This window comes from Nocardia sp. NPDC059240 (assembly GCF_042753865.1).
Classification (GTDB): Bacteria; Actinomycetota; Actinomycetes; order Mycobacteriales; family Mycobacteriaceae; genus Nocardia.
In genome coordinates, this window is sequence record NZ_JBHZAC010000015.1 from 171,997 (window position 1) to 217,457 (window position 45,461).

32 protein-coding genes (1 of these 32 running past the window's edge) are annotated in these 45,461 nt (G+C 68.5%); 8 read left to right on the top strand and 24 right to left on the bottom strand.

Annotated features, from left to right (window positions below; all coding sequences use genetic code 11):
- The 4 genes from ACFXHA_RS39720 to dnaG form a co-directional block, all read right to left on the bottom strand.
- Positions 1 to 944, bottom strand: partial view of an FAD-binding oxidoreductase gene (locus ACFXHA_RS39720; RefSeq protein ID WP_379365593.1) — the 5' portion only. It extends 430 nt beyond the left edge of the window; only the first 944 of its 1,374 coding nucleotides appear in the window; it begins with the start codon at positions 942 to 944; its stop codon lies off the left edge, out of view.
- Positions 945 to 1,267: 323 nt separating this feature from the next.
- Entirely contained in the window at positions 1,268 to 1,735 is a 468-nt protein-coding gene (locus tag ACFXHA_RS39725) for a DUF4352 domain-containing protein (RefSeq protein ID WP_379365595.1), read from the bottom strand.
- Between the two features lie 309 nt (positions 1,736 to 2,044).
- Positions 2,045 to 3,151, bottom strand: a complete 1,107-nt coding sequence (locus ACFXHA_RS39730; protein WP_379365596.1) for a hypothetical protein — start codon at positions 3,149 to 3,151, stop codon at positions 2,045 to 2,047.
- Positions 3,152 to 3,325: 174 nt separating this feature from the next.
- Positions 3,326 to 5,236, bottom strand: a complete 1,911-nt coding sequence (gene dnaG, locus ACFXHA_RS39735) for a DNA primase (RefSeq protein ID WP_379365598.1) — start codon at positions 5,234 to 5,236, stop codon at positions 3,326 to 3,328.
- A 97-nt stretch (positions 5,237 to 5,333) separates the two neighbouring features.
- Here dnaG and ACFXHA_RS39740 point away from each other — a divergent pair, with 97 nt between their 5' ends.
- From ACFXHA_RS39740 to ACFXHA_RS39750, 3 genes are read left to right on the top strand one after another with little or no spacing between them, the layout of a single operon-like run.
- Positions 5,334 to 5,924 (top strand): energy-coupling factor transporter transmembrane component T family protein, encoded by a 591-nt coding sequence (locus ACFXHA_RS39740; protein ID WP_379365600.1) that lies wholly within the window; start codon positions 5,334 to 5,336, stop codon positions 5,922 to 5,924.
- A gap of 32 nt (positions 5,925 to 5,956) precedes the next feature.
- Complete coding sequence (locus ACFXHA_RS39745) at positions 5,957 to 6,505, top strand: biotin transporter BioY (RefSeq protein WP_379365602.1); 549 nt, start codon at positions 5,957 to 5,959, stop codon at positions 6,503 to 6,505.
- The gene (locus ACFXHA_RS39750) at positions 6,502 to 7,179 is read left to right on the top strand and encodes an energy-coupling factor ABC transporter ATP-binding protein (RefSeq protein WP_379365604.1); all 678 of its coding nucleotides are present in this window, start codon (positions 6,502 to 6,504) and stop codon (positions 7,177 to 7,179) included. The genes ACFXHA_RS39745 and ACFXHA_RS39750 overlap by 4 nt, the downstream gene beginning before the upstream one ends.
- 16 nt (positions 7,180 to 7,195) lie before the next feature.
- Here ACFXHA_RS39750 and ACFXHA_RS39755 read toward each other — a convergent pair whose 3' ends face one another.
- Genes ACFXHA_RS39755 through ACFXHA_RS39770 form a run of 4 tightly spaced genes read right to left on the bottom strand, consistent with a single transcriptional unit; the run spans position 7,196 to position 10,595 of the window.
- Positions 7,196 to 7,897, bottom strand: coding sequence for a hypothetical protein (locus tag ACFXHA_RS39755; protein ID WP_379365606.1), 702 nt, complete (start codon positions 7,895 to 7,897; stop codon positions 7,196 to 7,198).
- Positions 7,898 to 7,926: 29 nt separating this feature from the next.
- The gene (locus tag ACFXHA_RS39760; RefSeq protein WP_379365608.1) at positions 7,927 to 9,195 is read right to left on the bottom strand and encodes a deoxyguanosinetriphosphate triphosphohydrolase; all 1,269 of its coding nucleotides are present in this window, start codon (positions 9,193 to 9,195) and stop codon (positions 7,927 to 7,929) included.
- Between the two features lie 3 nt (positions 9,196 to 9,198).
- A complete protein-coding gene (locus tag ACFXHA_RS39765; protein WP_379365610.1) occupies positions 9,199 to 9,858 on the bottom strand; it encodes a YdcF family protein in 660 nt (219 codons plus the stop codon).
- 44 nt (positions 9,859 to 9,902) lie between these two features.
- Positions 9,903 to 10,595, bottom strand: a complete 693-nt coding sequence (locus ACFXHA_RS39770; protein WP_379365612.1) for an MBL fold metallo-hydrolase — start codon at positions 10,593 to 10,595, stop codon at positions 9,903 to 9,905.
- 61 nt (positions 10,596 to 10,656) lie between these two features.
- Between ACFXHA_RS39770 and ACFXHA_RS39775 the strand changes: the two genes are divergently transcribed.
- Together ACFXHA_RS39775 and ACFXHA_RS39780 are read left to right on the top strand one after the other, a co-directional pair.
- Positions 10,657 to 12,651, top strand: coding sequence for a TPM domain-containing protein (locus ACFXHA_RS39775; protein WP_379365614.1), 1,995 nt, complete (start codon positions 10,657 to 10,659; stop codon positions 12,649 to 12,651).
- 99 nt (positions 12,652 to 12,750) lie between these two features.
- Positions 12,751 to 13,479, top strand: a complete 729-nt coding sequence (locus ACFXHA_RS39780; RefSeq protein ID WP_379365616.1) for a DUF899 domain-containing protein — start codon at positions 12,751 to 12,753, stop codon at positions 13,477 to 13,479.
- Here the strand turns inward: ACFXHA_RS39780 and ACFXHA_RS39785 are convergent.
- From ACFXHA_RS39785 to ACFXHA_RS39860, 16 genes are all read right to left on the bottom strand, one after another.
- Positions 13,394 to 14,854 (bottom strand): MFS transporter, encoded by a 1,461-nt coding sequence (locus tag ACFXHA_RS39785; protein ID WP_379365618.1) that lies wholly within the window; start codon positions 14,852 to 14,854, stop codon positions 13,394 to 13,396. The genes ACFXHA_RS39780 and ACFXHA_RS39785 overlap by 86 nt on opposite strands.
- Positions 14,855 to 14,905: 51 nt before the next feature.
- The gene (locus tag ACFXHA_RS39790) at positions 14,906 to 16,198 is read right to left on the bottom strand and encodes a 2-isopropylmalate synthase (protein WP_379365619.1); all 1,293 of its coding nucleotides are present in this window, start codon (positions 16,196 to 16,198) and stop codon (positions 14,906 to 14,908) included.
- Between the two features lie 28 nt (positions 16,199 to 16,226).
- Positions 16,227 to 17,843, bottom strand: a complete 1,617-nt coding sequence (locus tag ACFXHA_RS39795) for a cation acetate symporter (protein WP_379365621.1) — start codon at positions 17,841 to 17,843, stop codon at positions 16,227 to 16,229.
- On the bottom strand, positions 17,840 to 18,178 hold the full coding sequence (locus ACFXHA_RS39800; protein WP_379365622.1) for a DUF485 domain-containing protein: 339 nt from the start codon (positions 18,176 to 18,178) through the stop codon (positions 17,840 to 17,842). The genes ACFXHA_RS39795 and ACFXHA_RS39800 overlap by 4 nt, the downstream gene beginning before the upstream one ends.
- Before the next feature lie 124 nt (positions 18,179 to 18,302).
- Complete coding sequence (locus ACFXHA_RS39805; protein WP_379365624.1) at positions 18,303 to 19,958, bottom strand: cation acetate symporter; 1,656 nt, start codon at positions 19,956 to 19,958, stop codon at positions 18,303 to 18,305.
- The gene (locus ACFXHA_RS39810) at positions 19,955 to 20,317 is read right to left on the bottom strand and encodes a hypothetical protein (RefSeq protein ID WP_379365626.1); all 363 of its coding nucleotides are present in this window, start codon (positions 20,315 to 20,317) and stop codon (positions 19,955 to 19,957) included. Before ACFXHA_RS39810 ends, ACFXHA_RS39805 begins: the two co-directional genes overlap by 4 nt.
- Positions 20,314 to 21,087, bottom strand: coding sequence for a LytR/AlgR family response regulator transcription factor (locus ACFXHA_RS39815; protein ID WP_379365628.1), 774 nt, complete (start codon positions 21,085 to 21,087; stop codon positions 20,314 to 20,316). The genes ACFXHA_RS39810 and ACFXHA_RS39815 overlap by 4 nt, the downstream gene beginning before the upstream one ends.
- Positions 21,084 to 22,127, bottom strand: a complete 1,044-nt coding sequence (locus ACFXHA_RS39820) for a sensor histidine kinase (protein WP_379365630.1) — start codon at positions 22,125 to 22,127, stop codon at positions 21,084 to 21,086. Before ACFXHA_RS39820 ends, ACFXHA_RS39815 begins: the two co-directional genes overlap by 4 nt.
- 200 nt (positions 22,128 to 22,327) lie before the next feature.
- Complete coding sequence (locus tag ACFXHA_RS39825; protein WP_379365632.1) at positions 22,328 to 22,933, bottom strand: response regulator; 606 nt, start codon at positions 22,931 to 22,933, stop codon at positions 22,328 to 22,330.
- Positions 22,930 to 24,183, bottom strand: a complete 1,254-nt coding sequence (locus tag ACFXHA_RS39830; RefSeq protein ID WP_379365634.1) for a sensor histidine kinase — start codon at positions 24,181 to 24,183, stop codon at positions 22,930 to 22,932. Before ACFXHA_RS39830 ends, ACFXHA_RS39825 begins: the two co-directional genes overlap by 4 nt.
- Positions 24,167 to 24,934 carry an ABC transporter permease gene (locus tag ACFXHA_RS39835; RefSeq protein ID WP_379365636.1) on the bottom strand — a complete coding sequence of 256 codons (768 nt, stop codon included), beginning with the start codon at positions 24,932 to 24,934 and terminating at the stop codon, positions 24,167 to 24,169. Before ACFXHA_RS39835 ends, ACFXHA_RS39830 begins: the two co-directional genes overlap by 17 nt.
- Entirely contained in the window at positions 24,931 to 25,881 is a 951-nt protein-coding gene (locus ACFXHA_RS39840; protein ID WP_379365638.1) for an ABC transporter ATP-binding protein, read from the bottom strand. The genes ACFXHA_RS39835 and ACFXHA_RS39840 overlap by 4 nt, the downstream gene beginning before the upstream one ends.
- Positions 25,882 to 25,964: 83 nt before the next feature.
- A complete protein-coding gene (locus ACFXHA_RS39845) occupies positions 25,965 to 27,467 on the bottom strand; it encodes a molybdopterin-dependent oxidoreductase (protein ID WP_379365640.1) in 1,503 nt (500 codons plus the stop codon).
- A gap of 48 nt (positions 27,468 to 27,515) precedes the next feature.
- The gene (locus tag ACFXHA_RS39850; protein WP_379365642.1) at positions 27,516 to 40,967 is read right to left on the bottom strand and encodes an amino acid adenylation domain-containing protein; all 13,452 of its coding nucleotides are present in this window, start codon (positions 40,965 to 40,967) and stop codon (positions 27,516 to 27,518) included.
- 10 nt (positions 40,968 to 40,977) lie between these two features.
- Entirely contained in the window at positions 40,978 to 41,688 is a 711-nt protein-coding gene (locus ACFXHA_RS39855) for a DUF6875 domain-containing protein (protein ID WP_379365644.1), read from the bottom strand.
- Between the two features lie 192 nt (positions 41,689 to 41,880).
- Positions 41,881 to 43,272 (bottom strand): glycine--tRNA ligase, encoded by a 1,392-nt coding sequence (locus tag ACFXHA_RS39860; protein ID WP_379365646.1) that lies wholly within the window; start codon positions 43,270 to 43,272, stop codon positions 41,881 to 41,883.
- A gap of 207 nt (positions 43,273 to 43,479) precedes the next feature.
- On the opposite strand from ACFXHA_RS39860, the gene ACFXHA_RS39865 reads away from it, so the two are divergent.
- The 3 genes from ACFXHA_RS39865 (at position 43,480) to ACFXHA_RS39875 (ending at position 45,308) form a co-directional block, all read left to right on the top strand.
- Complete coding sequence (locus ACFXHA_RS39865) at positions 43,480 to 44,400, top strand: hypothetical protein (RefSeq protein ID WP_379365648.1); 921 nt, start codon at positions 43,480 to 43,482, stop codon at positions 44,398 to 44,400.
- A 98-nt stretch (positions 44,401 to 44,498) separates the two neighbouring features.
- Positions 44,499 to 44,894: an ArsR/SmtB family transcription factor gene (locus tag ACFXHA_RS39870; protein WP_379365650.1), complete on the top strand. Its 396-nt coding sequence runs from the start codon at positions 44,499 to 44,501 to the stop codon at positions 44,892 to 44,894.
- 3 nt (positions 44,895 to 44,897) lie between these two features.
- Positions 44,898 to 45,308: a Fur family transcriptional regulator gene (locus ACFXHA_RS39875; protein ID WP_379365652.1), complete on the top strand. Its 411-nt coding sequence runs from the start codon at positions 44,898 to 44,900 to the stop codon at positions 45,306 to 45,308.
- The last annotated feature ends 153 nt before the right edge of the window (positions 45,309 to 45,461 follow it).

A 45,461-nucleotide genomic window follows, 5' to 3' on the forward strand; every position in this document is an offset into this window, starting at 1 on the left:
CGGGCTCCGTCGGGGAACGCGCCGTCGAACTCGCGCAGTTTCGCCAGCGGCGATTTCGCAGTGACCGCAGCGGTCAGCGGCGAGCCGAGTGCGGCGAATCCGCTGAGCGCTGCCGCTCCATCGGCGGGGATTCCCGACCAGGTCGGGGCGATCGTGATCATCGGGTTGCCGTCGGGGTCGGCGACGAAGGCGATGACGGAAGTGAGTGCGTCGGAGGCCTTTTCGAGGAGCTCGCCGTAACCGCGCAGCACCTGTTCGGCCTGTTCCCACGGGAACGCGAACGACCCGGCCAGCACCTCGGTCAGCGGATGAAGGGCCACGTCGGCGGAGGTGACCACGCCGAAGTTGCCGCCCCCGCCGCGCAGCGCCCACAACAATTCGGGATCCGCACCGTCGTCATGGCCCGCGCGGACCACGCGTCCGTCGGCGAGCACGACTTCGGCGGCCAGCAAGTTGTCGGCGGCGAGACCGAAGCGTCCGCTGAGCGGACCGTAGCCGCCACCGAGCGACAGCCCGAGCATGCCCACGGTGCCGACCGTTCCGGTCGCCACGGCGAGTCCGTGGCGGTCCGCTGCCTCGGCGACATCGGCGGAGGTGGCGCCCCCGGCCACGGTGGCGACATGGTCGCGTACCGAGACCTGCCGCATCCGAGTGAGATCGATGACCAGGCCGCCGGCCCGGATCGCGCGCCCCGCCCAATCGTGGCCGCCGCCGCGGACCGACAGCCCCAGCCCGCTCTCGTGTGCCGCGCGGACCGCATGCTGCACGTCCGAGGTGGTCTCGCAACGCACAATCAGCGCAGGACGATTGGTCACCGCGCCGTTCCACACGCTGGCCGCGGCGTCCAATTCAGGTCCTGCGGTGATCACGCGCTGCGGGTCGACCGCTGGGGCGGATGTCTCGAGCGCAGCGATCGCGCGGTCGAAGCCGATGGGTGTGGCCATGATGATCCTTTCGGCACCACGAGCGGCGCTCAGAAGAACTGGACGAGAACACACTTGGGCGGGCTCGCAATCGAAGAAGCTCGAAAACCCCTGTTGTCAGCGGGATCGGCTAGGAAGTCGCACACGCTCGGGATCGATCCGCGCAGCCTCACATGACTACGGTAGATCGAGAACCCGCCGTCAGCCTGGGCGAAATATGCCCAGGCTGACAGTTATCAAGCGACGCTTGACGTGTCGGCCTGATCGATGGCGTTCAGTCCTCGGATCGGGAGGGCGGCCGGTACCGAAAGTGTTGGGCGTGGACGATCGATCGCGCTTTGAATTCAGACGGGTACTTTTACTTCGGTCGGGGACAACAGGTCCTGTAGGTTCCGTATCGCGAGGTAGGCCGGTTCGGCGTCGGTGGGGATGTCGAATGCGATCTGGTGCGTGACGGACTCGCCAGGGTTCAGGCTGCGCCAATCGTCAGGTGCCGTGGCCGGACGCAGGCGATAGGTAGCCTTCGAATCCTCCTCGTAGGCGCGTCCTTGGGTGTCCAACAATCGTGTCGAGCCGAAGAAACTTTGCCGGTCGCCGCCGATGTTGGTGATCGTCACGGTCACCACCTCGAAGGTTCCGTCGGCTCTGCGCCATCCGGTGTCGGTGACGATGCGCGAGCCGATGCTCTTCGCCTCGGTGATCGTGTATTCGAATGTGGTGTCGCGCACCGGTGTTCCCGCCGTTGCGGTAGCGGGGTAGACGGCGGCGGCGATTGCCGCGACCACTGCGAATCTCGAGGCGAACGGGTTCATCGTTGGAGTGTCCCCGCTGCGCGAGGGACGGGTATCGGATAGAGGTCATCAGATACGTCCGGTTGATATCCCGATGATCGGATAATGATGTTCGATGGCGGGAGCGAACACCAGCGCGTCCATCCCGCCGACCACCAACTCGCTGCCTGGTCAACCGTCACTGCAGCTGAGCTACACCCAGCTGCGTTGTGCAACAAACGGTTTCCGCGGCCGTCGTCAACGACGAGACCGCGGTTGTCCCGATGAGCAGCCAGCCAGGAGACCAAGTCCCCTAAACCCTCCACCAGGGCACGGCCTAGTGGCCGACGGTCAGCACCAGACCTGCCACCAGGGGCACTTGCTCGGCGGGGTGGTCGGGGGTGCGGTGGTTGTGGTGGGCGGGGCCGATGTTGTCGTCGGGTCGACCGTGGTGGTGGCCGGGGCACAGTTCAACTGCTGCCATGGCTCGCACGTCGTGGTGGTCGGCGGGGGTGTTGTCGTGACCGGGGCACAGTTCAACTGCTGCCATGGCACGCACGTCGTGGTGGTCGGAGGCGCGGTTGTGGTCGGAGGCGCGGTAGTAGTCGGAGGCGCGGTGGTGGTTGTCGGCACGACGGTGGTTGTCGGCACGACGGTCGTAGTGGTTGGCGGGACGGTGGTGGTCGGCGGCGTCGGGTCGGATTCGATGACGACTTGCAGCGGGCCGACGGCTCGCGCGTCTTGTCCCGGGCACTGGACCGATCCGGGACTGATGGAGCATTCCTGGGCCCCGATGGAGTAGGTACCGGGCTTGCTCGGAGTCCACGTCATGGTCGCGACCGCGTTCGGCGCGGCACCGACTCCTGCCGGGCAGCCAAGGTAGTCGGTTTGGTTGGGCATCGTGTCATCCGGCACGTGGAAGCACATTTTCGTCCCGGGATTGACCGCATTCGCGGTGAGCGTCATCGTGCGGCCCGCGTACAAACCGTTGGCATCACTCGAGATGCCGAAGCCGTTGTTGGAGGACTGCGTGACGACAGCCTGCGCGACGATCGTCTTGGTGATCGGGCCGAGATGGCTGATCGGAGTGGTGTCGGTATTCGACTTGTACACATCCGCCGTCACTGTGTAGGTACCCGGCAGCTGCGGGATCCACTGTCCGTACGCATGGAAAACCGGCCCATCACCACTCCCGGACTGGCAGCCGAGATCCGTCGATTCGGTCGCCGGTGCGCCCGAACGCTGTGCGCTGAAACAGGTTTTGGGACTGTAGGCCCCCGTGGTGGCGTCGATGCTGATCTGGTCGCCGACGTAATTCGTCGGATGGTCACCGTAGTGCCAGGTCAATCCGTTACCGGTATCGGACGACGCCGGTGATGCGCCGACGATCATCGCGGCGACCAGCGCCATCGCCCCACCGAAACCGGCACCCGCCCAACGGACACGTGTGCTGAACAATTCGTACTCCCCAACGTTTCACTTTTGCCGCAAGAAGCGGCATTGGGGCACAGTACACGTGGCGCCGCCCCGGCATCACGGATCCGCTACAAGATCACGTTCTCCTCGATCGTCGTTGCAGCGGAACGCCTTCCGTAGATCTCAGGAGGGACGCGCCGGTTGGCGGTTGGTTGGTTAGGCGAAGTCGGCTGAGTTGCCCATGGCTTGGGTCAGGAGGCTTTTGCGGTATTGCTCCAGGGCTACCAGGTCGCCGAACAAGGCCATGTAGGCGTCGGGTTGTTCGGTGGAGGAGATCCGTTGGAGCTTGGATTTGAGTTCGGCTACCTGGCGGCCAACCCAGGATTCTTGGGTGCGGGCCAGGACGCCGGTGACGAAGCGGGGGATGTCGTCGGCGGATTTGACCGGTAGGGGTTCGGCGGAGAGTTCCGAGACGAGGGCTCGAAGGGTGAGGTCGTCGGTGTTGTCGGCTACTCCGGCTACCCATTCGGCGCCGGTGAGGCCGCTGGCGGTGCCGCCGGCCTCGGCCATGGCGGCGCGGACGGCGACGTAGGCGGGGTGGGTGAAGGTTTCGGGCTCCAGGGAGTCGAAGACGGGGCCCGCGAAGGCTGGGTATTGCAGTGCGGCGGCCAGGGTTTGGCGCTGCGAGAGCAGGGCGGGGTCGCTCGGGTTGGGGCGGGCGGCGGGGCTGGGGGCGATCTCCTGGCGCGGTTGGCGTTCGGGGATACCGGGTTTGGTGGTGCCGCCGCGTGCGCCCTTGCGGGCCTCGTCGCCGACGCGGCGGACGACCTGCTGGATGTCGTCCCAGCCGACCCAGCCGGCCAGTTTGGTGGCGTAGGCCTTGCGGAGGGCGAAGTCCTTGATCTGCGCCACTACGGGGACGCCGCGGCGCAGGGCTTCGACCTGGCCTTCGGGGGTGTCGAGGTTGTGTTCGGCGAGCAGGCCGCGGATGACGAACTCGTACAACGGGACTCGGCGGGCGACCAGGTCGCGGACCGAGCCGTCGCCGCTGCGCTGGCGCAGTTCGCACGGGTCGAGGCCGTCGGGGGCGACGGCGATATAGGTTTGCCCGGCCAGTTTCTGGTCGCCGGAGAAGGCTTTCAGGGCGGCGGCCTGGCCGGCGGCGTCGCCGTCGAAGGTGTAGATGATCTCGCCGCGCCAGAAGTTGTCGTCCATGAGCAGGCGGCGCAGGATCGCCATGTGTTCGTCGCCGAACGCGGTGCCGCAGGAGGCGACCGCGGTCTTCACGCCGGACAGGTGCATGGCCATGACGTCGGTGTAGCCCTCGACGACGACCGCCTGATGCCCCTTGGCGATCTCACGCTTGGCCAGGTCGAGGCCGAAGAGCACCTGAGACTTCTTGTACAGCAACGTTTCCGAGGTGTTGATGTATTTGGCGGTCATGGTGTCGTCGTCGTACAAGCGGCGCGCGCCGAAACCGATGACCTCGCTGCCGAGATTGCGGATGGGCCACAGCAGGCGGCGGTGGAAACGGTCCATGGGGCCGCGCTGGCCCTGCTTGGACAGGCCCGCAGCCTCCAGCTCCTTGAACTCGAATCCCTTGCGCAGCAGGTGCTTTGTGAGGGTGTCCCAACCGCTGGGGGCGTAGCCGCAGCCGAACTGACGCGCGGCATTGTGGTCGAAGTTGCGGTCCGTGAGGTACTTGCGGGCCGCTTCGGCGGCGGGATCGCCGAGCTGGGACATGTAGAACTCGTGTGCCGCCGCATTGGCGGCGACCAGGCGGGCGCGGGTGCCGCGGTCGCGCTGGACCGAGGTGCCGCCACCCTCATAGTTGATCTTGTGGCCGATGCTGTCGGCCAACTGCTCGACGGCCTCGACGAAACTGATGTGCTCGAGCTTCTGCAGGAACGCGAAGGCGTCGCCGCCCTCACCGCAGCCGAAGCAGTGGAACACACCGTGATTCGGGCGCACATGGAAGGACGGGGACTTCTCGTCGTGGAAGGGACACAGGCCCTTCATCGAGTCCGCACCGGCACGTTTGAGGGTCACATACTCACCCACGACATCCTCGATCCGGACACGGTCACGAATCGCCGCGATATCGCGGTCCGGAATACGGCCTGCCACGGCACCACTCTATCCCCGCCGGACCGACACTCTGGACCGGGACGCACGCCTGGACGCCGGACCGAATGGCCTTTCCACCGCATGCCAGGATCTACGAGTGCTCAGCCTGTACCACGACGCCCGGACGCCGGTGCATACCGTGCCCGCCGGGGCGAAGCTGCTGGTGCTGGCGGTCGCCGGGACCACGCTGTTCTTCGTGCCGTCGATCTTGTGGCTGGCCGTGGCGTTCGTGGTCGTGGTGGGTTTGTCTGCGCTGGCCCGGATTCCGTGGCGCACAACCGGGCGGCAGCTGCTCGGGCTCGCGCCGTTCCTGGTGCTGATCGTCCTCGCGCAGGTGATCTTCACCGGCTGGCAGAGCGCGGTTCTGGTCGGGGAACGGCTGATCACCTTGGTACTGCTGGCCAATCTGGTGACGCTCACCACACGCACCTCGGCCATGATCGACACCATCGAACGCGCCCTGCGACCGCTCACCCCGCTCGGCGTGCGGCCGGAGCGGGTCGGCCTGCTGGTCGCCATGACCATCCGGTTCGTCCCGGTCATCCGTGAGCAGGCCGAACTCGTGCGGGCGGCCCAGAAGGCCCGCGGCATCGAACGCAGCACGGTCTTCCTGGTCCCGCTACTGATCCGCACACTCCGCATGGCCGATGGGGTCGGCGAGGCATTGGATGCCCGCGGGCTGGACTGAGTCACTGAACACCAGCCATTTAGGATCGCTCGGTGCGTAGTAGGGATTTGGCGCAGATCGCGCTGTTCGCGGCAATCATGGTGGTTCTCGGATTTTTCCCGTTGATCCAATTGCCCGGGGCCTTCGCGCCGTTCACTTCGCAAACTCTGGGCGTCATCCTCGCCGGGTCGATTCTGGGCGCGAAGCGCGGTGCGCTGGCGATCCTGCTGTTCGATGTGCTGGTGTTCGCCGGCCTACCGGTGCTGCCGGGCGGGCGCGGCGGACTCTCGGTGATCATGGGTCCGACGGGTGGCTTCGTGATCGCCTATCCGATCGGCGCGCTGGTGATCGGATTGCTCACCGAACGCGCGTGGCGGCACTACAACCTGCCCATCGCACTGGCGATCAACTTCCTGGGCGGCGCGATCGTGCTGTACGCCATCGGGATTCCGTGGATGGCCGCGGCCGCGCACATCTCCCTCGCGAAGGCGTTCACCACGTCGGTGGCGTTCATTCCGGGTGACATCGTCAAGACGATCATCGGATCGATGGCCGCGGTCGCGGTCCGCCGGGCGTATCCGATGATCCGGGTCGACGCGTGATCGAACTCGAGGGCGTCGCCCACCGCTTCGGCGACCGCGAGGTGCTGCGCGATCTCGACCTCACCCTGAGCGAGCGCCGGATCGCGGTCATCGGCGCGAACGGCTCGGGCAAGTCCACTTTCGCGCGAATGCTCAACGGCCTGCAGATCCCGACGGCGGGCACCGTGACCGTCGACGGCCTCGACACCCGCAAACAGGGCCGCGCCGTACGCAAACTGGTCGGCTTCGTCTTCCAGGACCCGGATGTCCAGATCGTCATGCCGACGGTCGCGGAGGATCTGGCCTTCGGGCTCAAGCATCACGGTGTCACGAAATCCGAGATCCCCGACCGAGTCACGCAGACCCTCACCGAATACGGCCTGGCCGAATTCCGCGACCACCCCGCGCATCTGCTCAGCGGCGGGCAGAAGCAGCTGCTGGCGATCGCGGCGGTGCTGTCGGTGCGGCCGCAGTACGTGGTCTTCGACGAGCCGACCACGCTGCTGGATCTGCGCAACAAGCGCCGCATTTCCCGTCTGCTGCAGGAACTTCCGCAGCAGCTGATCGTGATCTCACACGATCTGGACCTGCTCGCCGACTTCGATCGGGTGCTGGTCTTCGACGAGGGCCGGCTGATCGCGGACGGCGCACCGGCGGAGTGCATCGCCCGCTACGTGGCCCTGCACCAGAACTGAATTCACGCCCCCGGAATCACTCCTCGCGCCCGAACAGGTGCCGCCGCACGTGCGCGTTCAGCCGCTGCTCCGGCTGCGAATTGAACGCCATGTGCACGCTCACTCGCGGAATCTCGCCCTGCACCGGCGTCACCCGATGCCGGGAACGCCGCCCGGCATGCAGCACCAGCGTCCCGGGCACGGTCGGCAGCATCTTCACCATGTGCCGGTGCCGCATCGGCAGCCCGCCCCCGCGCTCGATGAAAGCCCCTGGCAGCGGGATGTATTCGAGCGCGCCGCCGCGTTCGGGCGCGACGATGTGCAACATCACCGTGTAGTCGGACATGTCGTAGTGCCAGTCCTGTACGTCCCCGGTCTCGTGGATCTGCACCGTCATCGCCCCCAGCTCGTCGGCCGAGCGGTGCGCCTGCTCCCCCACCAGCTGAGAGACGAACTCCCGCAATGGTTCCCAGCGATAGAGCGCCTTGAGCGGCGAAGAATCCGGAATCCGGTCGCACGCCACGGTGTATTCGAACCGCATGGCGTCGCCGAGACCGTCGGAGAGCACATCCGCGGCCATCTCGGTGACGACGGCGGGCCGCAGGAATTCGGGCAGCACCGTGACACCGCTGACCAGGAAGTCCGCCTGGGCCCGTTCGATCACCTCGCGCAGGCCCGCGACCGAACGCCGGTCGAGCGGATATCTGTCCAGGTCGACAATGCCGTCCACGCCTGTCATCGCGCCCCCTGCCGCAGAATTCGCCGGAATCAGGGTATCGCGGCGGCGATGCGTTCCAGGCGGCTCTCGGTGTAGGAGGCGATCTGGTCGACGATCACCCGCACCCGCGCGGAGTCGTCGGCGGCCTCGTCCCACCACGGCAGCAGCAGCCGGTCCAGACCGCGCGGAGCCGCCTCCAGCAACCGATTGGCGACCAGCAGAATGCGTTCCCGCTGCCCGGCCTGGCGCACCTGGTGGATGGGATCGGACAGCACGTAGCGCAGCGCCATGGTCTTGAGCACCGCCACCTCGGCGGCCACGATCCGCGGCACCTCCAGATCGGCGGCGTAGCGGGACAATTGGCGACCGCCCCAGGCCGCGCGGGTGGCCTCCACGGCGGCGGTGGCGAAGCGGCCCACCAGGTCACTGGTCAGCCGTTTCAGGGCGACCGACGCGCGCAGGGAGCCGTCGAATTCGGTCGCCGCGGTGACCACGGGCATCTCCGAGAGCCGCTGCGCGGCGGCCACCAGTTCGTCGACGGTCAGCGAAGGATGTTGGCGCGCACCGAGTTCCGCCAGCGCCCGCTGCTCCACCGGGTCGGCCAGTGCCCGCAGGTCGATGCGGCCCGCGATCACCCCGTCCTCGACATCGTGCACCGAGTACGCGACATCGTCGGACCAGTCCATGATCTGCGATTCCAGACACTGCCGACGGTCCGGCGCACCCTTGCGCACCCAGTCCAGCCGATCCAGGTCCACGTCGTACGCGCCGAACTTCGAGCCGGGACCCGTTCTGCCCCAGGGATATTTGATGACGGCGTCGAGCGCGGCCCGGGTCGGGTTGAGCCCGAAACTCTGCCCCTGATCGTCGATCACCTTCGGCTCGAGCCGGGTCAGGATCCGCAGATTCTGCGCATTGCCCTCGAAACCGCCGTGGCGGTCGGCGAATTGGTCGAGCGCCTTCTCGCCATTGTGCCCATAGGGCGGATGCCCGATATCGTGCGCCAGCCCGGCCAGATCCACCAGGTCCGGATCACAGCCCAGACTGTCGGCAATGCTGCGCCCGATCTGCGCGACCTCCAGCGAATGCGACAGCCGCGTGCGCGGGGTGTCGCCGTCGCGCGGGCCCATCACCTGCGTCTTGTCCGCGAGTCGCCGCAGCGCCGCGGAATGCAGCACCCGCGCGCGATCGCGCGCGAATTCGCTGCGCCGCGCCGGGCACGGCGACCAGCTCAATCCGGCGGTCCGATCGGTTTCGGGCACCATGCGCTCCCGATCCGCCTCGGAGTACACCCGGTCATAGTCGATGCGCGCGTTCATGGCTCACTGATCCGCTGTGTATTTGAAGTCCGCCGAAAAATGCGTCAGCTGATACCACAGCAATGCGAAGGTCTCCCGGAAAATGCCGTGCGCCTGCGATTCCCGCGTGTACACCGCGGGCCCGGTGCGGGTGGGCGCGGTCCACGCCTTCAACCCGGCGTCCCGGGTCATGGTACGGGTGCGCAGTGAATGCCAGGGGTCGCTGACCAGCACCACCGACGTCTTGCCCCGCGCCAACAAGGCTTTCGAGACGGCCTCCACGCTCTGCAGGGTGTCGGAACCGGTTTCGACGGCCAGGATCCGATCCGCCGGCACACCCTGATCCTCGAGGTAGATCTTCCCCGACGCCGCCTCGGTGTAGTTGTCGCCGACCTGTTTGCCGCCGACGGTGACGATCATCGGCGCGATCTGCTTGCGGTACAGCTTGTACGCCTGATCCAGTCGCGCCTCGAACACCGAGGACGGGGTGCCGTCGTATTGGGCCGCGCCCAGCACCACGATGGCGTCGGCCCGGGTGTAGTCGTCGATGCGGGCCACCTGCCACACCCGCACGGCGGTACCGCCCACCACGAGCAGGCCGATGACGAGCGCGCCGAGCACCAACCGCTGCGTCCAGCGCAGGGCACCGCTCACACACCCGCCCGCAGGTGTCGAGTCGGTCATGTCGTGAACCAGCCAATCCGGTTCAGGGGGTCGGTTCCGGAGTTTTACCAACCGCGTCGCCGCCACTCGGGCAACTGCGGGCGCTCGGTACCGAGGGTGGTGTCGTCACCGTGGCCCGGGTAGACCGCGGTGTCATCCGGGTAGCGGTCGAAGAGTTTGGTCTCGACGTCGTCGAGTAGCGAGGTGAACTGTTCCGGCGACAGGGTGCGGCCCACGCCACCCGGGAACAGCGAGTCACCGGTGAACAGATGGGTGCGGCCCGCGCCGTCGGTGAATGCGAGCGCGACCGAACCGGGCGTGTGGCCGCTGAGGTGGATGGCCGTCAGCTCCAGCTCGCCGACCTGCACGGTGTCACCGTCGGCGAGTAGCCGATCGGGCTTCACCGGCAGCGGGTCGGCGTCGAGTAGGTGGGCGGCGGTGGGAATCCCGGTCGCCGACACCACGTCCGGCAGCGCTACCCAGTGGTCGCGATGCTGGTGGGTGGTGACGATCAGGGCGAGGCCGGATGCCTCCTGTGCCAGCAGTTCCAGAATCCGCTCGGCCTCGTTGGCCGCGTCGATGAGCAGTGTCGCGCCGGTGGCGGTGCACTGCACCAGGTAGACGTTGTTGTCCATGCCGCCGACGGACATCTTCACGATGCGCGCGCCCGGCACCTCACGCTGTTGCGGGTTGGAGCCGGGGGCGACGTGTCCCGTGTAGGGCGAATCGATCGTGATCACGCCCCCGATCGTAGTCATCGCGGCCGACACAGTGTGCAGAAGAAACCGACCCTCCGCGTTCCACAGTTAGATTCAGAGGATGCCGCTACCGAAGCAGCTGTCCCTCGTCGCGACCGGCTTGCTCCTGGCCTTGGCCCTGGTCGGCGGGCGCGCCGCCCCCGCGGCCGCCGAGGAGCCGCTGCGGTTGCCCAGTTACGTGACCGACCAGGCCGGTGTCCTCGATCGCGGGCAGACCGCGGAGCTGCAACAGGCCATCGACTCGCTGTATTCGCGCGACCACGAGCGGCTGTGGGTCGTGTACGTGCGGAATTTCCAAGGGCTGGACTCGCATTCGTGGGGTGAGCAGACTGCGCGGCTGTCCGGGTTCGGGGACCGGGATGTGCTGTTGTCGGTCGCGGTGGACGATAGGGCCTACGCGTTCACCGGGAGCACGCCCAGCTCGGTCAGTGAGAAGGACCTCGACCGGATGCTGGTCGACCAGGTCGAGCCGAAATTGCGGGCCGGGGATTGGGCCGGGGCCGGTTTGGCGGCGGCGACCGGGCTGTCACATGCCATGAGCGGTTCGGGCGGGATCGGGATCGGGAAGCTGCTGCTGTTCGCGCTCGCCGTGGTGCTGGTGGTGCTCGCGATCTGGCTGTGGTCGCGGTGGCGGCAGCGGCGGCGCGAACGCAACGCGCTGGAATCCGCGCGCCGGACCGATCCGACCGACACCGCCGCGCTGGCGGCACTGCCCCTGGTGGTCCTGGACGCCCTGTCCAAGGAGACCCTCGTCGACACCGACAATGCGATCCGCACCAGCGCCGAGGAATTGCGCCTGGCCGCCGACGAATTCGGGGCCACCGCCACCGCGCCGTTCACGGCCGCCCTGGAGGCCGCGAAAAAGGCGCTGGCCAAGGCGTTCTCGATCCGCCAGGAGCTCGACGACGACATTCCCGAAACTCCGGATCAACAGCAGCGCATGCTGATCGAGCTGATCAGCAGTTGCGGCAGCGCCGACCGGGATCTGGACGCCAAGGTGACCGAGTTCGACGCCATGCGTAATCTGCTCATCAATGCCGCCGACCGGCTCGACGCGCTGACCCGCGACATGGTCGAGCTGACCGCCCGCATGCCCGGTTCGCAGGCAACGCTCGCCGGCCTGCTGGCCGCGCATCCCGCCTCGGTGCTCGCGCCCATCCGGGACAACGTGGCCATGGCGCAGGAGCGAATCGGCTTCGCGGAGCGGACCATCGAGGACGGCCGGGCGGCGGCGGCCAAACCGGTCGGACAGCAGGGCGCGGCGGTGGCCGATATCCGGGCGGCCGAATCCGCCGTCGATGCCGCGCGGACCCTGCTGGACGCGGTGGATTCCGCGTCCACCGATATCGAGCAGGCGCGGGCCGGACTGCCCGGCATCGTCGCGGAACTCCGCAAGGATCTGGAGTTGGCGGCCACGCTCATCGAGCACGGCGGCACCGAATTGCCTTCCGCCACGGCCCAAGCCCGGACCGCGGTGAGTCAGGCCGCCGCCGAGGGAACCGGCAACCCGTTGGGTGTCTTCCGGCAGGCGGTCGCGGCCGATTCCGCGCTGGAACAGGCCATTGCCGCCGCCACCCAGCGCAAGCACACCGCCGAGGATCTGGCCCGCCGCCTCGACCAGGTGCTGACCGCGGCCCGCAGCCAGATCAATGCCGCCGCCGATTTCATCAGCACGCGGCGCGGCGGGGTGGACGCCGAACCCCGCACCCGCCTCGCCGAGGCGCAGCGCAGTCTGGAACAGGCCGAACAGCTCTCGACTTCGGATCCCGCGCAGGCCCTGCCGTTCGCCCAGCGCGCCGCCGAACTCGGCGCGCGTGCCCTGCACACCGCTCAGGCCGCGGTCCGCGACTGGCAGGCTCAGCAGCAACGCCTCACCTCGAGCTCCAACTCGCAATCCGGCGCGATCCTCGGCGGCATCCTCATCGACGGCATGCTGCGCGGCATGGGCAACCAATACCGTGGCGGCGGAGGCGGTTCCGGCAGCGGCGGCTACGGCCCCGGCTCCTTCGGCGGTTCCGACGGCTCCCGCCGCATCAGCCGCGGCGGCCGCTTCTAGCCACCTGATTTCGGCCAATGTGGCCGGGAGCGACGAGATCCGCGGGTTGGCTCGGTCTACCTACTCGGAGACATCCGTCCTTCGAGTGAGGAGCGAATCATGACCCGTCCCGCCGTGGCATCCCGCGAGCAGTGGCTGACCGCCCGCAAGCTGTTGCTGGCCGAGGAGAAGGAACTCACCCATCGGCTCGACGCACTGGCCGCCAAGCGCCGCGAACTGCCGATGGTGCCGATCGACAAGGATTACCTCTTCGAGGGCGAGCATGGAAAGGCTACGCTCGCAGAGCTTTTCGCGGGCCGCAGGCAGCTGATCGTGTACCACATGATGTGGCGTTGGGACCTGGACGCGGGGTGCCCGAGCTGTGCGCTCATGCTCGACAATGTCAATCACATCGAGCATCTGGAGCACAAGGACACCACGTTCGTGGTCGTCTCCCGGGGACCGTGGGACAACCTCCGCGCCTATCGCAACCGGATGGGCTGGACCTTCCCCCTGTATTCCTCACACGGCACCGACTTCAATTACGACTTCCATGTCACCGCGGACGATTCCGTCGCCCCCGTCGAATACAACTACCGCACCAAGGCCGAACTCATCGCCAAGGGTGAGCCGTGGTTCACCGAGGGCGAGCAGCCCGGCACCAGCGTCTTCTGGCGCGACGACGACAACCAGGTCTTCCACACCTATTCGTCCTATGCCCGGGGCGGCGACATCCTCATCACCACCCACAACTACCTCGACCTCACTCCCCTGGGCCGCCAGGGCCACGTCGGCGAGGCCGTCCACCACGACCGATACGACCAGCCCCACCAACCGGACTGCCACTGACTCGTGGCCGGCCGGCCACGATCGCGCTCGCCACGGCCCCGACGACGGCGGCGAAGGCGAGCGCGACGGCGAGCATCGGCCAGAGCAGTTCGTGGGTGAAGGGCAGGCCGCCCAGCAGCGCCACGGCGATGACCATGCCGGATTGGCGGCTGGTGTTGAGCAGACCGGCCGCCGTCCCCGCCACCGGGGCGGGGGCGTGGTGCATGGCGGCGGCGCTCAGCGAGGACGCGAGAATGCCTGCCGGATAACCGATCAGGGCGGTGGGTGCCATGGCGAGGATCAGCTCGCCGGTCGTCGACAGGACCGCGGCGCTCACCGCCCCCACCACGCCGAGCGCGGCAGCGGCGACGATGACGCGGTCACGGCGTTCGGGAGTGATCGCCAGCGCGCTCACATTGCCGAGGAACCAGGCGATGCTGCACACCAGCAGGACATAGCCGGTGTGGACGCTGTCGAGGTGGTGCCGCTGTTGCAGATACAGCGCCAGCACCAGCAGGGAACCGTACGATGCGAATTGGTAGCAGCCACCGGCCAGTGCGACCAGCAGATACGGCCGGTTGCGCGAAAGCATCCGCGGCACCGTGGGATTCGACGATCCGAGTTCGATGCGCAGCAGCGCGCCCGCGGCGACGATCGCGAATCCGATGGCGGCCGCCTGCCAGGCCACCGGCCAGCCGTGGCGGCCCTCGATGAGCACGGCCGCCACCACGGTCAGTACCGCGCACAGCAGTAGCTGCGACACGGGATTGACTGTGCGACGGTCGGTTTCGGGCCGGTCGGTGAACCGGCGCAGCATGAAGACGGCCAGCAGGCAGACGGGGACATTGACCGCGAACATCCAACGCCAACCCGCATAGCCGGTGATCAGCCCGCTCAGCAGTGGCGACGAGGCGATGCCCACTCCGCCCACCACGCCCCACGCGCCGATCATCCGGGCCCGGCGCTTGGGGTCGGCAATGCCCTTACCGAGTATGGCCAGGGTCATGGGCAGCGCGAAACTCGCACTCGCGCCTTGCAATACGCGGGCGGCGATCAGCGCGGGCGCGCTGGTCGCGACCGCACAGAGCGCGGAGGCGAGCAGGAACGCCAGCAGCGCGAACCGGTACACCTTCGCCGCACCGAACCGGTCCCCCGCCGCACCCGAGACCATGAGGAATACGCACAACGGAATCGTGTAGCCATCGAGAAACCATTGGCCCGCACCGGCCGCGGCATGCAGTTCGCCGCCGATGGCCGGCAGCGCCACATTGACCGCGGAGGCATCGAAGGCGACGAGGAAATTGCCGATACTGACCGCCACTACTCCGGCGATCCCCAATTGTGCCGCGCCCCCGGATTTTTCGGACGTGGACGCGGACATCTGAACATCGGTCATGATCACGCTCCTCCCACGGGCCGGGGTTTCCCCCGGCCCGCGTGGTGGTCATTACGCCACGGCCGCCTCGTCGACGAGGTCGGCGTGGACGTCGCTCAGCCGCGGTGTAAATTCTCGGTCTCGTAGAGCTTCCAGAGCGAAGTGCTGAACTTCGTCAAGCCGGACGATATCGCGGTAAAAATCTTCGATATTCGCTGCCAGTACATCGAATTCACTCCTCTTGCGCTCGAAGAGCCGATCCATATGGGCGGCCAGGCGCTCGTAGACGTCCTCGACGAAGGCGTCGTCGGCGAGCACCCGCGGGTCCATGCCGCGTTCGGCGAGGATCTGGCGAATGTAGGTGGGGAACAGGCCGATCCGGTTGAGGAAGTAGTCGACCGGACGTGCGACGCCGAGATAGTCGGGCACATTGACGATGCCCGCGTTCTCGTTCTGCACCAGGAATCCGCTGATGGCGCGGTAGGGACTCGGTGCGGTGAGGAACACCGATTCCGACAGCCGCGCCGCCTCACCGAGTTTCTCGATATCGAGGTCGGCGGCCTCGACGCCGATATTGTTGTCCTCGAAAATGGCCGCGATGCTTTCGATCTCGGCCAGCCCGGCCCGGTTGCCGACCCCGGCCACGCCGCCCTCGATCATCTGGAAGCCGTGGAAGACCGAGGTGAGCGAGTTCGCGGTGCCGATGCCGCGGTCATTGTGGCCGTGCAGGTAGAAGGTGGTGTCGGGATTGTCGTGCACCAGGTTGGCGGCCAGCACGGCGGTGGAGTCCGGTACCAGGGTGCCGACCGAATCATTGATCCGGATCAGCGAGATGCCCTGCTGGCGGCACCGTTCGATCTGCCGGTTGAGGTGGTCGTACTTGTCCTCGTCGACGGTGATGGAGAAGGCGTTGAGCAGGCTGGAGCGCAGTTTGCCCACGCCGATGGAGCGCAGACGCTCGGCGACCCGCTCGAAAAGCCGGTGCTGCGAGTCGATTTCGATCATGCCGATGCTGACGTAGATCTCGCTCAGGTACTCGCGCGGCAGTTCCCGGGCGAGCTGCTCGATGAGCGGCTCCCAGGTCTTGAGCGTCAGGTTGAACGAGAAGGTGGCCGCCTCGGGGATGCGGCCCACGAGGTACTTGTCGTCCAGCACCGACCGCACGAAGGCGGGTTCGGTAATGCCGGAGCCCACATCGATATCGGTGACGCCGGCATTGGTGACCGCGCGGATCAGCGCGACCTTGCCCTGATCGCTGGCACCGTAGGGTGCGCGCTCGCAGCCCTCGCGAATGGTCTCGTCGGAAATGGCCTTGATGGAGAAGTTCTGGTACCGGGGCTGATGTCCGGTCGGGAAAGTTAGCACTTGAGTCCAGCTCCTTATCTTGGTTATTTCAGTGCGAGACGGCTTTTTCCGCGCCCGCCCCGGTGAGGGCGCGGACTTCCATCTCCACGTATTTGCCGTCGGTCCGTTCGCGGGAGAGCACGGCGCCGAGCCAGCCCAGCAGGAACGAGGCGGGAATCGAGACCAGGCCGGGGTTCTGCAGCGGGAACCAGTGGAAGTCCACGTGCGGGAACATCGCCTTGGCATTGCCGGATACCGCGGGCGAGAACACGATGAGCGTCAGGGCGATACCCAGACCGCCGTAGATGCTCCACAACGCTCCCGCGGTGTTGAATCGCTTCCAGTACAGCGAGTACAGAATGGTCGGCAGATTCGCCGAGGCCGCGACAGCGAAGGCCAGCGCCACCAGGAAGGCCACATTCTGGTTCTTGGCCGCGATGCCGCCGACGATGGCGAACACCCCGATCACGACGGAGGCGATGCGCGCCACCCGCACTTCGGTGTCCTTGTTCTCGCCGTCCTCGGGCTCGGATCGATTGCCCCGCAGCACATTCGTATAGATGTCGTGAGCGAAGGACACCGACGCGGTGATGGTGAGCCCGGCGACCACCGCCAGGATGGTGGCGAACGCGACGGCCGAGACGAAGCCGAGCAGCACCGGTCCGCCGAGCAACTGCGCGAGCAGGGGCGCGGCCGCGTTCTCCTTGCCGGGTGCGGCGGCGATGGCCGCCGGTCCCACCAATGCGCCTGCGCCGTAACCGATGACGAGGATGAACAGGTAGCACAACCCGATCAGTCCGATGGCCCACACCACCGATCGGCGCGCTTCCTTGGCCGACGGGACGGTGTAGAACCGCATCAGCACGTGCGGCAGGCCGGCGGTGCCCAGCACCAATGCCACACCGAGTGAGAGGAAGTCGAGCTTGGAGGTGCCGTCGACGCCGTATTTCGCGCCCGGCTCCAGCAGTCTGCCGCCGTGGGCGCCCGCTCGGTCGACCGCGCCCTGCAGCAGGTCGGAGAAGTCGAAGCCGTGCTTGGCGAGCACCCAGACGGCCATGCCCGCGGCCGCGCCGATCAGCAGGATGGCCTTGATGATCTGCACCCAGGTGGTGCCCTTCATGCCGCCGACCAGGACGTAGAAGATCATCACCAGTCCGACGACCGAGATCACCACGGCCTGCCCGGCGTCCCCGGAGATGCCCAGCAGCAGCGAGACCAGGATGCCGGCGCCCGCCATCTGGGCCAGCAGGTACAGCAGGCTCACGGTGATCGTGGAGACGGCCGCCGCGGCCCGGATGGGGCGTTGCCGCATCCGGAAGGCGAGGACGTCGCCCATGGTGAATTTGCCGGTGTTGCGGAGCAATTCGGCGACCAGCAGCAGGGCGACCAACCAGGCGACCAGGAATCCGATCGAGTACAGGAACCCGTCGTACCCGTAGACCGCGATGGACCCGGTGATGCCGAGGAAGGTCGCGGCCGACAGATAGTCGCCCGCGATGGCGATCCCGTTCTGCGGCCCGGTGAACGCCCGGCCGCCGGCGTAGAAGTCGTCGGCGGTGCGTGATCCGCGACTGGCCTTGATCACCACCACCAGGGTGATCGCCACGAACGCCGCGAAGATGGCGAGATTGAGCAGCGAATTGCCGCCCTGCAGACCGCCGTTCACTGCGCGCCACCCTCGAGCCCGGCGCGGAGCTCGTCGGCGATCGGGTCGAGATGCCGTGCGGCATAACGCACATACAGCCCGGTGATGACGAAGGTCGAGACGAACTGCAGCAGCCCGAAGACCAGTCCGACGGTGATGTTCCCGGCCAGCTTCACCGACATGAATCCGTGCGCGTAATCGGCCAGCAGCACATAGGCCAGGTACCAGGCCAGGAAGGCCACGGTCACCGGAAAGACGAAGCGGCGCAGGTTGTTGCGCAGCCGCGCGAACTCGGGACTGTCATGTGCGGCGGCCCAGGATCCCTGGTCCGCGAGCGTCCGGTCTGTGGTCGTCACTCGATCTCCTGACGAGAGCTGATTCAGCGATACGGACCACGCTATGGCCGGAAATCAAGGGGCAGAACAGCTCTCGGGCGAACCGCAGCCGGGTGCGATGAACGGCCGACGAACGGCCGTTCGGCTACGACGAACGGTCCTGATCGTCGAGATGCAGTCGCAGCACCGCGGTCTCGGCCCACGCGGGCGGGCGGCCGCGCAGCGAGACCCCGATCATGGTCAGGAAGGCCAGCGGTACCGACAGCGGGGCGGGCTGATCGGCCAGTACGGCGGGCCAGCCCGACAGCGCCGGGCACCACATGGTCACCGCGATGGCGGTCGACGAAACGAACAGGCCGACAAGCACTCCCGCGGTCGCGCCGCGCGCGGTGAGCCGCGGCCACCAGATACCCAGTACCAGCAACGGTGAGAAGGTGGAGGCCGCCACGGTGAAGGCCCAGGTGACCAGGATGCCCGCGTCCAGACTCGCGACGGGCAGCACCAGCAGCCCCACCGGGACCGCCGACAGCAGGGCGGTCACGCGCAACCGGTCGAGGCCGCCCGGTGTGAGGTCGTGCGAGATCGCGGCGGACACCGCCAGCAGCAGGCCGAGCGAGCTGGTCAGGATGGCCGCGAAGGCACCGGCGGTGAGCAGCCCGGTGAGTGCGATGCCCTGCCACCCGGTATTCACTCGCAACGGCAGCGCGACCACGACCGTGTCGGTGCCACCGGCGAAATAGAGGTGCGGCACCAGGACGCCGCCCAGCACCCCGTAGACGCCGGGAAACAAATAGAACAGCCCGACCAGTGGCACGGTGAGCGCGGCCGCGCGCCGGGCCGAACGGCCATCGGAACTGGTGTGGAAGCGCATGATCACATGCGGCAGGCCCATGGTCCCCAGGGCCGTCGCGAACAGCACTGCCAGCGTGCTCAGTAGCGGGTAGCCGTGGTGACCCGGATCGAAAAGCGGTCGCCGCCAGGCGGAGTCGCCGGGCGCGGTCTGCCCGTCGATGCGGGGCGCGGGCGCACCCGCCGGAAAGGTCACGCGCTGTCCGGCCACGAAACGGTGCGGCCCCGCGGTCAGTCCGGCAGCGGGGACCGTCTCGGGCAGCTCGACGGTCACATCGTCGCGGAAGACCACCGTGGTCTGTCGTTCGAACCGGGTGAATTCGGCGGGATGCACCGCCTCGGTCCGGACCGCCGCGCCCACGCTCACCACCAGCCAGATGGCGGGCACCGCGAAAAGCACCGTCTTGAGCACGAATTGGAACGCCTGCACATAGGTGGCGGCCCGCATCCCGCCCAACGCGAGGGTGCCGCCCACCGCGACCGCCGCCAGCACCACACCCACCCAGTACGGCGTCCCGCCGACCTCGCTCAACATGAGCCCCGAGGTATGGAACTGCGGCACCAGATACAGCAGGCTGATGACGAGCACCACCACCGCCGAAAGCTTGCGCAGCACCGGCGAAGCGAGCCGCGCCTGCACGAAATCCGGCACCGTCAGCGCCCCCGAACGCCGGATCGGCGCGGCGACGAGCACCAGCATGGCGATATACCCGGCGGCGAACCCCACCAGGTACCACAGCGACCCGACCCCGTCCTTCACCACCAACCCGGCCGCACCCAGAAACGATGCGGCGGAAAGATATTCACCGGCGAGCGCCGCGGAATTCAACAGCGGGCTGGCCCGCCGCGAGGCCACCAGAAAGTCGGAGGTGGTGCGCATGGCCGCAACTCCGCGCAGCCCGATGAACAACGTCGCCAGCATCACGGCAACGACCGGTACCAACCCGATCATGGACGACTTTTGGATGTGCGGGCGGATTCGACGGCTTCGGCGCGCCAGAGATGCCAGCAGCCGAGGGCCGCCAGGATGGGATACGGGAGCAGCCAGAGGGTGAGCCAGGAGATCGGGATGTGCCAGACGCGGATGTCGTCGAGTGCTGGCCACAGGCTGATCATCACGGGTGGTCCGATGAGCACGGTGAACAGGATGATCAGGGTCGGGATCGTACGGCGGCGTTGCGCGCGGTAATTGTATTGTGCGCGAGCGAGATCCGAGATGGGGCGGGGTGCGGGCGGCCGGGCGGGCGGGCGCCGACGGGAGCGGGCCAACCGCGTCTGCGCGCTGGTGACGGCGACTCGGCGCGCGGTCATCGGCTGCCCGCCTCGCGGTCGCGTGCTGCTCGTAGGAGGCGGTCGCGCAGCTCGCGGGCCTGCCGACGGCTCACCGGGACGTCGCCGAGGGTGGTGTGGGCGAACAGGCCCGCGGATTCGCTGCGCAGCTCGCGGATCGCGTCCAGGGCGACCAGGTAGCCGCGGTGAATGCGCATGAAACCGCTGTCCTCCCAGTACTCGGCGAGCCGGGAGATGGGCATACGGTACAGGTGCGCGCCGGAGGACGTGTGCAGCCGCACGTAGTCGCCCTGGGCCTCCACGAATTGCACCGCGCTGCGCTGGATATAGCGGGTGCGGCCACCGCTCTCCACCGGCAGGGCGGCGAGCACCTCGGTCAGTCCGGGAGCCGTCGCGTTCTCCGGGGCATCGGGCAGCATCCTCGCCACCTTGCTCAATGCGGCGGAAAGACGTTCCGGGCGAACGGGTTTGAGCAGGTAGTCGACGGCGCCCAGGCCGTACGCGGCCACCGCGTGGGTGTCGTGGGCGGTGACGAACACGACCACCGGCGGGCGACTGAGCTTGCCGAGCAGGCCCGCCAGTTCCAGTCCGTCCAGGCCGGGCATGGAGATGTCGAGGAAGACCGCGTCGAACTCCTCGGCCCGAATCCTTTCCAGCGCCGGTAGCGGACCGGTCGCCACGGCCACCGCGCCCACCCCGTGCGCGTCGCGCAGCAGGCGGGCGAGATCCTCGAGCGCCGACGGCGCATCGTCGACGGCCAGCACGCGCAACCCCGGTCCCGGCGCGGTCATGAGGTCCTCACCCCGGGTTGCGACAGCGGTACCCGCACCGACACCCTGGTCCCCGCGTCCCGCTCGGTCTCGACCACCAGGCCGTACCACTGCCCGTAGGCGGTGCGCAGCCGCCGATCCACATTGCCCAATCCGACGCTGCCGGACGACTTTCCGTCCAGGAGCGCCTGCGCGTGGGCGGGCGTCATGCCCACTCCGTCGTCCTCGACGCTGATCACGCAGTCACCGTCGTGCGCCTCGCCGCGCACCCGCACCGCGCCGCCGCTGCCGCGTGGTTCGATGCCGTGCCGGACGGCGTTCTCCACCAAGGGCTGCAACACCAGAAACGGCAACGGTACCGCCAAAACGTCCGGGGCCACCCGGATCTGGATGCGCAGCCGGTCGCCCATGACGGCCCGCTGCAGCGCCAGATAGGTTTCGATGGCCTCGAATTCGTCTGCCACCGTGGTGAATTCACCGTGTCGGGCCAAGCTGTAGCGGGCATAGTCGGCGAAGTCGAGGATCAGCTCCCGGGACCGATCCGGGTCCGAACGGACCAGCGCGGCGATCACGGTCAACGCGTTGTAGACGAAATGCGGCGACATTTCCGCCCGCAGCGCCCGCAGTTCGGACTGCGCGGCCCGCTCGGCGGCGGCCCGCAGCCGGGCTCGTTCCAGCACGTACTCGACCAGCCAGGCCGCACCGCGCACCTCCCGCGCGCCGGCCGGACCGGCGACGAGCAGCACACCCGCGGGTTCGTCCGCGACGGTGAGCGGCATGGCCACCAATTCCGCACTCCCGGAAGGCTTCCCGGTGCGCAGGGCGTCTGCGACGGCCGCGGTCGCCGCCTCATCGGCCACCACTTCCCCGGCCCATTCGATCCCGCCGGACAGATTCGCGAGTCCGACGGTGCGGGCGGAGAGCATTCGTCGCAGTCGTTTGGCCGCGTCGCGCCCGCGTGAACCGTCCAGTCCCGCATCCAGATCCGTCGCAATGCGCCGCGCCGTATTCAGGACGGCGAGCAGATCGCCGTCCTCGACGTGCCGGTTCCATCCGCGCACCGCGACCCTCCTAGCCTTTTTCGCACTGTGGAACTTTCATTCCGCAGTTTGAAATTAGGTGATTCAGGCTATCACCGATGGGAGGTGTCGGCAGGGCGAGCGGCACCGGCCTCACGGCTTCCCGCCGCCCTATCATTACGCCGATTCCGCCTCGCCGACAACGTTTCTCATCCCGCTGATTCGAATGCCGGCGACGGCGATCAGAGCCAGCCGAGCCGCTCGGCGGCGCGGACGGCCTCGGCACGCGTGCGGGTGCCGGTCTTGCCGATGGCGGACGAAAGATGGTTGCGGACCGTGCCTTCGGACAGGTGCAGTCGCTTGGCGATCGCGCCCGCGGTGGCACCGTCGGCCGCGGCGGCGAGGACTTCGCGTTCGCGGGCGGTCAAGGGAGACGTTCCGGCCGTGAGGGTTTCGGTGGCCAGAGCCGGATCGACGACACGCAAGCCCATATGGACGCGGCGGACGGCGTCGGCGAGTTCACGGGCGGGGGTGTCTTTGACCACGAAGCCCGAAGCGCCCGCGTCGATGGCGCGGCGCAGGTAACCGGGACGGCCGAAGGTGGTGACCATGAGGATGCGCACCTCCGGGTGGGCAGCATGCAGTTGTGCGGCGGCCGCGATGCCGTCCATGCCCGGCATTTCCACATCCAGCAGGGCCACGTCCGGATTGGTGCGGGCGACGGCGGCGAGGACCTCGTCACCGCGCCCCACCTCGGCGACCACGTCCAGGTCGGCTTCCAGGCTGAGCAGGGCGGCGAGGGCGCCGCGCACCAGGGCCTGGTCATCAGCGAGCAGCAGTTTGATCATTCCGGCTCCTTGGTCGTCGCCGGAAAGCTTGCCAGCACCCGCAATCCGCCTTCCGGTCGATTGGCGAGGGTCAGCGCGCCGCCGGTGGCCTGCACGCGTTCGCGCAGCCCGGAGAGGCCGGAGCCGCCGCGTGCCGCATCGCGCATGCCGACTCCGTCGTCGGACACCTCGAGACTGGTGGGAGTGACCCGCACCCAGCAGTGCGCGGCGCCACTGTGCCGCACCACATTGGTGATGGCCTCGCGCAGCACCCAACCGAACACCACGCTGTGGCGGATCGGCAGATCGTCGGAATCCGGGAGGTCGGCCTCGATCTCGGCGGCGCTCAGCGCCGTGCGGGCATTGGCCAACTCCCCGGCCAGAGATACTTCCCGCAGCCCGCCGACGGTGCTGCGCACGCCCGCCAGCGCCTCGCGCGCCAGCCGCTCCACATCGGCCATCTCGCCTTTGGCCCGCTCCGGATCGACCTCCATGAGCCGTTGCGCGAGCTCGGTTTTCACGGTGATGACGGTGAGCGAGTGGCCGAGGATGTCGTGCACGTCACGCCCCACCCGCAGCCGTTCCTCCGCCACGGCCAGGTCGGTGAGCTGTTTGCGAGCCAGGTACAGCTGGTGGTTGCGCACCAGGACCACCCGGATACCGCCCACCGCGAGACCCGCCAACGCCATCGACTGCATGAGCGAGTAGTCCGGACGATGTCCGGTGGCCAGTTGTGGCACCACGGTCACCGCGAGCAGCAGGACGATCAGCATGGGCGAGGCCCATTTGGCGGTGAAGGTGAAGCCGATATAGGAGGCCAGGTAGATGCTCAGCCCGAGCACCTCGGAATGCAGAGTCACCGCCGCCGCGCCGATCAAGGCGATCTGCAAGGCCAAGGGCCCCAGCGCCGTCCACGGCTGCGGGCTGGGCGGCCACGGACGGCGCGCCGGGCCCCGCACCTGCACCCAGTACGACCCGACGTACACGACCCCGAAGGTCACGATCACCACGAGCGTGTACACCCGTGCGACCGGGTTCTCCAGCTCCCAGCCCTTGCGCAGGGGATCGATCAGATAGATCACCCATACCGCGGCGAACAGCGAACCGAATCGCCGCCGCCGCTCGACGCCCTTGTCCTCCTCGTCCCCGGGGCCGGACGCTACTCCAGCGAGTGCGGCGACGGCCGACGCTCGCGCCGCCGTCATAGCGCCGTCCTCCGGCCGGGTGGAGTTCCCGGCCGGAGGCGGCTCGTGCTCAGCGTGCCGTGTCACGGCGGAAGAGTAGCGCGGAGCCGACAGTGAAGATCGCCGCCCAGGCCACGACATTCACAATGGCGAGAACGATGCCGGCGGCGCTCGGTTCGGCGAAGGGGGCGCGGGCCAGCGTCGCGATGCCATTGGTGGGCACCACCTTCGACACCGTCTCGATCCAGCCGTGCAGCGGCATGAACAGCCCGCCCGCGAAGGCCAGCAGGGCCATCGAAACGCCCAGCAGCTGCATGACGTTCTCCGACGGCAGCAGGTAGCCCATGAACAGGCCGAAGGCGGCGAAGACGAAGGAACCCAGCCAGGCGATCAGGAAGCAGCTCGCCCAGGCCGACGCGGGCAGCTGCGCCCCGAAGATCGCACCGGCAACGAAAACCGTAGTGACCGAGAACAATCCGAGCAGCATCGCCACGGCGATCTTGGTGGCGATGTAGGCCGAGGGAGACAACGGGGTGAGCCGCAATTGCCTGCTCCAGCCCGCCGCGCGCTCGACGGCCACCCGGGCCGCGCCGGTGGAGGTCGCCAGCAGTGCGCCGTACACCGCCATGGACACCATGACGTAACCGGTGGTGTTGCCGGACCCGGCCTGGCCATGCTGGAAGGTCGAATTCGTCCCGAAGAGGATGAAGAACAACGGCGGCATGACGAGCGCGAAGATCATGGTGCGCTTGTCACGCAGCGTGCGGCGCAGCTCCAGGCCCAGGAAGGCGGGCCGGAAGCCGCCCGCTCGTACGGGCGCGGTGGCGAGGGTGGTCATCGGTGGTCTCCCGTCGTGGTCAGGGCGAGGAACGCGTCCTCCAGGTTGTGGGCGGAGATCTCCAGGTCGACGGCCGGCGTGGCGGTCAACAGGTAGCGGGCGACGACGTCGGAGTCGTTGGCGCGCACGATGATTCGATCGCCGCGCTGTTCGACCTGTTCGACGCCGGGCAGGGCCAGCAGGCGCGCTGAGTCGGCGGCGGGCAGGGTGGCGCTGACCGTCCGGCCCGCGGCCAGGTTCTTGATCTGCGCGGCACTGCCGTCGGCCACCACCCGGCCGGCCCGCACCAGCACGATGCGGTCGGCGTAGGCGTCGGCCTCGTCGAGGTAGTGGGTGGCGAACAGCACGGTGCGGCCGCGGCGGGCGTCCTGGCGGATGGCGGACCAGAAGTCGCGCCGCCCTTCGACATCCATGCCGGTGGTGGGCTCGTCGAGCACCACCAGGTCCGGATCCGGCAGCAGCGCCAGCGCGAACCGCAGCCGCTGCTGTTGCCCGCCCGAGCATTTGCCGACGAGGCGGTCGGCGATTTCGTCGATGCCCGCCCGCACCAGTACTTCCCGGACCGGTCGCGGGTGCGCGTGCAGAGTGGCGATGAGGCGCACGGTCTCGCCGACGGTCAGGTCCGGCAACAGGCCACCGGATTGCAGCACGGCCGAAACTCGGCCCGCCGCGATGGCATCCGAGGGTGTGCCGCCGAACAGCCGCACCTCTCCCGAGTCCGGTGCGGTCAGCCCGAGCAGCATGTCGATGGTGGTCGTCTTGCCCGCGCCGTTCGGGCCCAGGAAGGCGACGATCTCCCCCGGCCGCACCACCAGTTCCAATCCGTCCACGGCCCGGACCGGCGCACCGGACGAGCCGAATGTCTTGACCAGACCCCGTATTTCGATGGCCGGAGTAGCCGTCCGGATGGACCCCCCGACCGCGATGCCATTGGCAGTAGCGTTCATCCTTCTACTGTCGCGCGGCCGGGGTCGAGCCACCTCCCCCGTCCGTCATCACTGTGCCATGACAGATGTCATGACTCGCCAGGTCAGGCCGTCACGGTGACCGTGTGCAGGCCGCCCGGGCCGAGCGGGAAGGGTGGGCGTTCGGCGGCGTCCTGGATTTCGCCGGAGCGGCCGGTGACGCGGGCCTGGATGGTGTGGGTGCCGGGCGCGAGGTCGACCATCGTGCGCCAGCGTCGCCAGGCCGCCGGGGCCGTTTCGGCACCGAGTTCGACCGGCAGCCACTCGGTTTCGTCGATCCGGATGTCGACGGCCGAGACGCCCTGGGGCGGCGCCCACGCCACGCCCGCGACCGTGAACTTGCCGGAACCCGAAGCGCCACCGGTGGCCACGTCGATGCGGGCCTGCGGGCGCACCCACAGCGGTTCGGCGGGCCAACCCCGTTTCCACCAGTAGTCGACGTGGCTGTCGTCGGCGAGCTCGAGTTCGGTGAGCCATTTCGCGCCCGCGTACTGGCCGTACATGCCGGGCACGAAAACCCGTGCGGGGAAGCCGTGTTCGGGTGGCAGCGGCTCGCCGTTCATGCCGATGACCAGGTAGCCGGGCCATTCGCCGGTGCGCAGCGGCGCCAGCGGCAGCGAGATGGTGTAGCCGTCGACGGCGCGGGTGACCAGCCGGGTCGCACCGGATTCGGGGACCGCGTGGTCGAGCAGCGCGGTCAGCGGGACGCCGAACCAGCGGGCATTGCCGCAGCGGCCGGCACCGGCCGTATTGTGCACGCACACCATGACGGCGTCGAATTCCACCGCCTGCTCGGCCAGATCGGCCAGCGACAGCCGCAATCGGTGCGCGACCTGGCCGCCGATGGACAGCCGCCATTGGTCCGGGTCGATCCGCGGCGGCCGGGAATTCACGTCCGCCACATAGAATCTGCCCGCCTTGGTGATCAGCGGAGACAGGCCCGGCTCGGTGCCGAGGCCGTCCTCGGGCACCGGCGCGTGCGCGCCCATCGGGCCGACCCGCCGCGCCCGCTCGCGATGCCGGTCGTCGGCCCGGCGCACCAGCGTCTCGGCCGTGGCCAGCAGCCCCATTCCCGCTGCCGCCCAGAGCAATTCGCCGCCGCGACCGGCGGGCCGGTGCCGTAGCCCGGTGCGCAGCACCGCCGCGGCGGTCAGGCCGCCGAGCGCGCCGGGCACCGAACGATCCGCGCTGCGCAACGCCACCGCCGCCGTCCCCGCGCCGAACGCGGCGGCGGCGGGCGTCCGCAATCGTGGTGGCAGCAGTGCCATTCCGGCCGCGGCGGCGACACCGCCGAGGGTGACGCCGAGGCGGGTCATCTCCTTGTCGTGGCGACCGGCCCGCGCCACCATGGCCTCGACCACCGGCACCGGGGCGTAGTCGGCGGCCAGCCGCCCGATGCCGTCGAGCAGCGATCCGCCCCTGACCGCGGCGACCAGTTCGCCCACCCCGAGCGCACCGAGCCCCACCGCCGCCGCCCCCAGCAGCCGCCTCATCTCCGACACCGACCTCTGCCCGTTCATCGACACCTGTCCGAACCTTCCGTAGCCGATCGGGTTGCCAGCGCTCATTCTTCCCCAGTGTCGGGGTGCGCACCGGTCATCACGGAATGAAGGGACTCAGCGGTGGAGGTAGGAGTTGACCGCGGGGCCGATCAGGGCGAGCGCCTCGGCGGTGATCATCTCGTTGTGGCCGTAGGGCAGCGGCCGGTCGTGGATGCGTCCGGCGATGTAGGGCCGCCAGGTGGTGACATTCGGATTGGGGTCGGGGTTGTACGCGGCGGCGAAGAACAGCAGTTCACCGTCGAAGACCTCGTGTGGATGGGCGGCGATCTGCCGCAGCAGATGCCGCAGGTCACCGTAAAGATTCTCGAGATCCGTTGCGGTGAAGCTGATTCCGCTCTCGGCCAGCAGTTCGGCGGCCTGCGCGGGGGTGAGGTGCTCGAGTTCGGGCGGGATGTCGAGGCCGCCGAATTCGGACAGCAGCATCGACAGCGGCGGCAGCGCGCTGTCGTCCGGGACGGCGACGTCGGCCCGCGAATCGATCATGATCAGGGCGGGGACCTCCGCTCCGCGGCGGCGCAATTCGACGGCCATGGCGTGCGCGAGCGGACCGCCCGCCGAATAGCCGAGCAGGTGATAGGGGCCTTCGGGCTGCACTCGGCGGATCTCCTCCACGTATCGCAGCGCCAGCTCGCGTACGGTGCGGTCGGCGGTGCCGCCGTCGGTGACGCCCGGGGACTGGATCCCGTAGATCGGGTGCGCGCCGTCGATGTACTGCACCAATCCGCCGTAGCACCAGGCCAATCCGATGGCCGGGTGCACACAGAACAGAGCCGGGGCCGCACCCTGCGACCGCATGGGCAGCAGGACCCGCATGGCCGGATCGATATCGGGCTGGGTGGCGGCCTCGGTGAGCCGGCGCGCCAGCGCGGCGGGCGTGGGGTCGAGGAACATCCACTGCAGCGGCATGGGCAGGCCGGTCGTCTCACGCACCCGGGTGACCAGGCGAACCGCGCCCATGGAATTGCCGCCGATATCGAAGAAGTTGTCGTCCACGCCGATTCGCGGACTGTCCAGGACTGCCTCGAAGGCGGTCACCAGGGTGCGCTCCGCCTCGGTACGGGCGGGGCGGTAGACGCGGCGGGCGGGCCGGGGATTCACCGCGGGCGACGGCTCGTCGTGAGGATTCGCGGTGAGCGCGGGCAGCGGTGCGTCGAGAGTTCCGACCGCCGCCAAGGGATCGGCGCTCAACGCGTCCAGGAGCGCGAGCAGTCCGTCCACCATGGCGGCGGCGGTGCCGCGGTCGAACAGATCGGTGGCGAAGGTGAGGGAGCCGGTGATGCCCGCCGGTTCGCCGGTGTCGCCGAACTGTTCGGCCAGCATCCATTCGAGGTCGAACTTGGAACCGGGTGCGGGCGCGGTCAGCGGGCGAATCTCGAGGCCGGGAAGGAAGGTTCGCTCGGTCTGCACGTTCTGGAAGGCCAGCAGCACCTGGAACAGGGGGTGATGGGCCGTGGATCTGGTGGGGGCGAGCGCCTCCACCAGTCTTTCGAAGGGCAGGTCCAGGTTGCCGTAGACGGCCAGGTCGGCCTGCCGGACGGCGGCGACGGTGGCGGCGAATCCGGCGGCGGGGTCGACGTGGGTGCGCAGGACGACCGTGTTGACGAACATGCCTACGAGGTCGTCGAATTCGCCGTCACCGCGACCGGCGACCACGGTGCCGAGAGCGATATCGGTGCGACCGGACAGGCGGGCCAGCAGGATCGCCAGGGCGGCGTGGACGACCATGAACGGGCTCGCGCCGTGACTGCGGGACAGCAGTTGAATCCGGTCGTGAACCGTTGCAGGGACGGTGAATTCGATGCGGTCACCGGATCCGGTGGGCATGATCGGGCGCGGCCGATCGGTGGGCAGCGCGTGCACCTCGGGCAGGCCGGACAGGGTCGTGCGCCAGAAGTCCAGCTGCTGATTCGCGAGACTGTCCGGATCGTCGTCGGCGCCGAGCAATTCGCGCTGCCACAGGGCGTAGTCCGCGTACTGCAGCGGCAGCGGGATCCATTCGGATGCCGTGCCGGATACGCGAGCGGCGAAGGCATACATGACATCTCGGGCCAGTGGGGCCATGGACCAGCCGTCGGCCGCGATGTGGTGTACGGCGAGAGCCAGGACGGTCCGGTCGCGACCGGCGTGGAGCACGCAGACCCGCAGCGGGGTGTCACGCACGATGTCGAAACCCTGCGAGAGCTGCGAGATCAGGACATCGCCGAGCTCGTCCGGGGTCACCTCGAGTTCGGTGATCGGCGTGGAATCCGGAGTCGCCGAGAGGATCTGCTGGTATGGCAGCCCGTCGGGACCGACCGGATAGATCGTCCGCAGCGTCTCGTGGCGGGCCACCACATCGTCGACGGCGGCGCGCAGCACCGAAACATCCAGTGCGCCGGTGATTTCGAACGCGCCCGGAATGTTGTAGAGCGGTGAGCCGGGGTCGTAGCGGTTGAGGAACCACATGCGTTGCTGTGCCGCCGAGAGCGGAATCCGGACCGGGCGCGGGCGGGGGCCCGGTCGGGGGCGGTTGGATGCGCCACCCGCGGCGACGAGGGCGGCCAGGTCGGTCACCGTGGGTGCGTCGAAGAGGGCACGGACCGGAACGGCCACGCCCAGTGCGGCACTCAGTCGCGCGACGACCCGGGTCGCGATGAGCGAATTGCCGCCCAGAGCGAAGAAGTCGTCCTCGCGCCAGACCTCGTCGATGCCGAGCACCTCGGCGAACGCCGCCGCCACCGCGATCTCCACCGGACCTTCGGGAGGTTGCCGGTCACCGGCTTCCGACTGCGGCGCGGGTAGCGCGTCCAGGTCCAGCTTGCCGTTCGCGGTGCGTGGCAGGTCGGCGAGCACCGTGATCGAGGACGGCACCATGTAGGACGGGAGTCGTTGCGACGCTGCCTTCTTCAGTGCCGACGGTTGCGGATCGGTATCCGGCGCGGCGACCACATAGGCGGCGAGCACGCCGCCGCGACCATCCTCACGAACCATCGCGACCGCTCTCGCGACCGACGGCTCGGCGGCCAGCGCGGCCTCGACATCGCCGAGTTCGATGCGCAGGCCGCGCAGTTTGACCTGGGTGTCGGTGCGGCCCAGGTATTCCAGGTTGCCGTCCCGGCGGCGCACCAGGTCACCGGTGCGGTACATGCGACGGCCGCTGCCGTACGGGTCGGCGACGAACCGGGCGGCGGTCAGGTCGTAACGACCGAAATAGCCTCGCGCCAAGCCGATTCCGGACAGGTACAGTTCGCCGATCACCCCGTCGGGGACCGGACGCAACCGATCGTCGAGCACCAGGGCCCGCATACCGGGGGCGGGACGGCCGATGGTGATCGGTTCACCGGGACTCAGCGGCGCTCCGGCGGCCCACACCGTGGCCTCGGTCGGGCCGTAGTCGTTGAAGTGTTCGCGGCCTGCGGTCGCCCAGGCGACGACCAGTACGGGCGGGCAGGGTTCGCCACCGGTAACGATCAGCCGCAGGTCCTCCAGGCCGGAGGGATCGACCGTGGACAGTGCCGAGGGGGTCAGCGCGATGTGCGAAACCCGTTCGCGGGCCAGCAGTTCACCGAGGTCGGGTCCGGCGAACACGGTGGGTGGGGCGACCACGAGGGTGGCGGCGGCACCCACGGCCATGAGCAGTTCGACCACCGAGGCGTCGAAACTCGGTGAGGCGACGTGCAGGATCCGCGAATCGCGGGTGATGCGGTCGCGTTCCCGCTGCGCGGCAGCGAGATTGGCCAGACCGGCATGCGATACGACCACCCCCTTGGGTGCGCCCGTCGACCCCGAGGTGAAGATCACGTACGCCGGATGTGCCGTGTTCCCGGTGAAGTCGTGCATCTCCGCCGGGAACTCGTCCCGGTCGTCGTCCACACACCACCAGTCCACGGTGCCGGGCAGCCGGTCACGTTGTGCGGTGACGGTCAAGCCCAGGCCTACCCCCGAGACATCGATGATGCGGGCAATGCGGTCGGGCGGATAGGCCGGATCCACGGGCACGAACGCGGCACCGGTGCGCGCCACCGCCCATACCGCGAGCACCGATTCGATGGATCGCGGAATGCCCACGGCCACCAGGGTTTCCGGACCGGCGCCGGCGGCGCTCAGGCGGCGGGCCAGGTGTTCGGCGCGGGCGTCGAGTTCGCGATAGGTCAGCCGCCGGTCGCCGCACACCACCGCGATACCGTCCGGGTTCGCGGTCACCGCGTCGGCCATGAGGTCGGCGAGCGTGCGCGGCGCGACGACAGGTTCGGCCGTGTCGTGCAGCCGCTGCCGCTCGGGGTCGGTGAGCAGGTCGAGATCGCCGACCGGCCCGGCCGATTCGGCGGTGCCCTCGGTCAGCACCCGGACCAGGCGAGCGGTGAGATTCGCCATCGTGGACGCGTCGAACAGGTCGGTGGCGTAGCAGCAGCGCAGTTCCATGCCCTCGGTGTCGCCGATGACGGTGAGGCTCAGGTCGAAACGGCTGCCGGTCTGCGGCAATTCGAGGGGTGACACGGTCAGTGCGGGCAACCGCAGTTCCGGCATGGCCAGGTTCTGGAACACCAGCATGACCTGGACCAGCGGATGCCGGGCCGGTGAGCGGGCCGGGGCCAGCACCTCGACGAGCCGTTCGAACGGTACATCGGCATGCTCGAAGCCGGCGAGATCGTTGTCCCGCACCCGGTCCACCAGCTCGCCGAAGGCTTCGCCGGGGCGAATACCGGTGCGCAGCACCAGCGTGTTCACGAACATGCCGACCAGGTCGTCGAGTTCGCGTACCCCGCGCCCGGCGACCGGCGTGCCGATCACCACGTCACCGCTGCCGCTGAGCCGGGCCAGCAGCACCGCGAGCGCCGCGTGCACCACCATGAACGGCGTCGCCCGATGCTCGCGGGCACAGCGCTCGATCGCCGTTGTCAGCTCACGATCCACCCGGGTCACGTATTCCGCGGCGCGATGCGAGGCCCGCGCCGGGCGCGGCCGATCGGTCGGCAACTCCAGGTGATCGGGAACGCCCGCCAGCGCCTGCGTCCAGTACCGCACCTGCCGCGCCGCGAGCGACTCCGCGTCATCCTCCGAGCCCAGCCGATCCCGCTGCCACAGTGTGTAATCCGCGTACTGCACGGGCAGCGGCTCCCACATCGGTACCGTTCCCGCCGAGCGGGTCGCGTACGCGGCGGCCACATCACGCGTCAGCGGAGCCATCGAGAACCCGTCCGTCGCAATGTGATGCGCGACCAGGACGACCACATGTTCCGCGCCCGGTTCCACCCGGAATACCCGCACGCGCAACGGAACCGCGGTGGTGACGTCGAAGCCACGGCCGATCGTGTCCGTGACCATCTCGACCAGCCGGTCGGGTGCGACCGGAACCGGGGTCAGGTCCAGTTCGACGTCCTCGGCGGCGAGCACGCGTTGCATGCCCACGCCGTCAATGTCCGGGTAGACGGTGCGGAGGGTTTCGTGGCGATCGATCACGTCACGCAGCGCGGCGCGCAGGGCCGCGTGGTCCAGGTCGCCCGAAAGCCGCAGTGCCACCGGCACGTTGTAGGCCGGGGACGCGGGATCGTAGCGGTTGACGAACCACATGCGCTGCTGGGCCGGAGACAGCGGAACCAGGTCGGGGCGCTCGACGCGAACCAGCGCGGGACCGGACGCGCCGGCGTCGGCGGCCGCGAGCCGGGCCGCCAGATCGGCGACCACCGGGGCCTCGAAGATCAGCCGGACCGGGACCGCGCGGCCGAAATGCACGGCCAGGCGGGCGGATACGCGAGTGGCGATCAGCGAATCGCCGCCGAGGGCGAAGAAGTCGTCGCGGGCGCCGACCCGGTTCAGGCCGAGGACCTCGGCGAAGGCCGCCGCGATCACCTCCTCGGGGCCTGTCGGGACGACGTATTCCGCCTGTGCCAGTGCAGGTTCCGGCAGTGCGCGCAGATCCACCTTGCCGCTGGCGGTCAGGGGCAACTCCGGAAGCACCTGCACGCCGGCGGGCATCAGGTAGCGCGGCAGCCGACCGGAAGCCCACGCCAGCAACTCCGGGACCGGAACCGGGGAGCGCAGTGAGACGTACGAGCACAGGGTCATCGCCCCGGCAGGATTTCGACGCGCGACGGTCACCGCGGCGTCGATCAGTTCATGGGTCAGCAGCACGGCATCGACCTCGCCCGGCTCCACCCGGATGCCGCGAATCTTCACCTGGAAGTCGCTGCGGCCGACGTACTCGAAACCGGCTGCCGTGCACCGCATGAGGTCGCCGGTCCGGTACATCCGCTGCCCGGCGGCGAACGGATCCGCCACGAAACGGCTCGCGGAAAGCGCCGCGCGGCCGGCATATCCCCGCGCCAGCCCGGGGCCACGCACGTACAGTTCGCCGACCGCGCCGGGCGGCACCGGCCGCAGCCAGCCGTCCAGTACCAGCAAGGTGGTGCCGGGCAGCGGGGTGCCGAGCAGCGTGGACGTCTCGGCGGTCATCGGGTCACCAAAGCTCGCGGCGATGGTGGTCTCCGCCGGTCCGTATGAATTCACCAGTGCGCGGCCCACTCCCAGCCGCGTCACCAGCCCGGGCGGGCAGGGTTCGCCGCCCATCAGGACGGTCCGGACACTCTGCAGATCGGCCGCGTCGAGGGTGGCCAGGACACTCGGCGTGCAGGTCAGGTGAGTGGCCGCACTCGCCCGCAAGGCGGCCGCCAGTTCCGCACCGGCACTGGCCTCCGGGGGCGCGACCACCAGCGTCGCACCGGCCGCGAAGGCCGACAGCCACACCAGCACGGCCGCGTCGAAAGCAGGATTGAGGCAGTGCATGACCCGCGAATCACGGGCGACGCCACCGTGTTCCGCGGTGGCCGCCACCATGTTCGCCAGTCCGGTGTGCGAGACCACGACACCTTTCGGCGTACCGGTGGAACCCGAGGTGAAGACCACATACGCCGCATGCTCGGGACACAGCGAGGCCGTCCGATCGGCGTCGGTCACCGGATCCGCGGACAGCACACCGCATTCGGCGATCAGCGACGGATCATCCACTCGCAGCCACACCACTCCGTTCGGCAGATCCGCGACCGCACTCGTGGTGATCCCCAGTACCGCAGTGCATTCGGCCGCGATGAGCGCGGTCCGCGCAGCCGGTTGCGTCACATCCACCGGCACGAACGCCGCGCCGCTCTTCGCGATCGCCCACACCGCCACCATCGCCTCCACCGACCGGGGCAACGCCACCAGCACAGCCCGCTCCGGCCCGGCACCGGCGGCAATCAGCCGCCGCGCCAACCGGTTGGACACCGCATCCAGGTCCCCGTAAGTCAGCTCGGCCGCGGGCGAACTCGGCTCAGATCGCCAACTCCGCAGCCCAGCCTCGATATTCGATCCGTCCCCGGCAGCCTCGACCGCCAGGGAGTCCTTCGCACCGGCGGCGGACAACAGGTCCGGCAGGAGGCGGATCGCGCGCGAACTCGTTCCCGAGCGGACCGCGACCGGGTTCACCGCATCAACACCGTGCAACTCGACGGTGCGGCGGGCCGGGTCGCCGGTGAGAGCGATGAGCAACCGGGACAGTACAGCGGCGAGCTCATCGGCCTGCTGCGTGTCGAAATGACGGGGGGAGCGGGTGAGTTCCAGGCGGAGGCCGTTATTGGCGTAGGCGGCCAGGGAGAGGGGGTAGTGGGTGCCGTCATGGGCGTGCAGGGCGGTGACGGTGAGGTCGGCCTGACGGGTGGCGGCGGTGAGGGTGGCGGCGTCGACGGGGTAGGACTCGAAGACGGTCGCGGTGTCGAACAGGGGGCCGAGGCCGGTGATCGACTGGATCTCGTCGAGTCCCACATGCTGGTGTTCGGCGAGGGCGGCCTGTTCGCGCTGCACGCGCGAGAGCAGGTCCGCGACGGATTCCCCGGGGTCGAGCGCGATGCGCACCGGGACCGTGTTGACCAGCATGCCGACCATGCGTTCGGCACCGGAAAGCTCCGGCGGGCGGCCCGAAACCGTTGCACCGAAGACGATGTCGGTCGAACCGGTCTGCTCGGCCAGCAATAGCGCCCAGGCCACCTGCACCAAGGTGTTGACGGTGACCTGGCAGGTCGCCGCCGTACGGCGCAGGGCAGCGGGCAGATCTTCGGGCAGCGGCACCGCGTGCGCGACCGGGGCGGCGGGGGCGTCCGCGCGCGGGGCGGCGGGCGCGATCAGGGTCGGGCCGTCCACACCGGCGAGCGACTGCGTCCACGCCTCGCGGGCGCGCTGCGCATCGCGGGCCGCCAACCACTCCAGGTGGCCGCGGAACGGGACCGGTGCCGCGAATCCGGTGTCGTCGCCCTGGGTTTCGTAAAGCCCGATCAGTTCGGCGAACAGCAGCGGCATCGACCAGCCATCGAGAATCAGATGATGGTTGGTGATGACGAGCCGCAACCGCCGCTCCCCCGCCACCAGACACAGGAATCGGATCAACGGCGGCGCGTCGACCGCGAAGGGGACCCCGAATTCCTCGGCGGCAAGTGCGTCGAGTTCCGCGTCGGTGGCACCGGGTACCTCACGATAGGCGCAGGGCACCCGCACTTCCACCGGAATCACCTGCACTGCACCGGTATCCGAGGTGCTGAACCCGGCGCGCAGGACATCGTGGCGGCGCAGCAGCGCCGCGACGGCGGCCGTCAGCCGGTCGCGATCGAGGTCGGCTTCGATATCGATCACCGCCTGCACCGAATACCCGTCCGGCCCGCCCTCGGCCAGTTGCGCCTGGAACAGCAGCCCACGCTGCAGCGGCGTCAATGGCCACGCATCGGCCAACCGGCCGAAATTCCTTTCCCACGAATCGATTTCCCGCTGCGTGGGGCTCAACAGCGGCAGATCGGCGGGCGTGAGCCCACCGGCGTCAGGCCGCCCGACCAGCTCCGCGATCTCCCCGACGGCCGTGAGCCATTCCCGCGCCAGCGCTTCCACCTCCGGGGCCGCGATCGCCTTCGACGCGAACTGCCACACCGCGCGAATCCGCGGCCCGTCCGCGGACTCCAGCGTCACCGCATCCACCGAAATCACCGCTGCCAAAGGCATTTCCGGGTCAGCGTGGCCACCCAGCCGATCCCCGACCGACACCGGCAGCCAATCGCCCACCACCGCAACATCGGGAATCTGCCCGAGATAGTTGAACCCGATCTGCGGCTCGGGCAGGGCCGCCAGCTCCCGCTCGGTCTCCGGGTTCGAATGCCGCAGCAACCCGTACCCGAACCCGCCCCGGGGCACCGCCCGCAGCTGCTCCTTGACCGTCTTCAACGCGGTCTCGGCCGTCGTCGCCTCGGTCGGCGAATCACTGTCCACGACAAAGGGTCCCAGTCTCACCGGCACCTGCGTGGTGAACCAGCCCACCGCATGCGACAGATCGGCCCCTGGTACGGCGACCTCATCGCGCCCGTGCCGCTCCACCGCGACGACCAGCGCCTCGCCGCTGCCTTGCGCGGAGCGTGACCGGGCCAGCATCAGCGCCGCCAGCAGCGCGTCCTCGACCCCACAGCGATACGTGGCCGCGATCCGCCCGAGCAGCAGCGCCGAAACCTCGCCCGGCACTTCGATATCGATCCGTCCGGCCGTCCGCCGGGTATCCACCGCCGGAGCCAACCGCCGCCGACCGACCAGCGCGTCCTCGGCCAGCACCACCCGCCAGTACCCGAGCTCGCTCACCGGCCAGACCGCGCCGAGCGGACCCGTGACCGCCGGTGTCGCCAGGTCGGCAAGGGCATATGCCCAGGTGCGCACCGAGGTTCCCGAGACGGCCAGGGCCGGTAGCGCACCGGCGGAAGCCTGCGCCCACGCGGACATCAAGTCCGGCAGCAGGATTCGCCAGGAGACGGCGTCGCAGGCCAGGTGGTGGATGGCGATGGCGAGACGGCCCGAATGCTCCGGACCCGCGTCCAGCCAGGTCAGGGCGAGCATGGCACCCGCACGCGGATCCAGCCGGTCGACGGCCGAGGCCACCGCGCGGTCGATCGCGGTCTCCGAGATCACCCCGGGCGAGAGCCCATCCGCCGCCGTGTCGCCCGGCAGATCGATGGGGGCGCAGATGATCCGGGTCAGCAGGGTCGGGGTATCGGTGAGATGCGCCGGGGGAACTTCCAGTTGGAGCCCCTCCTCGGTCTCGATCACGCGGGCCCGGAGCATGTCGTGGCGGTCGATCAGGGCCTGCACGGTGTGCAGCAGCGCAACGGGATCCGCGCCGATCGGGACCTGGACCACCATCGATTGCGCGAAATGCTCCCACCCCGGCCGCTGCAACAGCCATGCCGCGATCGGGGTGAGCGGCATCCGGCCGACACCGCCGCCCGGCAGTTCGGGCAGTTGCCGCGCACGTTCCTGAACTCGGGTCACCACGGCGGCCAGACCGGCGGGCGTGCGGTGTTCGAAGACCTCGCGGGCAGAGAAGACCAGGCCGGCGGCGCGGGCCCGCGAGACCAGCGTGATCGCCATGATCGAGTCACCGCCCAGGGCGAAGAACGAAGTGCCGGTGCCGATTTCGGGCGTGCCCAGAATCTCGGCGAACAGCGTGCACAGCAGCCGCTCGGTCGCCGTCGCGGCGGCGAGCCCGTGAACGGGTTGCGCTACCACAGGTTCCGGCAGGGCACGCCGATCCACTTTGCCATTGGCCGTGAGCGGCAGCGCGCCCAGCACGGTGACCGTGCCCGGCACCATGTACGGCGGCAGCCGACGGCCCGCATGGTCGAGCAGTTCGGCCTCGGCGAGGTCGTGACCGGCATGCGGAGCCACATACGCGGCCAGCACGGTACCGCCGCCGGCCGCAGGACGCGCCACCGTCACCGCAATCTCGACGCCCGGATGCGTATTCAGGACGGCGTCGATCTCCCCCAGTTCGATGCGCATCCCGCGCAACTTCACCTGGAAATCACCGCGACCCACATACTCGAGCACGCCGGTCTCGGTCCAGCGCACCAGATCCCCGGTGCGATACATGCGAGCCCCGGCAGGCCCGGTGATCGCGGGCACGAACCGATCCGCGGTGAGCCCCGGACGCCCCACGTACCCTCGCGCCACCCCCGGACCGGTCACATACAGCTCCCCGGCCATCCCGATCGGCACCGGCCGCAGCCACCGATCCAGCACCAACATTCCCGCCCCGGGTATCGGATCGCCGATCCCGGCATTCTCCCCCGGCACCAGCCCCCCGGTGTAAGTGACTGCCACCGTTGTCTCACTCGGACCGTACGAGTTGAGCAATTCCCGCCCGATCCCGAAGCGCGCCACGATATCCGGCGGCGTGGGCTCCCCGCCCGACGACACCGCTCGCACCCCGTCCAGCGCATCGGATTCCAGCGTCGCCAGCACCGCAGGCGTCGAACACACCTGCGTAATACCGAAATCCCGAACCAGCCCCGCCAATTCGGCCCCGACCACCGGATCCGCCTCGGCCACCACCAGAGTCGTGCCGGACGCGAACGCCATCAGCCATTCGAGCACCGACGCATCGAAACTCGGGTTCAAGCACTGCAGTACCCGAGCTCCCGGCTCGACCCGATAGGCGTCCACGATCGCCGCGGCCAACCCCGCCAGCCCGGCATGGGTCACCACCACCCCCTTGGGCACACCCGTCGACCCGGACGTGAAGACCACGTACGCCGGATTCTCGACCCGCGGCCGCCCCCGCAGCTCTGCCTCTACCAGCGGAAGATCGGATGCGGCAGCGGAATCCGCACCGGTGGAGCCGGTACCGGGCGCATCACGCAAGGTCTCCGACTCAGCCGCAAGAATCTCCCGCTCATCCCACAGGACCTCGTCGATCGCGACCCAGTGCACCGAATCCGGCAGCGCGGCCGCCGATTCCGCGAGCGCGAGCCCGAGTGCCGCACCTGCTTCGACGGCAATGCGGTCCACCCGCTCGGCGGGCAGCGCGGTGCCCAGCGGCACGAAGGCCGCCCCGGTTTTGGCCACCGCCCACAGCGCCACCATCGCTTCGATCGAGCGGGGAAGCGCCAACAGCACGGTCGATTCCGGCCCGATCCCGGGGCCGTACCCCGACCCGGCACGCAAGATCCTGCGGGCCAGGCGATTCGACAGGGCGTCGAGTTCGCCGTAGGTCAGCTGCCGGTCTCGACCGACCACGGCGACCGCGTCGGGCCCGGCGCGGCGGAGGCCTTCGGTCAGGATGTCCGGTAGCAGCCGGGGTTGCGGCGCGGCCGCCCCGTGTGCACCCGCCAGCACCGACTTCTCGTCCGCCACCACGTAATCGAGGGCAGCGACCGGAGTCTCGGCCGTCGCGTCCAGCAGCGAGTCCAGCAGTGCGAGGAAGCGCCGGTGATGCCTGCGCAGCGAGTCCTCGTCGTACAAACGGGGATTCGCGGCGAAGTCGACGTGGATCGGCGCGCCCGCACCGTGCTGGTAGAAGTTGACGAACAGGTCCTCGATCGGCCCGGACGTGAGCACGTGCAGGCTGGATTCCACACCCGCGAAATCGATTCCGGTCGGGAACAGCATGATGTTGATGACCGGTCCGACCATGCCGCGCCCGAATTCGTCGCGTGCACCGTCGCCACGCATATCCTCGTAGCGGAATCGCTGATGCCGCAACGCACCCGACGCGGACACCCGCACCGCGTCCAGCACCGCACCGACCCGGCCGTCGCGCGGCACCGGCACCCGCAACGGCACCACATTGGCGATCATGCCGCCCGAACGCCGCAGCATCGCCGTGGTGCGCCCGGACACCGGCAGGCTCAGCACCACGTCCTCGGTGGCGGTCAGCCGGGCGTAGTAGAGCGCCACGGCGGCCATGACCATGCCGGCCGAGCTGGTGTCGAAGCGGCGGGCCGCGTCGTCGAGACGCGCGGCCATCGCCTCCCCCAGCTGGGCGCGGGCCTCGCGACCCAGCGCGCTCGCGGGCGCGGTGGCCGCGACCAGGCTGCAGCGGCCGGGCAGGCCCGCGGCGACCTCTCGCCAGTAGTGCTCGTCGGTGGCGTACCGGGAAGATTCCCGGTACGCCAACTCCGCCTCGTGCACCTCCCGGAGGGAGGCCGCGGTGCCGGGAGGCGCCGTTTGCCCGCGCACCGCGGCGTTGTACAGCTCGGCGACCCGGTAGAGCATGGTCACCGAACCGAATCCATCGATGAGGATGTGGTGAGCTCTGGTGTACCACAGGTGATGGGACTCCCCGACCCGGATCACCGTAGATATCCCTGTGAGCTCGCCGAGCATGTCGATCGGCGCCGCCACTTCCGCACGCATCCACTCCAGCGCGTGTGAAACCGGATCGGACCGGTCCCGGAAATCCAGGAATCCGATCACCGGTTCGGTCCCGGTCTCGACGAACTGCCACGGCCGGCCCTCGACCTCGGCGAAATGCAGGACGCCGGAACCGAATTCACGTCCGGCCTGCGCCGCCACCCGCCGCAGCACCGCCACGTCCAGCACCCCGCGCATCTCGATGTACTGGGCCTCCGACAACGGCACCGCCGGATCCAGTTGCTGCGCAAGCCACATCCCCGATTGCGCCGGGGAGAGCGGGAAGGCGTTCTCGGACAGAACGGTGGCGGACCGAGCCGCCTCGAGTTCGCGCGTCATGACGCACTGCCTAACTGCTGGTCGAGCAGGATTCGTCGGCCGGCGCCACCTCGTAGGCCGGCACCCAGGAAGCGGGGCGAGATGTCAAGCGCCCCACCATGACCGAACGCACGTGAGCCGGCAGCATCGGTGCGAACTTGCGCACATACGCATCGGCCCATTCGGGTTTGTCGAGCAGGAACGGGAAATCGGTCGTCATCATGCTGCGCACCACCAGCATTGGCATCGGTGCGTCCAATGGCCGAAACTCCTTGTTCCACAAGCCCGGTTGATCACAGCCCGGATAAAACTGCCCGAACATGGTCCCGCGTTCGACGAACTTGCTCTTGAATTCATCATGGATTTCGTCGATCAGCGTATAATCCTTCAAATTAGGAAATACAGTGATCAATGCGCGCAGGACAGATGTGGAACTACCGTTCCCCGTGGGTAGTTCGGGATAGACCTCCAATGCGTCGCGTATGATCGCGCGCACCCACATCGGCCGCGGTTCCGCCGCGGGGACCTGCGCCAACCAGAGTAGATCCCGTCGCATGGACGGCTTGACATACGGGCACACGGGCCCGTCTCTGCCCAGTTCGTCACTGGGTCGGGTCAGAAAGGAATCAGCCCAAGATCGAAAAGCCGCCACCGTCGACCTGGCGGCTGGACATGTTGATCCAGTGTCCCCCAATGAGACCCATTGCAGCCCCGAGCGGGGGCCGATAACACGCTCGCTCATGACTCACCTCGGATGCTCGAGCTGCGGCGCAAGAAGGCACCGCTGCCCATATACATAAATAGTGCGCCGGTCATGGGCCGTTAACACGAGTAGTGGCATACCCAATTTCGCTACAGCGCCCCGAATTTCGGGGGCATGGAAATAAGAAAAGACCGGTCAGGCATTGACCGGTCTTTCCTATGAAGCGTGGGTTCAGGCGCCGATGAGGCGAGTAGCCAGGTAGCCCTCTACTTGATCAAGAGCGACGCGCTCCTGAGCCATCGAGTCCCGCTCACGGACCGTGACAGCCTGGTCCTCCAGCGTGTCGAAGTCGACCGTGATGCAGAACGGGGTGCCGATCTCGTCCTGGCGACGGTAGCGGCGGCCGATAGCCCCGGCATCGTCGAAGTCCACGTTCCAGTTGCGGCGCAGCTGCGCCGCCAGGTCCTTGGCCTTCGGCGAAAGGTCCGCATTGCGCGACAGCGGCAGGACAGCCGCCTTGACGGGCGCGAGCCGCGGATCCAGGCGCAGCGAGACGCGGGTCTCCATCGTGCCCTTGGCCGTCGGCACCTGCTCCTCGTAGTAGGCGTCCACCAGGAAGGCCATCAGCGAGCGGGTCAGACCGGCCGCCGGCTCGATCACGAACGGGGTGTAGCGCTCCCCGGTCTGCTGATCGAAGTAGATCAGGTCCTTGCCCGAATGCTCGGAGTGAGTCTTCAGGTCGAAGTCGGTGCGGTTGGCCACGCCCTCGAGCTCACCCCACTCGCTGCCCGCGAAACGGAAGCGGTACTCGATATCCACCGTGCGGGTGGAGTAGTGCGAGAGCTTCTCCTTCGGGTGCTCGAACAGCCGCAGGTTCTCCGGATCGATGCCCAGGTCTGTGTACCAGGCCATGCGAGTGTCGATCCAGTACTGGTGCCACTGCTCGTCCTCGCCCGGCTTGACGAAGAACTCCATCTCCATCTGCTCGAACTCGCGGGTACGGAAGATGAAGTTGCCCGGCGTGATCTCGTTGCGGAACGACTTGCCGATCTGCGCGATGCCGAACGGCGGCTTCTTGCGCGCGGTGGTGGCGACATTGTCGTAGTTCACGAAGATGCCCTGCGCGGTCTCCGGGCGCAGGTAGTGCATGCCCTCTTCGGATTCGACCGGGCCCAGGTAGGTCTTCAGCATCATGTTGAAGTCCTTGGGCTCGGTCCACTTGCCGACCGTGCCGCAATCCGGGCACACGATGAGCTCCATGGCCACCGAGTCCGGATCATCGATCTTGTGCTTCTCGGCGTACGCCTCCTGCAGGTGGTCCTGCCGGTGCCGCTTGTGGCAGTTGAGGCATTCCACCAGCGGGTCGTTGAACACCGCGACGTGACCCGAGGCCACCCACACCTGACGCGGCAGGATGATCGACGAGTCGAGACCGACCACGTCGTCACGGCTGGTCACCATGGACCGCCACCACTGCCGCTTGATGTTCTCCTTGAGCTCGACGCCCAGCGGACCGTAATCCCAGGCCGACCTCGTTCCGCCGTAAATCTCACCGCTCGGGTACACGAGACCCCGACGCTTGGCGAGATTGGCGACGGTGTCCACCTTCGACTTGGGTGCCACTTGAACAGTTCTCCATCCGTGTCCGGAAGATTGCAAGGATTCACACCAGCCTATCGGTCCGGGGCAATCGAGTTTGCACCCAGTGCCCCTACAAGCTGGGGGATGCCGTCGCGCGCACGCCTGCGGAATAGTAGGAACGGCGGCACCGGTCGGTACGCCGACCGATCGGTGCCGCAGCCACACCACGGCACGACGGGGGTCGGTGCGATGAGGGATTTCCCAGGGCAGTTCGACGACGACTGGGCGCGCCGGGCCGAACGCCGCGCCCGCCGCGCCCATCGGCTCAGACCCTGGATCGCGGGGACGCTGTGGGTGGGCGGGGTACTCGGGCTGCTGTTCGGCGGCGGTTATCTGCTCTCCCGCTTCGATACCTCGGCGGACGGATCCGGCGGGAACGTGTCGCCGACGGTGAACCAGATCGCCCACGTCGACACCGCGCATCCGTTCGACAACACACCATCGGCCGCCTGGCAGGAGGGTGCTGCCGGGATCCAGCCGCCCGCCGCAACCCCGGTGGGACGCTTCTCCGCCGACACCGTGGCCGCGACCATGGATCGGGTCAAACAGTTGATCGTGGCGGCGCGGCTCGACCCGCACGTACTGGAAACCCATGACGCCGAACCGGTGCTGGCACTGCTGGCGCAGGGCGAGGTCGCGGAGCTGCGCAGCAAGACACTCACGCCCGGCAACGAGGCACACAACTGGTGGCTGAGTTCGAAACTGGCGCACGGCTATCCGCTGCTGCCGGTCTCGCCCCGGGTCGACGGCAGCATGACGGCGGCCCAGAACGACAAGGGCGAGTTGGCAATTCACACCGACTACCTGATCGCCTACGCCTTCTCCGCGCCGCCCGGCCGCAACTACACGGCCCTGGACATCGTCGCCGTCGTCCGGGAACAGGTGGAGTACGACTGGGTCCAGGATTCGAACTACGACGACGCCTCGCAGGGCATGTGGTTCGGCGAGATCAAGGGCTTCGCGTATTCGGTCAACTGCTCGCTCTACGACCAGGGCTATCTCGCGCCGAACTACAGCAATCCGACATTGGCCGCTACGGGCCCCGATCCACATCGGCCCGAGTACTATTTCGACCCCACGGTCCCGATACAGCAGAGCAGCAACTGCTGAAACTCCAGCAGCCGATACTGCGACGCGCCGACTCCGTGTTTGACATGCGTACACATGCATATAAGAATGGCATCGGTTTCCAATAAGGAGTTGGTTCGATGACCACGGACAGCGGTGCACCCCTGCGGCGCTCGCACGTCGCGACCGAGGCTCCGGCCGCGATCCCCCACGACCCGTACCCATACCGGTCACCACAGCCGCCGGCCGTGCCCACACGCACCATTCTGGACTCCGCCGGAGAACTACTACGCGCACTGGCCGCCCCGGTGCGCATCGCCATCGTGCTGCAGCTCCGCGAATCACCGCGCTGCGTGCACGAACTCGTCGACACCCTCGGGGTGACCCAGCCGCTGATCAGTCAGCACCTGCGGATCCTCAAATCCGCGGGCGTGGTGCGCGGTGAGCGCACCGGACGCGAAGTCATCTACGAGCTCGTCGACGAACATCTCGCGCACATCGTCATCGACGCCGTCGCGCACGCCGAGGAAGGGTGAGCCGTGGGAACGACCGAGAAGACCGTCGGGGTCCGCAGCACCCGCCAGCGCAGCGCCATCGCCGCACTGCTCGCCGACATCGACGAATTCCGCTCCGCCCAGGAGCTGCACGACGAACTCCGCAAGCGCGGTGAGGGAATCGGACTGACCACGGTCTACCGCACCCTGCAATCGCTGGCCGACGCGGGCATGGTCGACGTGCTCCGCACCGACTCCGGCGAATCGGTGTACCGGCAGTGCTCGAGCGGACACCACCATCACCTCGTCTGCCGCCACTGCGGCCGCACCGTCGAGGTCGAGGGTCCGACCGTGGAGGCATGGGCCGACTCCATCGCCGCCGAACACGGGTTCACCGATATCAGCCACACCATGGAGATCTTCGGCACCTGCCAGGCCTGCAGCACCAAGGGCTGAACACGAACAGGAAGCGGGCCCCAGCGTAAAAAGCAGGGGGCCGCCCCCATTAAGGTTAAGACGGCCGGGTACGGGTCAGTTGGAACCACGGGCCGGCGTGCGGTGCGCCCGGCGCCCCCGCCGAGCAGGGCGAGAGCGGCGGCGGCCCCGCAC

What these genes read in the sequence shown, in the direction of transcription:
- ACFXHA_RS39725 (WP_379365595.1), bottom strand. Translation starts at nt 1,735, where the DNA reads ATGAACCCGTTCGCCTCGAGATTCGCAGTGGTCGCGGCAATCGCCGCC.
- ACFXHA_RS39755 (WP_379365606.1), bottom strand. Translation starts at nt 7,897, where the DNA reads ATGACAGGCGTGGACGGCATTGTCGACCTGGACAGATATCCGCTCGAC.
- ACFXHA_RS39760 (WP_379365608.1), bottom strand. Translation starts at nt 9,195, where the DNA reads ATGAACGCGCGCATCGACTATGACCGGGTGTACTCCGAGGCGGATCGG.
- ACFXHA_RS39765 (WP_379365610.1), bottom strand. Translation starts at nt 9,858, where the DNA reads ATGACCGACTCGACACCTGCGGGCGGGTGTGTGAGCGGTGCCCTGCGC.
- ACFXHA_RS39770 (WP_379365612.1), bottom strand. Translation starts at nt 10,595, where the DNA reads ATGACTACGATCGGGGGCGTGATCACGATCGATTCGCCCTACACGGGA.
- ACFXHA_RS39775 (WP_379365614.1), top strand. Translation starts at nt 10,657, where the DNA reads ATGCCGCTACCGAAGCAGCTGTCCCTCGTCGCGACCGGCTTGCTCCTG.
- ACFXHA_RS39780 (WP_379365616.1), top strand. Translation starts at nt 12,751, where the DNA reads ATGACCCGTCCCGCCGTGGCATCCCGCGAGCAGTGGCTGACCGCCCGC.
- ACFXHA_RS39785 (WP_379365618.1), bottom strand. Translation starts at nt 14,854, where the DNA reads ATGACCGATGTTCAGATGTCCGCGTCCACGTCCGAAAAATCCGGGGGC.
- ACFXHA_RS39805 (WP_379365624.1), bottom strand. Translation starts at nt 19,958, where the DNA reads ATGATCGGGTTGGTACCGGTCGTTGCCGTGATGCTGGCGACGTTGTTC.
- ACFXHA_RS39810 (WP_379365626.1), bottom strand. Translation starts at nt 20,317, where the DNA reads ATGACCGCGCGCCGAGTCGCCGTCACCAGCGCGCAGACGCGGTTGGCC.
- ACFXHA_RS39815 (WP_379365628.1), bottom strand. Translation starts at nt 21,087, where the DNA reads ATGACCGCGCCGGGACCGGGGTTGCGCGTGCTGGCCGTCGACGATGCG.
- ACFXHA_RS39825 (WP_379365632.1), bottom strand. Translation starts at nt 22,933, where the DNA reads ATGATCAAACTGCTGCTCGCTGATGACCAGGCCCTGGTGCGCGGCGCC.
- ACFXHA_RS39835 (WP_379365636.1), bottom strand. Translation starts at nt 24,934, where the DNA reads ATGACCACCCTCGCCACCGCGCCCGTACGAGCGGGCGGCTTCCGGCCC.
- ACFXHA_RS39840 (WP_379365638.1), bottom strand. Translation starts at nt 25,881, where the DNA reads ATGAACGCTACTGCCAATGGCATCGCGGTCGGGGGGTCCATCCGGACG.
- ACFXHA_RS39845 (WP_379365640.1), bottom strand. Translation starts at nt 27,467, where the DNA reads ATGAGCGCTGGCAACCCGATCGGCTACGGAAGGTTCGGACAGGTGTCG.
- ACFXHA_RS39850 (WP_379365642.1), bottom strand. Translation starts at nt 40,967, where the DNA reads ATGACGCGCGAACTCGAGGCGGCTCGGTCCGCCACCGTTCTGTCCGAG.
- ACFXHA_RS39855 (WP_379365644.1), bottom strand. Translation starts at nt 41,688, where the DNA reads ATGAGCGAGCGTGTTATCGGCCCCCGCTCGGGGCTGCAATGGGTCTCA.
- ACFXHA_RS39865 (WP_379365648.1), top strand. Translation starts at nt 43,480, where the DNA reads ATGAGGGATTTCCCAGGGCAGTTCGACGACGACTGGGCGCGCCGGGCC.
- ACFXHA_RS39870 (WP_379365650.1), top strand. Translation starts at nt 44,499, where the DNA reads ATGACCACGGACAGCGGTGCACCCCTGCGGCGCTCGCACGTCGCGACC.